At 71.9% G+C, this 56,904-nt stretch carries 52 protein-coding genes and 1 pseudogene (2 of these 53 running past the window's edge); 18 read left to right on the plus strand and 35 right to left on the minus strand.

The features are described from left to right. The 6 genes from RV983_RS08825 to ggt all read right to left on the minus strand — a co-directional run. Window positions 1-1,158, minus strand: the 5' portion of a protein-coding gene (locus RV983_RS08825; protein WP_475985227.1) for an NCS1 family nucleobase:cation symporter-1. It extends 381 nt beyond the left edge of the window; the window shows 1,158 of its 1,539 coding nt (coding positions 1-1,158); the start codon lies at window positions 1,156-1,158; its stop codon lies off the left edge, out of view. A gap of 16 nt (window positions 1,159-1,174) precedes the next feature. After that, window positions 1,175-2,194: a TIGR03842 family LLM class F420-dependent oxidoreductase gene (locus RV983_RS08830; protein ID WP_475985228.1), complete on the minus strand. Its 1,020-nt coding sequence runs from the start codon at window positions 2,192-2,194 to the stop codon at window positions 1,175-1,177. Window positions 2,195-2,211: 17 nt separating this feature from the next. Continuing rightward, window positions 2,212-3,618 (minus strand): dihydropyrimidinase, encoded by a 1,407-nt coding sequence (gene hydA, locus RV983_RS08835; protein ID WP_475985229.1) that lies wholly within the window; start codon window positions 3,616-3,618, stop codon window positions 2,212-2,214. Between the two features lie 353 nt (window positions 3,619-3,971). Then, window positions 3,972-5,279 carry an aspartate aminotransferase family protein gene (locus RV983_RS08840; RefSeq protein ID WP_475985230.1) on the minus strand — a complete coding sequence of 436 codons (1,308 nt, stop codon included), beginning with the start codon at window positions 5,277-5,279 and terminating at the stop codon, window positions 3,972-3,974. Between the two features lie 14 nt (window positions 5,280-5,293). After that, window positions 5,294-6,139, minus strand: a complete 846-nt coding sequence (locus RV983_RS08845; protein ID WP_475985231.1) for a nitrilase-related carbon-nitrogen hydrolase — start codon at window positions 6,137-6,139, stop codon at window positions 5,294-5,296. Between the two features lie 339 nt (window positions 6,140-6,478). After that, a complete protein-coding gene (gene ggt / locus RV983_RS08850; protein WP_475985232.1) occupies window positions 6,479-8,290 on the minus strand; it encodes a gamma-glutamyltransferase in 1,812 nt (603 codons plus the stop codon). Between the two features lie 88 nt (window positions 8,291-8,378). Between ggt and RV983_RS08855 the strand changes: the two genes are divergently transcribed. Further along, window positions 8,379-9,152 carry a hypothetical protein gene (locus tag RV983_RS08855; RefSeq protein ID WP_475985233.1) on the plus strand — a complete coding sequence of 258 codons (774 nt, stop codon included), beginning with the start codon at window positions 8,379-8,381 and terminating at the stop codon, window positions 9,150-9,152. Between the two features lie 41 nt (window positions 9,153-9,193). On the opposite strand, the gene RV983_RS08860 is transcribed toward RV983_RS08855, so the two are convergent. The 3 genes from RV983_RS08860 to RV983_RS08870 form a co-directional block, all read right to left on the minus strand. Next, window positions 9,194-10,096, minus strand: coding sequence for an SGNH/GDSL hydrolase family protein (locus RV983_RS08860; RefSeq protein ID WP_475985234.1), 903 nt, complete (start codon window positions 10,094-10,096; stop codon window positions 9,194-9,196). Between the two features lie 120 nt (window positions 10,097-10,216). Then, entirely contained in the window at window positions 10,217-10,501 is a 285-nt protein-coding gene (locus RV983_RS08865) for a TfoX/Sxy family DNA transformation protein (RefSeq protein ID WP_475985235.1), read from the minus strand. Between the two features lie 29 nt (window positions 10,502-10,530). Further along, window positions 10,531-10,776 carry an ATP-binding protein gene (locus RV983_RS08870; RefSeq protein WP_475985236.1) on the minus strand — a complete coding sequence of 82 codons (246 nt, stop codon included), beginning with the start codon at window positions 10,774-10,776 and terminating at the stop codon, window positions 10,531-10,533. Between the two features lie 416 nt (window positions 10,777-11,192). On the opposite strand from RV983_RS08870, the gene RV983_RS08875 reads away from it, so the two are divergent. Beyond that, window positions 11,193-12,050 (plus strand): helix-turn-helix domain-containing protein, encoded by an 858-nt coding sequence (locus RV983_RS08875; RefSeq protein ID WP_475985237.1) that lies wholly within the window; start codon window positions 11,193-11,195, stop codon window positions 12,048-12,050. Between the two features lie 17 nt (window positions 12,051-12,067). On the opposite strand, the gene RV983_RS08880 is transcribed toward RV983_RS08875, so the two are convergent. After that, window positions 12,068-12,508: a DUF6278 family protein gene (locus RV983_RS08880; protein WP_475985238.1), complete on the minus strand. Its 441-nt coding sequence runs from the start codon at window positions 12,506-12,508 to the stop codon at window positions 12,068-12,070. Between the two features lie 346 nt (window positions 12,509-12,854). On the opposite strand from RV983_RS08880, the gene RV983_RS08885 reads away from it, so the two are divergent. Then, complete coding sequence (locus tag RV983_RS08885) at window positions 12,855-13,703, plus strand: hypothetical protein (protein WP_475985239.1); 849 nt, start codon at window positions 12,855-12,857, stop codon at window positions 13,701-13,703. Here the strand turns inward: RV983_RS08885 and RV983_RS08890 are convergent. The 13 genes from RV983_RS08890 to iolC form a co-directional block, all read right to left on the minus strand. Beyond that, entirely contained in the window at window positions 13,628-14,407 is a 780-nt protein-coding gene (locus RV983_RS08890) for an exodeoxyribonuclease III (protein ID WP_475985240.1), read from the minus strand. The two genes, RV983_RS08885 and RV983_RS08890, sit on opposite strands and share 76 nt — an antisense overlap. 58 nt (window positions 14,408-14,465) lie before the next feature. After that, the gene (locus RV983_RS08895; RefSeq protein ID WP_475985241.1) at window positions 14,466-15,113 is read right to left on the minus strand and encodes an MBL fold metallo-hydrolase; all 648 of its coding nucleotides are present in this window, start codon (window positions 15,111-15,113) and stop codon (window positions 14,466-14,468) included. A 104-nt stretch (window positions 15,114-15,217) separates the two neighbouring features. Next, window positions 15,218-16,492 (minus strand): bifunctional 3-oxoadipate enol-lactonase/4-carboxymuconolactone decarboxylase PcaDC, encoded by a 1,275-nt coding sequence (gene pcaDC / locus RV983_RS08900; RefSeq protein ID WP_475985242.1) that lies wholly within the window; start codon window positions 16,490-16,492, stop codon window positions 15,218-15,220. Window positions 16,493-16,562: 70 nt separating this feature from the next. Next, window positions 16,563-17,093, minus strand: a complete 531-nt coding sequence (locus RV983_RS08905) for a hypothetical protein (protein ID WP_475985243.1) — start codon at window positions 17,091-17,093, stop codon at window positions 16,563-16,565. After that, window positions 17,090-18,226, minus strand: a complete 1,137-nt coding sequence (locus tag RV983_RS08910; RefSeq protein WP_475985244.1) for an ROK family glucokinase — start codon at window positions 18,224-18,226, stop codon at window positions 17,090-17,092. The genes RV983_RS08905 and RV983_RS08910 overlap by 4 nt, the downstream gene beginning before the upstream one ends. A gap of 204 nt (window positions 18,227-18,430) precedes the next feature. Next, entirely contained in the window at window positions 18,431-19,210 is a 780-nt protein-coding gene (locus RV983_RS08915) for an ATP-binding cassette domain-containing protein (protein WP_475985245.1), read from the minus strand. Next, window positions 19,207-20,229 carry an ABC transporter permease gene (locus RV983_RS08920; RefSeq protein WP_475985246.1) on the minus strand — a complete coding sequence of 341 codons (1,023 nt, stop codon included), beginning with the start codon at window positions 20,227-20,229 and terminating at the stop codon, window positions 19,207-19,209. Before RV983_RS08920 ends, RV983_RS08915 begins: the two co-directional genes overlap by 4 nt. Beyond that, complete coding sequence (locus tag RV983_RS08925; protein WP_475985247.1) at window positions 20,226-21,227, minus strand: sugar ABC transporter substrate-binding protein; 1,002 nt, start codon at window positions 21,225-21,227, stop codon at window positions 20,226-20,228. The genes RV983_RS08920 and RV983_RS08925 overlap by 4 nt, the downstream gene beginning before the upstream one ends. 92 nt (window positions 21,228-21,319) lie before the next feature. Next, window positions 21,320-22,075, minus strand: a complete 756-nt coding sequence (locus RV983_RS08930; protein WP_475985248.1) for a GntR family transcriptional regulator — start codon at window positions 22,073-22,075, stop codon at window positions 21,320-21,322. A gap of 154 nt (window positions 22,076-22,229) precedes the next feature. Then, on the minus strand, window positions 22,230-24,101 hold the full coding sequence (gene iolD, locus RV983_RS08935; protein WP_475985249.1) for a 3D-(3,5/4)-trihydroxycyclohexane-1,2-dione acylhydrolase (decyclizing): 1,872 nt from the start codon (window positions 24,099-24,101) through the stop codon (window positions 22,230-22,232). Further along, window positions 24,098-25,003 carry a 5-deoxy-glucuronate isomerase gene (gene iolB / locus RV983_RS08940; protein WP_475985250.1) on the minus strand — a complete coding sequence of 302 codons (906 nt, stop codon included), beginning with the start codon at window positions 25,001-25,003 and terminating at the stop codon, window positions 24,098-24,100. Before iolB ends, iolD begins: the two co-directional genes overlap by 4 nt. Before the next feature lie 38 nt (window positions 25,004-25,041). Next, entirely contained in the window at window positions 25,042-25,920 is an 879-nt protein-coding gene (locus tag RV983_RS08945; RefSeq protein ID WP_475985251.1) for a Cgl0159 family (beta/alpha)8-fold protein, read from the minus strand. A 40-nt stretch (window positions 25,921-25,960) separates the two neighbouring features. Next, window positions 25,961-26,908 carry a 5-dehydro-2-deoxygluconokinase gene (gene iolC, locus RV983_RS08950; RefSeq protein ID WP_475985252.1) on the minus strand — a complete coding sequence of 316 codons (948 nt, stop codon included), beginning with the start codon at window positions 26,906-26,908 and terminating at the stop codon, window positions 25,961-25,963. Between the two features lie 273 nt (window positions 26,909-27,181). Here iolC and RV983_RS08955 point away from each other — a divergent pair, with 273 nt between their 5' ends. The 8 genes and pseudogenes from RV983_RS08955 to RV983_RS08990 all read left to right on the plus strand — a co-directional run bounded on the left by RV983_RS08955 (window position 27,182) and on the right by RV983_RS08990 (window position 35,462). Continuing rightward, window positions 27,182-28,198 (plus strand): sugar ABC transporter substrate-binding protein, encoded by a 1,017-nt coding sequence (locus tag RV983_RS08955; protein WP_475985253.1) that lies wholly within the window; start codon window positions 27,182-27,184, stop codon window positions 28,196-28,198. Then, window positions 28,198-29,295, plus strand: coding sequence for an ABC transporter permease (locus RV983_RS08960; protein WP_475985254.1), 1,098 nt, complete (start codon window positions 28,198-28,200; stop codon window positions 29,293-29,295). The genes RV983_RS08955 and RV983_RS08960 overlap by 1 nt, the downstream gene beginning before the upstream one ends. A gap of 7 nt (window positions 29,296-29,302) precedes the next feature. Continuing rightward, on the plus strand, window positions 29,303-30,181 hold the full coding sequence (locus tag RV983_RS08965; protein ID WP_475985255.1) for an ATP-binding cassette domain-containing protein: 879 nt from the start codon (window positions 29,303-29,305) through the stop codon (window positions 30,179-30,181). Between the two features lie 273 nt (window positions 30,182-30,454). Further along, window positions 30,455-31,366: a sugar phosphate isomerase/epimerase family protein gene (locus RV983_RS08970; RefSeq protein WP_475985256.1), complete on the plus strand. Its 912-nt coding sequence runs from the start codon at window positions 30,455-30,457 to the stop codon at window positions 31,364-31,366. Between the two features lie 30 nt (window positions 31,367-31,396). Further along, window positions 31,397-32,418 (plus strand): annotated as a pseudogene (locus tag RV983_RS08975) (Gfo/Idh/MocA family protein). A 139-nt stretch (window positions 32,419-32,557) separates the two neighbouring features. After that, the gene (locus RV983_RS08980; RefSeq protein WP_475985257.1) at window positions 32,558-33,601 is read left to right on the plus strand and encodes a Gfo/Idh/MocA family protein; all 1,044 of its coding nucleotides are present in this window, start codon (window positions 32,558-32,560) and stop codon (window positions 33,599-33,601) included. Between the two features lie 117 nt (window positions 33,602-33,718). Continuing rightward, entirely contained in the window at window positions 33,719-34,435 is a 717-nt protein-coding gene (locus RV983_RS08985; protein ID WP_475985258.1) for a hypothetical protein, read from the plus strand. Window positions 34,436-34,526: 91 nt separating this feature from the next. Beyond that, the gene (locus tag RV983_RS08990) at window positions 34,527-35,462 is read left to right on the plus strand and encodes an aminoglycoside phosphotransferase family protein (RefSeq protein WP_475985259.1); all 936 of its coding nucleotides are present in this window, start codon (window positions 34,527-34,529) and stop codon (window positions 35,460-35,462) included. A gap of 10 nt (window positions 35,463-35,472) precedes the next feature. Here RV983_RS08990 and RV983_RS08995 read toward each other — a convergent pair whose 3' ends face one another. Next, a complete protein-coding gene (locus RV983_RS08995) occupies window positions 35,473-36,210 on the minus strand; it encodes an SAM-dependent methyltransferase (protein ID WP_475985260.1) in 738 nt (245 codons plus the stop codon). Between the two features lie 206 nt (window positions 36,211-36,416). Then, complete coding sequence (locus RV983_RS09000; RefSeq protein ID WP_475985261.1) at window positions 36,417-37,598, minus strand: cytochrome P450 family protein; 1,182 nt, start codon at window positions 37,596-37,598, stop codon at window positions 36,417-36,419. A 184-nt stretch (window positions 37,599-37,782) separates the two neighbouring features. Between RV983_RS09000 and RV983_RS09005 the strand changes: the two genes are divergently transcribed. Then, complete coding sequence (locus RV983_RS09005) at window positions 37,783-38,238, plus strand: tellurite resistance TerB family protein (protein WP_475985262.1); 456 nt, start codon at window positions 37,783-37,785, stop codon at window positions 38,236-38,238. A gap of 52 nt (window positions 38,239-38,290) precedes the next feature. Here the strand turns inward: RV983_RS09005 and RV983_RS09010 are convergent, their stop codons facing one another. The 7 genes from RV983_RS09010 to RV983_RS09040 all read right to left on the minus strand — a co-directional run bounded on the left by RV983_RS09010 (window position 38,291) and on the right by RV983_RS09040 (window position 46,625). Then, window positions 38,291-39,172 (minus strand): hypothetical protein, encoded by an 882-nt coding sequence (locus RV983_RS09010; RefSeq protein WP_475985263.1) that lies wholly within the window; start codon window positions 39,170-39,172, stop codon window positions 38,291-38,293. Next, entirely contained in the window at window positions 39,169-40,179 is a 1,011-nt protein-coding gene (locus tag RV983_RS09015) for a TRAFAC clade GTPase domain-containing protein (RefSeq protein ID WP_475985264.1), read from the minus strand. Before RV983_RS09015 ends, RV983_RS09010 begins: the two co-directional genes overlap by 4 nt. Beyond that, entirely contained in the window at window positions 40,176-42,398 is a 2,223-nt protein-coding gene (locus RV983_RS09020; protein WP_475985265.1) for a hypothetical protein, read from the minus strand. Before RV983_RS09020 ends, RV983_RS09015 begins: the two co-directional genes overlap by 4 nt. Before the next feature lie 126 nt (window positions 42,399-42,524). Next, window positions 42,525-43,439, minus strand: a complete 915-nt coding sequence (locus RV983_RS09025; protein WP_475985266.1) for a LysR family transcriptional regulator — start codon at window positions 43,437-43,439, stop codon at window positions 42,525-42,527. Window positions 43,440-43,443: 4 nt separating this feature from the next. Next, window positions 43,444-44,637: a glycine C-acetyltransferase gene (locus tag RV983_RS09030; protein WP_475985267.1), complete on the minus strand. Its 1,194-nt coding sequence runs from the start codon at window positions 44,635-44,637 to the stop codon at window positions 43,444-43,446. A gap of 252 nt (window positions 44,638-44,889) precedes the next feature. Continuing rightward, complete coding sequence (gene tdh, locus RV983_RS09035; protein WP_475985268.1) at window positions 44,890-45,918, minus strand: L-threonine 3-dehydrogenase; 1,029 nt, start codon at window positions 45,916-45,918, stop codon at window positions 44,890-44,892. Window positions 45,919-46,142: 224 nt separating this feature from the next. Then, complete coding sequence (locus tag RV983_RS09040) at window positions 46,143-46,625, minus strand: peroxiredoxin (protein ID WP_475985269.1); 483 nt, start codon at window positions 46,623-46,625, stop codon at window positions 46,143-46,145. 154 nt (window positions 46,626-46,779) lie between these two features. On the opposite strand from RV983_RS09040, the gene RV983_RS09045 reads away from it, so the two are divergent. Beyond that, window positions 46,780-47,391, plus strand: a complete 612-nt coding sequence (locus tag RV983_RS09045; RefSeq protein WP_475985270.1) for a TetR/AcrR family transcriptional regulator — start codon at window positions 46,780-46,782, stop codon at window positions 47,389-47,391. 62 nt (window positions 47,392-47,453) lie between these two features. Here RV983_RS09045 and RV983_RS09050 read toward each other — a convergent pair whose 3' ends face one another. Together RV983_RS09050 and RV983_RS09055 are read right to left on the minus strand one after the other, a co-directional pair. Further along, window positions 47,454-48,269 carry an AIM24 family protein gene (locus RV983_RS09050; RefSeq protein WP_475985271.1) on the minus strand — a complete coding sequence of 272 codons (816 nt, stop codon included), beginning with the start codon at window positions 48,267-48,269 and terminating at the stop codon, window positions 47,454-47,456. A gap of 34 nt (window positions 48,270-48,303) precedes the next feature. Then, window positions 48,304-49,581: an ROK family transcriptional regulator gene (locus tag RV983_RS09055; protein WP_475985272.1), complete on the minus strand. Its 1,278-nt coding sequence runs from the start codon at window positions 49,579-49,581 to the stop codon at window positions 48,304-48,306. A gap of 138 nt (window positions 49,582-49,719) precedes the next feature. Between RV983_RS09055 and RV983_RS09060 the strand changes: the two genes are divergently transcribed. The 5 genes from RV983_RS09060 to RV983_RS09080 all read left to right on the plus strand — a co-directional run bounded on the left by RV983_RS09060 (window position 49,720) and on the right by RV983_RS09080 (window position 56,349). Next, complete coding sequence (locus RV983_RS09060) at window positions 49,720-51,036, plus strand: ABC transporter substrate-binding protein (RefSeq protein ID WP_475985273.1); 1,317 nt, start codon at window positions 49,720-49,722, stop codon at window positions 51,034-51,036. Window positions 51,037-51,050: 14 nt separating this feature from the next. Beyond that, entirely contained in the window at window positions 51,051-52,061 is a 1,011-nt protein-coding gene (locus RV983_RS09065) for a carbohydrate ABC transporter permease (RefSeq protein WP_475985274.1), read from the plus strand. Next, window positions 52,054-52,914, plus strand: a complete 861-nt coding sequence (locus tag RV983_RS09070; protein WP_475985275.1) for a carbohydrate ABC transporter permease — start codon at window positions 52,054-52,056, stop codon at window positions 52,912-52,914. The genes RV983_RS09065 and RV983_RS09070 overlap by 8 nt, the downstream gene beginning before the upstream one ends. 38 nt (window positions 52,915-52,952) lie before the next feature. Further along, entirely contained in the window at window positions 52,953-54,311 is a 1,359-nt protein-coding gene (locus RV983_RS09075) for a GH1 family beta-glucosidase (RefSeq protein ID WP_475985276.1), read from the plus strand. A gap of 85 nt (window positions 54,312-54,396) precedes the next feature. Then, on the plus strand, window positions 54,397-56,349 hold the full coding sequence (locus tag RV983_RS09080; RefSeq protein ID WP_475985277.1) for an RICIN domain-containing protein: 1,953 nt from the start codon (window positions 54,397-54,399) through the stop codon (window positions 56,347-56,349). Window positions 56,350-56,619: 270 nt separating this feature from the next. Here the strand turns inward: RV983_RS09080 and alc are convergent, their stop codons facing one another. After that, window positions 56,620-56,904 carry the end of an allantoicase gene (alc, locus tag RV983_RS09085; protein WP_475985278.1) on the minus strand. It continues 825 nt past the right edge of the window, so 285 of the gene's 1,110 nt are visible here — the last part of the coding sequence; its start codon lies beyond the right edge, outside the window; the stop codon is at window positions 56,620-56,622.

Genomic DNA, 56,904 nt, shown 5'->3' on the forward strand with positions numbered 1-56,904 from the left:
CAGCTCGGGCGTGGAGATCAGCTTCCACGGGAAGATCAGCACGCCCACGACGCCCGTGATGAGCGCGCCGGCGCGGAAGTCGATGGTCTTCGGGGCGAGGTTGGACAGGTCGTAGGCGGGCGAGACGACGTTGGCGGCGATGTTCACGCTGATCGTCGCCACCAGGACGGTGACCAGCGCGTAGAGGAGCCCGAAGACGCTGTCGGCCTTGCCCGCCAGCTCCACCGGGTCCCAGATGGCCTTGCCGTAGACCGCCTCGGAGCCGGAGGTGACGAGCACGGACAGGACGGCGAACAGGGTCATGGTCGTCGGCAGGCCCAGGGTCTGCCCCCGGACCTGGGCGCGCTGCCCGGCGCCGAAGCGGGTGAAGTCGGGGATGTTGAGGGCCAGTGTCGACCAGAAGCCGATCATGCCCATGAGCGCGGGGAAGAAGACCTGCCAGAAATCCGGTCCCCAGCCGAGGGAGGACGGCTGGTCCAGTAGCTGCCCGAGGCCACCCGCCTTCGCGGCGATCCAGCCGAGCAGCACCAGGGCGCCGATGATGACGAAGGGCGCCGCCCAGTTCTCGAAGCGGCGCAGCGTCTCCATACCCCGGTAGATGATCGCCAGTTCGAGTGCCCAGAAGGCCGCGAAGCACAGCCACAGCGTCCACGGGTAGCCGCCGATCCGCGCAGCGCCGGCCCAGCCGCCCCAGATGTTGCCGAGCAGGACGAAGATGCCCTGCCCGCCGATCCACGTCTGGATGCCGAACCACGCGCAGGCCACCGCCGCCCGCAGCAGCGCCGGCAGGTTCGCGCCGCGCACACCGAACGAGGCGCGGGCCAGAATGGGGAACGGGATCCCGTACTTGGGCCCGGCATGGCCGGTGAGCAGCATCGGGGCCAGCACGATGACGTTGGCCAGGGCGATGGTGAACACCGCCTGCTTCCAGTCCATGCCGAGCGCGACCAGGCCGGAGGCGAGCGTCCAGGACGGGATGTTGTGGGCCATGCCGACCCACAGCGCGGTGAAGTTGTACGTGGTCCACTTGCGTTGGGCGAGGGGGACCGGGAGCAGGTCCTCGTTGGCGTAGCGGCCGTGCGGGGCGGCCGCGCCGGGTGCCAGCTCGACGCGGCCGTCGCTGTGCGTGATCTGGGCGGGGGCCGTGGCCTCCTGCATGTGCGCGTTTCCCCGGTCAGCCGGCGAGGGCGGGGATCACGGTGGCGCCATAGGCGTCGATGGCGGCCTCCTTGGCGTCGTGCATGTCGTACAGGGCGAACTGGTCGACGCCCAGGGCCTTGAGGGCGGTGAGCTTCTCGATGTGCTGTTCCGCGGTGCCGATCAGGCAGAAGCGGTCGACGATCTCGTCCGGGACGAAGTCCGTGTGCCGGTTTCCGGCCTTGCCGTGCTCGGCGTAGTCGTAGTCCATCCGGGCCTTGATGTACTCCGTCAGCTCCTCGGGCACCGCGCTGGAGTGGTGGCCGTACTTGGTGACGAGGTCGGCGACGTGGTTGCCGACCATGCCGCCGAACCAGCGGCACTGCTCGCGGGCGTGGGCCAGCGCCTGCGGTGAGTCGTCCTCGGTGACGTACGCCGGGGCGGCGACGCAGATCCTCACCTCGTCCGGATTGCGGCCGGCCCGCTCCGCGGCGTCCTTGACCGCCTTGACCATCCACTCGGTCAGATGGACGTCGGCGAGCTGGAGGATGAAGCCGTCGGCCTTCTCGCCGGTCAGCGCCAACGCTTTCGGGCCGTACGCCGCCATCCACACCGGGAGCCTGGCACCCTCCTTCACCCAAGGGATGTGGATGAGATGCCCGCCGAGGTCCGCCTCGCGGCCCTCGGCGAGCTCGCGGATGACGTGCATGGCCTCCTCGATGCGGGCGAGGGTGTTGGGCTTGCGCCCGGCCACCCGCATCGCCGAGTCACCGCGGCCGATGCCGCAGATCACCCGGTTGCCGAACATGTCCGCGAGCGTCGCGAAGGTGGACGCGGTCACCTCCCACGTCCGCGTACCCGGATTGGTGACCATCGGCCCCACGATCAGCCGCTCCGTCTGCGCCAGGATCTGGCTGTAGATGACGAACGGCTCCTGCCACAACACCGCCGAGTCGAAGGTCCAGCCGTGACTGAACCCGTTGCGCTCCGCACGCCTCATCAGCTCCACCACGCCCGAGGCGGGCGGATCCGTCTGCAGGACGAGACCGAAGTCCATGGCTCAACACGCCTCTCTCAGACGAGGTTCTGACAGGTGCCTCGCGGGGTGTACCGGCCGTGGCCGGCCCGCCCCACATAGGTGCGGCCCTCGATGACCGGCTCGCCGCGGGAGAACACGGTCTCCACCCGTCCGGTGATCCGCTTGCCCTCGTAGGCCGAGTAGTCGACGTTCATGTGATGGGTCGCGGCGGACATGACCTGCTCGGCCGCCGGATCGTAGATCACGATGTCCGCGTCCGCCCCCGGCGCGATCGTCCCCTTGCGCGGATACAGACCGAACATCCGCGCCGGAGCGGCACACGCGATCTCGATCCACCGCCGCCGCGAGATATGACCGTCCACCACCGCCTGATGCAGCAGATCCATACGGTTCTCCACCCCCGGCAGACCATTGGGAATCTTCGAGAAATCCCCCCGGCCCAGATCTTTCTGCCCCACGAAACAGAACGGGCAGTGGTCCGTGGACACCACCTGGAGATCATTGGTCCGCAGAGCGCGCCACAACGAAGCCTGGTGCTCCCTCGGCCGCAACGGCGTGGAGCACACGTACTTCGCCCCCTCGAAATCCGGCTCCGCGAGATGGTCCGTCGACAGGAACAGATACTGCGGACAGGTCTCACCGAAGACGTTCAGGCCCTCGTCCCGCGCGAGCGCGATCTGCTCCACGGCCTGCTGCGCCGACACATGGACGACGTAAAGGGGGGAGCCGGCGACCTGGGCGAGGCGGATGGCGCGGTGGGTGGCCTCGGCCTCCAGGAGCGCGTGGCGGACCTCGCCGTGGTAGCGGGGGTCGGTCTTCCCGGCGGCCAGCGCCTGCTCGACCAGGACGTCGATGGCGATGCCGTTCTCCGCGTGCATCATGATCAGGCCGCCATTGTCGGCGCCGCGCTGCATGGCCCGCAGGATGCGGCCGTCGTCGCTGTAGAAGACGCCCGGATAGGCCATGAACAGCTTGAAGGAGGTCACGCCCTCCTCGACCAGGATGTCCATCTCCTTGAGGGTGTCCTCGTTCACGTCGGAGAGGATCATGTGGAAGCCGTAGTCGACGGCGCACTGGGCATCCGCCTTGGCGTGCCAGGTGTCGAGCCCGGCCCGCAGCGACTCGCCGACGGACTGCACGGCGAAGTCCACGATCGTCGTGGTGCCGCCCCAGGCGGCGGCCCGCGTGCCGGTCTCGAAGGTGTCCGAGGCATGGGTGCCGCCGAAGGGCAGCTCCATGTGCGTGTGCGCGTCCACGCCGCCGGGGATGACATACTTCCCGGTCGCGTCGACGACCCGGTCGGCTGACTGCGTCCAGCCCCGCGCGGCGTCGGACTCATGGGCGGCGAGTGCGGCGACCCGGCCCCCCTCGACGAGCACGTCGGCGTGGATCTCGTCGGCGGCGGTGACGACCAGTCCGCCGCGGATGACGGTGCGGCTCATGCTCCCACTCCTTCCATGGCTGAGGGCGGGGTCACCGGTGACTCGATGCCATGTCGGAACGGCTCTACGCACGTAGACCCCGGCCGTGGGAAGAACGTATGGCCCGTCACCCACGGTGGCAATACCGCTGCTGCTGATCGTCGGGGCCGATCGCCTTCCCGGTGACCGCCCCCAAGGCGAACGTTCACAATATGCCACGAAAGGGGCGCGGGCGGCAGGATGCGGGCGAGCGCCGCGCCCTTGCTTCTCCCCGCCCCGGGGGAATGAGGCGGCGTCAGATCGCGCACCGGGTGGTGCCGGTGAGGAGCGGTCCGGGCGGCGCTGGGCCGCCCGGACCGGGAACGGACGGGGCGTCAGGTCCCCCCGCCGCCCGCCTCGCTCTGGGCCTGCTTGAGCGCGGCTTCCAGGATGGACGCGCCCTCCTCGGCCTCGGCGACGGTCAGCGACAGCGGCGGGGCGATCCGCAGCGCGTCACCGGCGCGCCCTCCCTTGCCGATGAGCAGACCGCCCTCGCGGGCCGCCTCCATGACGACCCCGGCGGCGGCGGCGTCGGCGAGTTCGACGCCGAGCATCAGACCGCGGCCGCGGACCTCGTGTACCACCGGCAGCCCGGCGGCGATGGCCTCCAGACGGGACTTCAGCAGCCCGCCGACGCGGCGGGCGTTGCCCTGAAGGTCGTGGTCGAGGAGGTACTGGAGGTTGGCCATCGCCCCGGCGGTGGTGATGGGGCTGCCGCCGAAGGTGGAGATGGAGTTGGCGGTCAGGCAGTCCATCACCTCGGCCCGGGCGACGACGCCGCCCATGGACAGGCCGTTGCCGACGCCCTTGGCGAAGGTGAGGATGTCCGGCGGGCCCGAGCCCTCGTGCGCCTGCCAGCCCCAGAAGTGGTCGCCGGTGCGGCCCCAGCCGGTCTGCACCTCGTCGGTGATCCAGAGGATGCCGTGCCGGTCGAGCACCTGCTTGAAGGCGGCCAGCAGGCCGTCCGGGCCGGAGGTGAAGCCGCCGACGCCCTGCACGGGTTCGGCGATGAGGGCGGCGACCCGGCCGTTGGCCTGCCCCAGCACGTCCTCCAGGTCCGCGACGCACGCGGCGATGAACTCCGCGTCCGACAGGTGCGCGTACGGGCCGCGGGTGCGGACGCCGCCGTGCACGTACAGCGTCTGCAGCGGGGAGAGGCTGGTCGGCGACCACGCGGTGTTGCCGGTGATGCCGATGGCCGAGAAGGAGCGGCCGTGGTAGCTGTTGCGCAGGGCCAGGATCTGGTTGGAACCGCGCAGGGTGGTGGCCAGCAGCAGCGCGGTGTCGTTCGCCTCCGTACCGGAGGTGGTGAAGAAGACCCGGGCGTCCGGGATGCCGGACAGGGCGGCGACGCGCTCGGCGAGTTCGACGGCCTGGGAGCTCAGGTAGAGCGTCGAGGAGTGCAGGATCCGGCCGGCCTGGTCGCGGACGGCGGCGGTCACCTCCGGCAGGGCGTGGGCGGTCATGGTGGTGAGGATGCCGCCGAAGAAGTCCAGGTACTGCCGGCCCTCGGCGTCCCAGACATGGCGGCCCTCGCCGTGGGTGATCTCGATCGGGTCGGCGTAGTAGGTCGCCAGCCACTGCGGCATGACGGCCTTGTGGCGGGCGTGGAGCGCGGCGTGCTGCTGCGAACGTTCGGTCATGGTCATATCAACGATCACGCCTCCGTGAGGGTGCCGTAGGCGTCCGGGCGGCGGTCCCGGTAGAAGGCCCACTGCTGGCGCACCTCGGGGATCAGGTCGAAGTCCAGGTCGCGGACGACGAGTTCCTCCTCCTTGCCGGAGGCGGGCTCGCCGACGAACCGGCCGCGCGGGTCGACGAAGTACGAGGTGCCGTAGAAGTCGTTGTCGCCGTACTCCGGCTCCTGGCCCACACGGTTGATGGCCGCGATGAAGTACTCGTTGGCGACGGCGGCGGCCGGCTGCTCCAGTTTCCAGAGGTAGGCCGACAGGCCGCGATGGGTGGCCGAGGGGTTGTAGACGAGCTGGGCGCCCGCGAGGCCGAGGGCGCGCCAGCCCTCGGGGAAGTGCCGGTCGTAGCAGATGTAGACGCCGACCTTGCCGACCGCGGTGTCGAAGACGGGCCAGCCCAGGTTGCCCGGCTTGAAGTAGAACTTCTCCCAGAAGCCCTTGACCTGCGGGATGTGGTGCTTGCGGTACTTGCCGAGATACGAACCGTCGGCGTCGATCACGGCCGCGGTGTTGTAGTAGAACCCGTCCTGCTCGATCTCGTAGACGGGGACCACCATGACCATGCCGGTCTCGCGGGCGAGGGCCTGCATGCGCCGCACGGTCGGGCCGTCCGGCACGGGCTCGGCCCAGCGGTAGTTCCCCGCCTCCTGCACCTGGCAGAAGTACGGGGCGTTGAACACCTCCTGGAAGCCGATCACCTTGGCGCCCTGGGCGGCGGCCTCACGGGCGTGCGCCTCGTGCTTGGCGATCATCGAATCGGTGTCGCCGGTCCACGTCGCCTGAACGAGCGCCGCTCGTACGACATTGGGCATGACAGCTCCTTTGACGCGGTGTCACACCGGACCGGCGGCTGGTCTACGCACGTAGATCCGGCGGTGGGAAGAACGTAGAGCCCACTGCCCACTGTGGCAATACCGGCGCCTTTACTCAACGAAGCCGATCGGATTTCGCGGTCGGACAGACCCGCTCGGCGCAGTGCGGCGGCTATGAGCACCCGGTCCGGGTGGAATCGCGGGGTTACGCCGGCGCTACGGAGAGTCCCCACGGAGGGCCCGGCGGGAGCGCGGGCACCCCCGCGCGGCCACGCCCCATGCCGCCGCCCGGCGCCGTCTCACCTGCGGCGGGCGGCACGACGTACCGTCACCCCTTGCTCAGTGGCCGCTGCTCCGGACCACCATCGCGGATCCACCGCCGCGGCGCACGGGCTCGGCGGCGGCCAGCCACCGGCCGTCGGGCAGCCGCTGGACGCCGGTGGCCGCGCCGATCTCGGCGCCCTCCACCAGGTTCTGGCCGAGCGCCTTCAGCTGCGCCGCCGCGGGACCGGCCATGAAGGCCGCCTCCGCCTGCGTCGTGGCGGTGTTGCGCTGACTGGCGCGCGGCGCCGCGATGGCGTCGACGAGCGGCAGGCCCCGGTCGACGTGCTCGGTCAGCACCTGGAGCACGGTGGTGATGATCGTGGCACCGCCCGGCGAGCCGAGCGCGAAGTCGACCTTGCCGTTCTTGAGCACGATCGTCGGCGAGATGGACGAGCGCGGCCGCTTGCCGGGGCCGGGCAGATTGGGGTCGTGCACGGCGGGGTTCGCCGGCACGAAGGAGAAGTCGGTCAGCTCGTTGTTGAGCAGGAAACCACGGCCGGGCACGGTGATGGCGCTGCCACCGGTCTGCTCGATGGTGAGCGTGTACGAGACGACGCCGCCCCACTTGTCGGCGACCGTCAGGTGCGTGGTGTTCTCGCCCTCATAGGTGGTGGGCGCGGTCGTACCGCCCGCACCGCAGGCTGCGGGACGCGAGGGGTCACCGGGCGCGAGCGGGCTGGTCAGCGCCGCGTTGTCCTTGATCAGGCAGGCGCGCGAATCGGCGAATCGCTGCGACAGCAGGCCGGAGGTGGGGACCTTCTCGAAGGCCGGGTCACCGACCCAGCGCCCCCGGTCCGCGAAGGAGATCCGGCTCGCCTCCAGGAAGCGGTGCAGGTACTGGGCGTCGGACAGCCGGGACAGGCTGCCGGTGCGCTCGAGGATGTTGAGCGCCTCGCCCACCGTCGTGCCGCCGGAGGAGGAGGGTGCGATGCCGTACACGTCCAGCCCGCGATAGGCGACCCGGGTCGGCTTCTGCACCTTCGCCCGGTACGCCGCGAGGTCGCGTGCCGTGAGGTCCCCGGGCCGTACGACGCGTGTGGCGGCGGGGTCGACGGGCGGCTTGCGTACGGTGTTGACGATGTCGGCGCCGATCTCGCCGTCGTAGAGGGCCGAGATGCCCTTGTGGCCCAGCTCCTCGTAGGTGCGGGCGAGATCGGGGTTCTTGAGGGTGGAGCCGACGGCCGGCAGCTGTCCGCCGGGCAGGAAGAGGGCGGCGGTGGCGGGGAAGTCCTTGAAGCGGGCGAGGTTGCCCTCGGTCTGACTGCGGAAGGTGGCGTCCACGGTGAAGCCGCCGCGCGCGATCCGCTCCGCGGGCCTCAGCATCTCGCCGAGGCTCCGGGTGCCCCAGGCGTCGAGCGCGGTGTCCCAGGTGGCGGACGTACCGGGGACACCGACGCTGAGGCCGCTGGTGACGGCGGCGTCGAAGGGCAGCGGCTGCCCGTTCTCGACGAAGAGCCGGTCGGTGGCGCTGCGGGGCGCGGTCTCCCGGCCGTCGATCGTGTGGACCTTGTGGTCCCTGGGGCTGTAGTAGACGAAGTAGCCGCCCCCGCCGATACCGGAGGAGTACGGCTCGGTGACGCCCAGCGCGGCGGCGGTGGCGACCGCGGCGTCCACGGCGTTCCCGCCGCGCCGCAGGACCTCGATGCCGGCGGCAGAGGCGTCGGCGTCGACGCTGGAGACGGCGCCGCCGTAGCCGACCGCGAGCGGTGCCTTGTCCGGTGGGCCGTGATGGGCCGCGGGCCCGCCGGCCGGGGCCGCCGCGACCGACAGGGCCGCGGTGGCGGTGACGGTGAGCAGCGACAGGATCCGTGCGGCGTGACGACGCATACGTGGACCTCCACTAGGGCGACCGTTCAGGCAGCGTAACCCGACCCAGGGTTCCTCGTCAGGAACACCTCAACTACCATCGCGGCACATGAGCGACGACGTGCGGAATATCGTGCTGGGCCTGGCCGCGAGCGGCCTGAGCGCCGCACTGGGATGGTTCGTGCGCACCTATGTGTGGCGCCGCCGGCTCCGCCGCAAGCAGCGCTTCTTCGGGCTGCCCGCCGGTTCCGAGTGCCTGCTGGTGGTCAACCGCGACCCGGGCGCACGGGAGTGGAGCGTGGCGCGGCATGACGTCTTCGCGCTCATAGAGCTCTCCGCGCTCATCAAGGAGTGCCTGGCCAACGCCGAGATCCTGCCGCACGACACCGCCTGGCAGGGTTTCGGCGCACGGACCGAGTTCTGCATCGGCGGCCCGGTCTCCAACCACCGCATGGCGGCCCATCTGCGGTCGATGCTGCCGGGTGTCGAGGTCGCCAAGGAGAAGTCCGGCCCCGACCAGGGCGCGCTGACGGTGGGCGGCCAGACCTACCGCATGGACAAGGGCACCGCCGAGTACGTCCTGCTGGCCCGGCTCGCCGCCGACGAGAACACCGGCAACAGCCGCCCGGTCTTCCTGGCCTCGGGGCAGCGCGCGGTCACCAACCAGGCGGCGGTGCGCTACCTGGCGCGCCACTACGTCCGGCTGACCCGCAAGTACGGCGTCAACGGGACGTTCTGCCTGCTGCTGAAGGTGGTCAACTCGCAGGCGTACGGTCCGGACGTCGTCGAGATCGTCGCGGACGTCACCCGGGCGGCCACCACACCGGTCGCCCGCCCGGAGGCCGCGGCCGCCACAGCGACCGCCGCCACCACCACGGAATGATCATGTGACGACGGGGCCGCCCGCCACGGCGGCGGCCTGCCTCAGCGGTGCACGTGCAGCCGGTCCAGGACCGCGGCGGCCATCGCCTGCTCCCCGAGCGCGTTGGGGTGGGCGGGGGCGGCCGGGGCGGCGGGGGTGAGCGGCTCGATCCAGCGCACGCCGGGTGCGGTGCACATGTCGTGCCCGACCGTCGGGGTGTAGGTGTCCACGTAGGTCGCGTGGGCGGCCTTCGCGCGGCGGGCGAGCATCGCGTTCAGACGCTTCTCGGTGTCGCGCAGGTAGGCGAAGTCCCCGTCGGCGAAGGGCACGGCCGGCCGGCAGCCGACGCCGCTGTCGGGGAGCAGGTCCGGGTAGCCGACGACCACGACACGGGCGTGCGGGGCGCGCCGGTGGACGGCGCCGAGCACGGCGTCGATCTTCGGCGCGGTGGCGTCGACGGCCGCGCGCAACTGGTCGCTGCCGCCGGAGGAGTAGAACTTCTGACAGGGATTGCCCGTGGGGTCGCCGAGCGCGGCCCCGGCGCAGGTGCGGATGATGCTCCCGAAGCCGACGTCGTTGCCGCCGATCTGAACGGTCACCAGGGACGTCCGCCGGGACAGTGCGTCCAGCTGCGGCGGATTGGTGCCCTGGGCCTGCCACATCTCGGCGGTGGTGGCACCGCCGCAGCTCACGTCGGTGAGCTGCGTGCCACGCAGCCGCCCGGCCACCAGGGAGGGGTAATTGCGATCGGAGCGGGCACAGTTGAGATCCACCTGAGTGGGGATCAGCGGCCCGGAGGTGTACGAGTCGCCGAGCGCGACATAGGCGTCGCGGTGCCCGTGCCCGTGACCGCCACCGTGTCCGGCGCTCCCGTGCGCGGCGGCCGGCACCGCGCTCCCGGCGGTGAGCACGAGTGCGGCGGCGGCAGCCGCGACACCCAGGATCGACGCACGTCCGACAGCCATCGGGCCCTCCCCCTGTCAACGCTGACGGTTCAGATTCGGCGTGACACGGGGCGAAAGTCAATGACTGTGCGGGAAGTGCACACCACGGCGAGCGGTACGGGGTCCGCGGGGCTCCGGGCGCTACGGGGCCCCTGCGGCGGCGTCGGCGTGCCCCTCCCCCAGGACCTGCCCGGCCAGCGCGTCCCGCTCGGGCTTGGGGATGGCGGTCCAGCGGGTGCCGCGGATCGCGCCCTCCAGGGCGAACAGGGTGTGGCTGCGCGCGTCCTCGGGAAGGTCCCCGCGGATCATCGCGAAGGCGCGTCCCGCTCCGAGGCGCCGGAGCTCGTCGGCGTCCGTCACGCCGACACGGCGGAGGCGCTCCGCCAGTACAGCTCCGATGTTGGGCATCTGCTGCAGGGAGTCCATGCCCTCATCATGCACCTCCCGACACCCCGTCAGACGGCGATCTCGGCCCAGACACGCTTGCCGGCCGGGAGAAGCTCGGTGCCCCAGCGAAAGCTGAGCGATGAGACCGCCTGCAGACCGCTGCCGTTCTCAGGCCAGGTGGGGGGCAGCCCGGTGAGCCTCAGGCAGGGCAGCGCACGCGAGCCGTCGCGCACCGACAGATGGACCAGGGACAGCCGCCGCCACAGCGTGATGCCCACGTCGCCGCCCCCGGCGTGCCGCACGGCGTTGCCCACCAGCTCGGCGAGGACGGCCTCGGCGGTGCCCAGAAGGTGCCCGAGGTCCCATGCGTCGAGGGCCGCCGCCAGCAGGCGCCGTGCATGGGCCGCCGCGAGGTCGTCGCACGGGGAGGAAGACCTCGCCGAGAGGCGCGCGGGCCCGCGGAGCGCGAGGGGACTCGGCGCGCCGCTCCCCGGTATCCGCGCAGTCCGGGGGCGGCGCGGCCGCCGCGTCCGGGGCGCAGGAGGGGGCGAGGCTCAGGACGAACGCTCTCGCGGCCGGTTTCTCCCGCATGTGTCCACCTCACAGGTCTCGTAGCCGGCGCCGAGCATTCCCGTGAAGCCGGTGTGGACGCGATACCCCAGCGCTATTCTCACCACGACATACCCGCTGGTAACGCTGGTGCTTGCGGTGGCGTGGACGGGAGGCGCGGATGCCGGAACCGGGTTCCGGCGAAGGGGTCGGGATACCCTCCTGGGCCTGGGAGCGCGACGAGATCCGGGAGGCGCTGCGCTCCCGTGACGCCGGGGCGATCCTCCGCTTCGCCCAGCAGTACGGGGGCGCCAGCCAGTCGCGCATCGCCGCCGCGACCGGGCTGCTGCAGGGCCGTGTCAACGAGATCGTGCGCGGGCGCCGCTCGGTCGTGCGCCTCGACGTCTTCGACCGGATCGCGCAGGGCCTGCGGATGCCGGACCCTGCGCGGATGCTCCTGGGGCTCGCCCCGCTGCGCTTCGCCGGTTACGGCATCCGGGACCTGACGGACCATCCGCGTGTCGCGGCCGTGGCCCTGACCAAGCCCGAGGCGGCGGCCGAGATCCGCGACGCGGCCGCGTGGGCGGACTCGGTGGACGTGGTGGGGGTCCGCGCCCTGGGACTGGTCGCGCTCGGCGACTCGCTGCTGCGCGGCCCGCTGACGGGCAGGGACCGCGACGATATCCCGCATCTGCGGTTGCTGCTGCTCCATCCGGAGAGCCCCGCGGTGGCGCGGATCGCGGAGGAGGTCGGCGAGACGCCGCGGTTCTTCGTGTCGAGCCTGCGGTTCGCCGAGGACATGCTCGCCGCGCTCGCCGAAGAAGGAACGATTCGTCTGGAGGTCTACCGGTACCGGACCACGCCGGTGTGGCGGCTGGTCCGGCTCGACGGCCTCACCTTCGTCTCCGTCATCGGACGGCCGGGCGATGCGCGCGGCTCGATGGTCTACCGGCTCTCCGCCACCCCGCCGGGCTCGGTCCTCTACGGCTTCGACCGCTTCTTCGAGGCCATGCTCGGCGAGGCGGAACGCGTCATCTGACGCCCGGACCGGCGGGCCTACGGCTCCGAGGCCTCCGCGTACACCTGCGACAGCTCGGGGGTGCCGCCCTCGGCCCACTCGTGGCCGGCCTCGACGACGTCCAGCTCGCGTCCGGAGGCGAGTATGACCACGGGCCGGCCGTTGGGCCAGATCTGCCAGGCCGCACCCGGCACCGTGCGCACGATGACCGTGCCGAGGTAGAGCCCGGCGTCATTGCCGAGCCAGGTGAGCTCGTCGGGGTCTTCGCGCCAGCGCGGCTGCAACTGGTCGACGCTCTCCAGAGACCTGGGAGTGTCGTCGAGCACGACCCCCTCGGACTCCGCACGGGCGCGCAACAGCTCGCATTCGGCCAGCAGTTCACCGACGCCTTCGGGATCGTCCACGACCGGCCCCGTCAGGGCCGTGCCCGCGACCTCGCCGAACCTTTTGCGCCACTTGTCGAGGAACGAGATCTCCATGCAGGTCAGCGTATGCCGTCTGCACGAAAACCCGGGCGGTGATGACGTACGCCTTCTTCAAAGTCTCGTGCACAGTCTGTGTCGAACGCCCCTCCACACACAGCACCCCACCCGGGAACGATCGGCCGGATGGCCCCCATCCGGCGCCGGTCGGGTGATTCCCAGGGCACCGTGCCCGGCGCCGGAAAGATCGCCTTCCGGTTCAGCGGAGGCGATAACGACGGCGACACCGCGCGTCGCCGGGAGCCCGTCCGGGGCCGGGGAAGGACGACAACGACACGTTGTATACGTTCCGTTGCCGCACAATACGTAGCGTAAAGCCGCCCGGGGCGAGAAGGGGCACGGGATGTGTGATGAACGGGTGGCCGCCCTACGGACGGCCGACCGCGCCTGGCGCCTGCTCGAGGAACTGGCGGAACGCGCTCCGGGGGCGGTGCGGCTGACCCCCGGCGCCGGCGAGGGCGAGATCGGCGGCTGGGGCGTGCCGCTGCCGCCCGAGGTGCGCCGCCTGGTGGGGCGGGTCCGGGCCGTCAGGATCGGCGGGCGGGAGGAGTACCGGCTGGCGCCGGAACGGGGACTGGCCACGGGCGGCTGGGCGGTGGGGCCGCCCGGCTCGGCGCATCTGCTGTACGAGACGAGCGAGGACACGCTCTTCGTCGACGTGGACGCGGACACCGGCGCCTGGGGGCGCGTGTTCGCCGCGACCGGGGTGTTCCAGGAGACCTGGGCCTATGTGGCACCGTCCCTGGTCTCCTGGCTGACCACGCTCGCGTGCGCGGGACTGGCGGCGCTGGAGCACGCGGGGACGGAGGGCCCGGACGGCGACAACCCCCCGGCCGACAACGCCACCGTGCTGGAACGGCTGGCCGAGACCTCCCACGTCGTCTCCTACCGGCCCGACCTGCGCGGCACCCCGGTCGGCGAAGCCCGCTCCGGCGCCGACCCGGAACTGGCCGCCGTCCTGACCGGACTTCCGGACGAGGCACTGGTGGTGGACCTGCGCGAGGTCGCAGCCCCGGCCACCTTGCATCTGCCCTGCCCGCCGGGGCGGCCTGGCGGCTGGGTGGAGTTCCAGCGCCGGCACGGCGGCCGCTTCGCGGTCGGGATGCCCCGCAGGGCTCAGACGTCCAGGTCGACGACCACCGGTGCGTGGTCGGAGGCGCCCTTGCCCTTGCGCTCCTCGCGGTCCACGTAGGCGTCGCTCACGGCCTTGGTGAAGGACTGGTTCGCGTAGACCAGGTCGATGCGCATGCCACGGTTCTTGGGGAAGGCCAGCTGGCGGTAGTCCCAGTAGGTGTAGGGGCGGTCGTACTTGAGCGGGCGGGGCACCACGTCGCTCAGTCCCGCCTCGCGCAGGCTCGCCAGCGCCTCCCGCTCGGCGGGGGTGACGTGGGTCATCCCCTCGAAGACGGTGGGGTCCCAGACGTCCTCGTCGGTGGGCGCCACGTTGTAGTCCCCGAGGACGGCGAAGGGGCGCTCGGCCGCCGCGTCCTCGGCGACGGCGCTGCGCAGCGCCTCGAACCAGCGGAGCTTGTAGGCGTAGTGGTCGTGGCCGACCTCGCGCCCGTTGGGCACGTACACCGACCAGACGCGGACCGCGCCGCAGGTGGCCGACACCGCGCGGGGCTCCTCGGCGTCCTCGTACAGCGGGCCGCCGGGCAGGCCGACGACGACGTTCTCCAGGCCGACGCGGGAGAGCAGCGCCACCCCGTTCCACCGGCCGGTGGCGTTGACGGCGGTCTCGTAGCCGAGGGCGCGCAGCTCGTCGAAGGGGAACTGCGCCTCCGCGCACTTGGTCTCCTGGACGCACAGCACGTCCGGGCTGTTCTGCTCCAGCCAGGCGAGCATCCGCGGCAGGCGGGCGGTGATCGAGTTGACGTTCCAGGTGGCGATGCGCATGGCACCGAATCTACCGCCCGCCTCCGACAACCGGTCCCGCCCGCCGCCGCGCGGGACGTCAGCCCAGCTCGATGCTGTCGCCGGGGGCCAGCCGGTCGTGCCCGGCACCGGCCACGCCCGGGCCGTCGGGGCCGAGCAGCCGACCGTAGAGGCCCGCGGCCAGATCGGTCAGGAGCGCGTCGTGCACGTCGATGGCCCGGACCGGCTTGAGTTCGCGCAGGTAGTCGATCACCTCGGAGACCTTGCTCCAGGGGGCCTGCACCGGCAGCAGCAGCGTCTCGACGGAACGGCCGGGGACGGTGAGCGCGTCGCCGGGGTGGAAGACAGAGCCGTCCATCAGGAAGCCGACGTTGGTGATCCGCGGGATGTCGGGGTGGATCACCGCGTGGAGCTGACCGTGCACCTCGATGTCGAAGCCCGCGGCACTGAAGGTGTCGCCCTCGCCGACGGTGTGCACCCGGCCCGGGAAGGCGGCGGAGACCTGGTCCGCGACGCTCTTCAGCGTCCAGACCTCGGCACCCGGGTTGGCCTCCAGTGCGGCGCGCAGCTGTTCCTCGCTCCAGTGGTCGGCGTGCTCATGGGTGACGAGGACCGCCTCCGCCCCGGTCGCGGCCTGCGGCTCGGTGAAGGCGCCGGGGTCGATGACGAGCACCCGCCCGTCCTTCTCCAGCCGGACGCAGGCATGGCCCTTCTTCGTCAGTTTCATGACTCTCCTCCGCGGCGGTGATCCTCTGCATGGCCATCATGGCCGAAGGCCGGGCGCCCCACCCTGATGCGGGATGTACCGGGATACGGGCGCTGGGCGCGGTCTCACTCCCCCGGGCGAGTCTCCTCCCGGATCACCTGTCGTGCCACCGTGAAGGCGGCGCCCGCGGCCGGGACCCCGCAGTGCACGGCGGTCTGGAGCAGCACTTCCTCGATCTCGGCGGGGCTCAGCCCGTTGCGCAGCGCCGCCCGGATGTGGGTGGCGAGGTCGCCGTGGTGGCCGCCGGCGACGAGGGCGGTCAGGCTGACCACGCTGCGGGTGCGGCGGTCGAGTCCGGGCCGGTTCCAGACCTCGCCCCAGGCATAGCGGGTGACGAAGTCCTCGAAGTCCACGCCGAAACCGTCGGCACGCTCGGCGGCCTGGTCGACGTGCGCGTCGCCCAGCACCTCACGGCGGATGCGGACGCCGTCGCCGTAGGCGCCCGCGGCGGCCTGCGCGTCCCGGCCGGCGACGGGGGCCGCCGGGAGCTGCGCCTCGGCCATGGGCGCGGCGGGCGGGGTGGGGGCGGACGCCGTGGCGTACCCGGCCGCCGGCTCCGCCCAGGCACCCTCGAAGTGGGCGACCAGCAGATCGGTCACCGCGGCGGGTTGCTCGACCGGCACCAGGTGCGAGGCGCCGGGGACGACCGCGAGCCGCGCGTCGGTTATCCCGGCCACCAGCGCCCTTGCGTCCGCCGGGGGCGTGACAGGATCCTCGGCGCCGTTCAGCACGAGCGCCGGGACGGCGATCCGGCCCAGGTCGGCACGGACGTCGTGGGAGGCGAGTGCCTCACAGGCGGCGACGTAGCACTCGGGGTCGGTGCTGCGCACCATCTGCACGGCCCAGTCGACGATGGCCGTCTGCGCGGTGCGGAACCCGGCGGCGAACCAGCGCTCCGGGACACTCTGGGCGATCTGGTCCAGCCCGTTGGCCCGGACGATCACGCCGCGCTGCCGCCAGGCGTCGGGGGTGCCGTAACGGGCGGCCGAGGAGATCAGCACCAGGGAGGCCACACGGTGCGGGGCGCGCAGCGCGACCTGGGTGCCGACGGCGCCGCCGAAGGAGCAGCCGGCGTAGCCGAAGCGCTCGATCCCGGCCTGGTCGAGGGTGCGCAGCAGCCGATCGGCGAGCTCGGCGGTGGACATCGACGGGTGGGCGGGCGCACCGCCGTGCCCCGGCAGGTCGTACCGCAGGACGCGCCATTGGCGCGTCAGCTCGGGCACCTGCCGGTCCCACATGTGCCAGGTGGTGCCGAGTGAGGGGCCGAGGACAAGGACCGGGGCGTCCTCGGGGCCGTCGAAGCGGTACTGGAGGGTCTTCGGGGTCTGCTCGTCGCTCACCCTTGTCACGCTATCGAGCGAACGCCCAAGAGGTGCCACCGCCCCCCGCCCGGCCGTTCCGGCACAGGCGTCAGGCGAAGTCCATGGTGGAGACGACGTAGACCACCGGCGCGTCCGGGCTCGTCAGGTCGACCGTGATGTCGTGGTCGGGCTTGTCGCCGTGCTGCTGGAGCCGTACCCCGGCCCAGTGCTGCCCGGAGCCGAAGGCCCAGCGCACGGTGCGCGCCTGCTTGCCGCTCACCGTCACCTCGCCGTCCTTCAGCGCGGCACGGCTGCTCCCCACCTGGGCCAGGAACGTGTCGAGGCCGCCCTGGCTGGTGGTGAACTGCACATAGAGCGAGCTGGCCGCCCAGTCGTTGGTCTCCAGATAGGCCACGGGGCGGGATCTGGCGGGGATCGGCATGTCGTAGATCCGGCGCTGCACCTTGGTGGGCCACAGGTAGGTGAGAGTGGTGGCCGCGGCCTGCTTCTGCTTCTGCTCTCCGCCGTCACGGCTCTGCTCCGCGGAGATGAGCACGTAGAAGATGGGCACGAGGACCAGCAGCGGGACGACCGTCCACTGCACCCAGCGGGGCGGCTTCCTCAAGGGGGGACTGCTCACTTGCCGACAACCTTCGCGTAGCGCTCGTACCGCTCGACCCGGCGGCGGTTGGCCCGCCGGAAGCGACGGGCGACCAGCCGTGCCAGGTCCGCGGCGCCGACCATCCCGGCCTCGGGGCCGAGTTGCGCCTTGACGATAGCCGCTTCGGGCCGGTAGCCACGCCCGGTCAGGTGCCGCCGGAACGCGTCCCGGGCGGGAGCGATGAGCAGATCGTCGGCCGCGCTGACGCCGCCGCCGATGACGAAGCAGGAAGGGTCCAGGGCAGCGGCGAGATTGGCGATGCCGACGCCCAGCCACTGGCCGATCTCCTGGAAGAGCTCGACGCACATGGCGTCACCCTCACGAGCGAGCTCCGTGATGAGCGGACCGGTGATCTCCTGCACCTGGCCGCCGACCCGGTCGATGATCCCGTAGGCGACCGGCGAGTCGGCCGCGGCCAGCTCGCGGGCCTCGCGCACCAGGGCGTTGCCAGAGCTGTACTGCTCCCAGCAGCCGCGGTTGCCGCAGGCGCAGCGGTGGCCGCCCGGCACCACCTGCATGTGGCCGAACTCCCCCGCCACCCCGTAGCGGCCGCGCTTGACGTGGCCGTCCTCCAGGATCGCGCCGCCGATGCCGGTGCCGAGCGTGATCATGACGAGGTCGTTCTCGCCGCGGCCCGCGCCGAAGCGCCATTCCGCCCAGGCGGCGGTGTTCGCGTCGTTGTCCACCATGACCGGGACGCGCAGGCGCTCGGTGAGGCGGTCCTTGAGCGGCTCGTCCCGCCAGGCCAGGTGCGGCGCGAAGAGCACCCGGGAGCGGTCGGCGTCGACCCAGCCGGCCGCGCCGATGCCGACGGCGTGCACATCGTGGCGCTCGGACAGATCCAGCACGAGCTCGGTGATGGTGTCCTCGACGACCTTCGGGCTCTTGCTCTTGTCCGGGGTCTCCGTGCGCAGCTTCTCCAGGATGTTGCCGTCCGCGTCGACGACGCCGGCCATCACCTTTGTGCCGCCGATGTCGATGCCGACGGTCGGCACGCGCGGGGCGGTGAGGTGCGAACGCCGTTCGCGCCGCCCCACGGTGCTCAGAAGGGTGGTGCTGCTGGAGGAACGCGCGGAGCCGCTGCGGTACGCGCGCTCACGGTACGTGCTCATCTGTTCACCGCCGCGGTTCCGGTCCGGGGCTGCTGCTCTGTCGCTCGCAAGGCTCGTCTCTCCGGCGGTCGGGGCTGGGTCCTCTGTGATTCTAAGTGGGGGGCGCGGACGACTCCGGGGGGCCACCCTTGCGGCGCGCGAAACCCGGCATGGTGCTTCTGCCCCGCCGGTGCGCGCCCAGCGCACCAGCGGGCGGGGCGTCCGTCAGCCGGTGGGGCGGCGCAGCTCGTGGGTGAGGGCTTCGAGGTCGCTGCCCCCCGCCATCTCGCGGGTGAGGTCGTCCAGGCAGATGCCGTCCTTGGTGTACGCACCGGACACCGCGCCGCGGCGCAGGAGGACGAACCGGTCGCCGACCAGGTGGGCGTGGTGCGGATTGTGCGTGATGAGCACCACTCCGAGGCCCGCGTCCCGCGCGGCGGCGACGTACTTCAGGACGACGCCGGACTGCTTGACGCCGAGCGCCGCCGTGGGCTCGTCCAGAATCAGCACCCTGGCGCCGAAGTGAACCGCCCGTGCGATGGCGACGGACTGCCGCTGGCCGCCGGAGAGCGTGCCGATGGGCCGGTCGACATCGGGCAGGTCGATGCCCATGCGCAGCAGTTCCGCGCGTGTGGTGGCACGCATCGTGGCGACGTCGAGCCGCCTGAAGGGGCCGCGGCCGATGCGCGGCTCCGAGCCGAGGAAGAAGTTGCGCCAGACCGGCATGAGCGGCACGACGGCCAGGTCCTGGTAGACCGTGGCGATGCCGCGGTCCAGGGCTTCGCGTGGCGAGGTGTGCCGGACCGGCTCGCCCTCGATCTCGTAGGTACCGGTGTCGTGCTGGTGGAGCCCCGCGATGATCTTGATGAGGGTGGACTTGCCCGCGCCGTTGTCGCCGAGGACGCAGGTGATCTCCCCGGCGTGGACCTCCAGGGAGACGTCCTCCAGCGCGTGGACGCTGCCGTACGACTTGCCGACGCCTGTCAGCTTCACCAGGGGGGTCACTTGGCCGCCTCCGCCCGCTTGCGCACCCACGCGTTCAGCAGCGTCGCCAGCAGCAGCATGGCGCCGAGGAAGAACTTGAACCAGTCCGGGTTCCACTGCGCGTACACGATGCCCTTGCTGGCCATACCGAAGATGAGCGCCCCGACCGCAGAGCCGATGGCCGAGCCGTGGCCACCGGTCATCAGACAGCCGCCGATGACCGCCGCGATGATGTACAGGAACTCATTGCCGACGCCTTCTCCCGACTGCACCACGTCGAAGGAGAAGAGCAGGTGCTGCCCGGAGATCCACGCACAAAGGGCGACGGCCATGTACAGCCCGATCTTGGTGCGGGCGACGGGGACGCCGACCGCGCGGGCGGCGTCGGGGTTGCCCCCGGAGGCGAAGATCCAGTTGCCGGCGCGGGTGCGCAGCAGCACCCACGTCGCAAGGGCCACGAGTGCCAGCCACCAGACGATGGTGACCTGGAGGTCCACATCGCCGATCGTCAGGTGCGAGGCGAACAGGGCCCGCGCGGAGGAGAAGCCCTCCATGTCGGCGATGGACTTGGTGCTGACCGTTTTGTCGACGAGCTTGGTGAGGCCCAGGTTCGCGCCCGTGAGCATCAGGAAGGTGCCGAGCGTGACGATGAAGCTCGGCAGCTTCGTGCGCACGAGCAGGACGCCGTTGAGGAAGCCGATGGCGAGGGTGACCAGCAGGGAGACGCCGACGCCGACCCAGACGTTGGCCGTCATCTGGTAGCTGAACATCGAAGACGCCAGCGCCGAGCTGGTGACCAGGACGCCGGCCGACAGGTCGAACTCGCCGCCGATCATCAGCAGCGCGACCGGGACGGCCATGATCCCGATGGTGGACGCGGCGTACAGGATGGTGCCGATGCTCTCGGGCCGCGCAAAGGAGTCGGCGGACACCGCGAAGAAGGCGAAGACCGCCGCGGCGCCGACGACCGCGCCCAGTTCGGGGCGGCCCAGCAGCCGGTGCGTCAGCCGGCGCGGCGGCAGAAGGGTCTCCGCGCTCACCTGGTGCCCCGCTTCGCGTAGTCCTCCAGCGCCGCCGCGTCGTCCTTGGTGACGATCTGCGGGCCGGTGAGGACCGGTTTGCCGCCGCCGAGGACGTCGGCGTTGTAGCGGTGCAGCCACAGCAGGTCGATCGCCTCGTAGCCCTGCAGGTACGGCTGCTGGTCCACGGCGAAGCCGATGGTGCCGGCCTTCAGGGAGGCGGCGACCTGGGCGTTGAGGTCGAAGGTGTCGACCTCCGCCTGGCTGCCCGCCTGCTCCTTGGCCTTGGCGGCGGTGGCGGCGAAGGGCGCTCCCAGGGTGACGACGGCGTCCACCGAGGGGTCGGACTGGAGCTTGGCCTGGAGGGCGGACTGGACGTCGGGCATGTTGGTGCCGTTGACGTACAGGTTCTCCGTGGTGCCCTTGAAGGTGCTCTTCACGCCCGCGCAGCGCTGCTCGTGGCCGACGTTGCCCTGCTCGTGCAGGACGCACAGGACGTGCTTCTTGCCGCGACCGGTGAGCTCGTCGCCGACGGCCTCGCCGGCGATCGTCTCGTCCTGGCCGATGTGGGTGAGGGCGCCGTACTCCTTGGACTCGGCGGAGCCGGAGTTGATGGTGACGACCGGGATGCCGGCCTTCTCCGCCTTCAGGACGACGTCCTTCATGGCCTCCGGCTTGGCGAGCGTGACGACCAGGCCGTCGACGCGCTGGTCGATGGCCGTCTGGACGAGCTGCGCCTGGTCCTTGCCCTGGTCGCTGTTGGAGTACAGGAACGTGATGTTGTCCTTGGCGGCGGCCTGCTTGGCACCCTTCTGGACGATGTCCCAGAAGGTGTCGCCGGCTCCCGCGTGGGTGACCATCGCGATCTTCCACCGCGGGGTGTCGACGGCCGAGCCGTTGGCCCGGGCCTCCTTGGCGCGCTGCTCCGCGCGCAGGCCGCCGGTGCTGCTGCAGCCCGCGATCGTCGCCCCGATGGCCACGGTCAGTAGCGCGCCGAGCACGCGCCTCCCGGTGTTCACCCTCTCCACCTGGTGCCTTCCCTGCTGGATCCTGGAAAGGACCCAGTATCCGTCACGCGGAGCAATGCTCTGCCCCATGGGTGACGGATCCCTCAGGCGCGGACCAGGAGCTGGAACTCGAAGGCGTACCGGGAAGCGCGGTAAATGTGCGTGCCGTACTCGACGGCCCGCCCGGTGTCGTCGTACGTCGTACGGCTCATGGTCAGCAGGGCCGCGCCCGGTTCCTCCCCCAGCAGTTCGCCCTCCTCCTCGGTGGCGGAGCGGGCACCGACGGACTGGCGGGCGCTGTGCAGGGTGATGCCGGCGGCGCGCATCATCCGGTAGAGGCCGGTCGACTCCAGCCTGGCGGTGTCCAGGTCGATGAGCCCGGGCGGCAGGTAATTGCACATGTGGGCCATCGGCTCGCCATGAGTGAACCGCAGCCGGTGCAGGACGCGGACCTCGCCGCCCTCGGCGATCCCGAGCGCGGCGGCGACCTCGGCGGAGGCCGGCACGGCGTCGTTGCGCAGCACCCGGGTCGCGGGGCTCTGACCGGCGGCCTGGAGGTCGTCGAAGAGGCTGCTCAGCTCCAGCGGGCGCTTGACCTGGCTGTGCACGACCTGGGTGCCCACGCCGCGCCGGCGCACGAGCAGCCCCTTGTCGACGAGGGACTGGATGGCCTGCCGGACGGTCGGCCGCGACAGGCCGAGGCGTCCGGCGAGTTCGATCTCGTTGCCGAGCAGGCTGCCCGGGGCGAGCCGGCCGTGCTCGATGGCGCCCTCCAGCTGCTGGGCGAGCTGGTAGTACAGCGGCACCGGGCTCGAGCGGTCCACTTCGAGCTCGAGCGGCGCGGACTCTGCTTTGGACACAGGGGGAGCGTATCCGCCGGTCTCGACCTCAGGAAAGTCTGACATCACATTGTCCGAACATTTGGGTCCGCGCCTTCTCGAAGGGCCTGTTGCCTGGCCGGTGGTGTGCGGTGGGTGTGCCCGCGGCCGGCGCGCGGGGACGCGCCGGCCGCCGTCACAGATGGCGGCGTCGGTCGGCGAGGTGGCCTTCGTAGTTCTTGCGGGCCTCGACGGCGGACTCGCGGGTGGCGGTCTCGGCGACGGGGACGTCCCACCACGCCTGAGCGGCGGGAGCCGTCGGCGCCGGGTCGGTCTCGACGTACACGCACGTCGGCCGGTCCGAGGCGCGGGCGGCGGCCAGCGCCTCGCGCAACTCGCCCACCGTTCCGGCGCGCAGGACGTCCATGCCCAGGCTCGCGGCGTTGGCGGCGAGGTCGACGGGGAGCGGGTCGCCGGTGAAGGTGCCGTCGGCGGCGCGGTAGCGGTAGGCGGTGCCGAAACGCTCGCCGCCGACCTCGGAGGACAGGCCGCCGATGGAGGCGTAGCCGTGGTTCTGGATGAGGACCAGGTTGATGTTGACGCCCTCCTGCACGGCGGTGACGATCTCCGTCGGCATCATCAGGTAAGTGCCGTCACCGACGAGCGCCCAGACCGGCCGGTCCGGGGCGGCCATCCGGACGCCGATGCCGGCCGGGATCTCGTAACCCATGCAGGAGTAGCCGTACTCCAGGTGGTACTGGCGCGGGGAGCGGGCGCGCCACAGCTTGTGGAGGTCGCCGGGCAGGGAGCCGGCGGCGTTGATGACGACGTCCTCGTCGCCGACGACGGAGTCCAGGGCGCCCAGCAACTGGGTCTGGGTGGGCCGGGCGGAGTCGTCGGGCGCGGCGTAGGCGGCGTCGACCACGCGCTCCCAACGCTCCTTGCCCGTGCGGTACTCGTCCTCGTACTCCGCGTCCACACGGTGGCCCGCCAGCGCCTCGGTGAGGGCCTCGAGGGACGCGCGGGCGTCGCCGACGAGAGTGCGGGCGCCCAGCTTGTGGGCGTCGAAGCCGGTGATGTTGAGGTTGAGGAAGCGCACCCCGGGCGCCGCGAAGAGCGTGGAGGAGGCGGTGGTGAAGTCGGTGTAGCGGGTGCCGACACCGATGACCAGGTCCGCGGTGCGGGCGAGGTCGTCGGCGACGGCGGTGCCGGTGTGGCCGATCCCGCCGATGTCGGCGGGGTGGTCGTGGCGCAGCGAGCCCTTGCCGGCCTGGGTGGACGCGACGGGGATGCCGGTGGCGTCGGACAGCGCCTTGAGCGCCGCCTCGGCCTCGCTGTGGTGGACGCCGCCGCCCGCGACGATCAACGGGCGCCGCGCCCCGCGTACGGCCTGTGCCGCGGCGGCGAGTTCGGCGTCCTCGGGAGCCGGCCGGCGTACGTGCCAGACCCGCTCGGCGAAGAACTCCTCGGGCCAGTCGTACGCCTCGGCCTGTACGTCCTGCGGCAGCGCGAGGGTGACGGCCCCGGTCTCGGCGGGGTCGGCGAGCACGCGCGCGGCCTGCAGCGCCGCCGGGATCAGCGCCTCGGGCCGGGTGATCCGGTCGAAGTACCGGGAGACCGGGCGCAGCGCGTCGTTCACGGACACGTCCCCGGACCAGGGGTGTTCGAGCTGCTGGAGCACCGGGTCGGGGACGCGGCTGGCGAAGACGTCCCCGGGCAGCAGCAGCACGGGCAGCCGGTTGACGGTGGCCAGCGCGGCGCCCGTGACGAGGTTGGTGGCGCCGGGACCGATGGAGGTGGTGACGGCCTGCGCCGAGAGCCGGTTGAGCTGCCGGGCCCAGCCGACGGCGGCGTGCACCATGGCCTGCTCGTTGCGGCCCTGGTGATACGGCATCACGTCCTGGTGCTCCAGCAGCGCCTGGCCGATGCCGGCGACATTGCCGTGGCCGAAGATGCCCCAGGTGCCGGCGATCAGCCGGTGGCGGGCCCCGTCGCGCTCGGTGTACTGCGCGGACAGGAAGCGCACCAGTGCCTGGGCGACCGTGAGACGGCGGACGGGCTGGGTCATCGGGACCTCTCGGAGGCTCGGTCTTCGGCGGGGGCCGTGTACAGGGGCAGTCTCGGGTCGACGGGCTGCTCCGGCCAGGTGGCGCGGATCCAGGCGTGGTCGGGATGGTCGCAGATCAGCCAGGCGCGCTCCTCACCCGGGCCCGCCATGACGTTGAGGTAGTACATGTCGTGACCCGGGACGGCCATGGAGGGGCCGTGCCAGCCGTCGGGGATGAGGACGACGTCGCCGTCGCGGACCTCGGCCAGCACATCGGTGTTGCGGCCGTTGCCGGACGGAGAGACCCGCTGGTAGCCGATGCCTTCCCTGCCGTGCGCCGCCGCGATCTCGAAGTAGTAGATCTCCTCCAGCCGCGACTCGCCCTCGCGGTCCTCGTCGTGCTTGTGCGGCGGGAAGGAGGACCAGTTGCCGCCGGGCGTCAGCACCTCGACCGCGATCAGCCGGTCGCAGTCGAACACCCCGGCGGCACCGAAGTTGTTGACCTGGCGGCTGCAGTTGCCGCTGCCGCGCAGTTCGACGGGCACGGCGGAGGCGGGGCCGTAGCGGGCGGGCAGCCGGCGCTCGCAGCGCGCGCCGGTCAGCGCGAAGCGGCCGCCCGCCTCGCTCGCCAGGACCACTCGCGCGTCGCGGGGGACGTACGCGAAGTCGGTGACACCGGCGAAGACGCTCTCGCGGCCCGCGAGCCGGAAGCTCTCGCCGTCCGCGTCGACGGTGCACGAGCCGGACAGCGGGAGCACGATCCACTCGCTGTCGCCGGTGGCGAACTCGTGCCGGCCGCCCGGCGGCAGCTCCAGGACGCGCAGCGACGAGTGGGTCCAGCCGGCCCGTTCCGGGTGGACGGCGACGGTGTACGGACCGGCGGCGGCCTTGCCCGCGGCCAGGTGGTTGTCGGTACCGGTCATCTCGTGCGGCTCGCCTCTCTCACGGTTCGTCCCGGTCCTCACAGCAGACCCACGGCGGTGTCGACGGCCGTCTCCACGCTGCCCTCCGCCGGGTAGAGCAGCGACCGGCCCACCACCAGTCCCTGGACGGTGGGCAGCCGCAGCGCCTTGCGCCACTTCTCGTAGAGCACGTCCTGCTCCTTGCCCACCTCACCACCGAGCAGGACGGCGGGCAGGGTGGAGGTCTCCATGACGGCCGCCATGTCGTCCACGTTCTCCGTGACCGGCACCTTGAGCCAGGTGTAGGCGGAGGTCCCGCCGAGGCCGGAGGCGATGGCTATGGACTTGGTGACGGCCTGGGCGCTCAGGTCGTTGCGCACCCGGCCGTCGACGCGGCGGGATATGAACGGCTCGACGAAGACCGGCAGTCCGCGCTCGGCCATGTCGTCGATGGCACGGGCGGTGGAGAACATGGTGGTCAGCGATCCGCTGTCCTCGTAGGCGATGCGCAGCAGGAGCTTGCCCGCGTCGAAGCCGAGCCGGGCGATGTCCTGGGCGCGATGTCCGGTGAAGCGGTCGTCGAGTTCGAAGGCGGCGCCTGCCAGGCCGCCGCGGTTCATGGAGCCCATGACGACCTTGCCCTCGAGCGCGCCGAGCAGCAGCAGGTCCTCCAGGACGTCGGCGGTGCCGAGTACGCCGTCCACTCCGGGGCGCGAGAGCGCGGTGCACAGGCGCTCCAGCAGGTCCACCCGGCTGGCCATGGCGAACTCGCGGTCGCCGACGGCCAGGGCGCCCCGGGCCGGGTGGTCCGCGGCGACGATCATCAGCCGGCCGCTGTCCCCTATCAGGGGGCGGCGGACACGGCGGGCGGCCGCCTCGGCGATCGCCTCGGGATGCCGGGTCCGCACCTTCACCAGGTCGGAGATGCTGATGCTCAAGGGGAGCTCGCTTTCGGGCTTTCAGGTGGGGGCGGGCCGCTCAGCGGCGGTCGAGGAGGTCCCGCACCTCGGACTCGGTGGGCATGGCGGAGGAGCAGGCCAGACGGGAGGCCACGATCGCGCCGGCCGCGTTGGCGTGGCGCATGACGCGCTCCAGGTCCCAGCCGGCCAGCAGCCCGTGGCACAGTGCGCCGCCGAACGCGTCGCCCGCGCCGAGGCCGTTGACCACCTCGACCGGGACGGGCGGCACCTCGGCCGAGGTGCCGTCGCGGTGGACGGCGAGGACGCCCTTGGGGCCCTGCTTGACGACGGCGAGTTCGACGCCCGCCTCCAGCAACGCCTCCGCGGCGGCGCGGGGTTCGCGGACACCGGTGGCGATCTCGCACTCGTCGAGGTTGCCGACGGCGACGGTGGCATGGGCGAGGGCCCGCGCGTAGTACGGACGCGCCTCGGCGGGGTCCGTCCAGAACATGGGGCGCCAGTCGAGGTCGAAGACGGTGGTGCCGTTCCCGGCGCGGGCCTCCAGCGCGGCGAACGTGGCGGCGCGGCTGGGCTCCTCGCACAGTCCCGTGCCGGTCATCCAGAAGATGCGGGTGGCGCGGATGGCGTCGAGGTCCAGCTCCTCCGGGCGGATCTCCAGATCGGGGGCCTTGGGCAGCCGGTAGAAATAGAGCGGGAAGTCGTCGGGCGGGAAGATCTCGCAGAACGTGACGGGGGTGGGCAGGCCGGCGACCGGGGTCACGAAGCGGTCGTCGACGCCGAACTCCTTGAGCGCCTGGTGGCAGTACGTGCCGAACGGGTCGTCGCCGGTGCGCGTGACGACCGCAGTGGAGCGGCCGAGCCGGGCGGCGGCGACCGCCACATTGGTCGCCGACCCGCCGAGGAACTTGCCGAACGTCTCGACCTCGGGCAGCGGCACCCCCGTCTGCAGCGGGTAGATGTCGACCCCGATCCGGCCCATCGTGATCAGGTCGTACGGCTCGGTCATGGGCAGGGCTCCTCGTCGTCTCGCGAGCGGGCCGCCGCGCGGCCCCCTCAGGTCTAACCGCGAGACCCGCGAGATGTCAACACTATGTCCTTACATACGAACGTTCAGAACGGGGCACCGTACGGGCTCGTTACGGTGTCGTTACATCGAGATGAATGTATGTCCTAACAAAGCCTTGACAGCGGCTCGGACGGACGGTTTGCTCCCGTCAGCAATGCCACGGGCAACAGGTCGGTCCCCCTTCCCCCTCCCACCGCAGTGAGGTGCAGGAACATGGAACGCTCTCGTAAATCCCGCAAGATCTCCGCCATCGCGGCCGTCTCCGTCGCCGCGATCCTGCTCGCAGCCGGCTGTTCCAGCAGCTCGGGCGGCAAGAAGGCCGAGGAGTCCGCCGACAACGCCGCCGCCGCCGGCAAGGCGGACACTCCCCGCATGAAGATCGCCATGGTCACCCATGCCGCCCCCGGCGACACCTTCTGGGACCTGATCCGCAAGGGCGCCCAGGCCGCGGCCGCCAAGGACAACGTCGAACTCGTCTACTCCGCCGACCCCAACGCCGCCACACAGGCCAACCTCATCCAGAACGCCATCGACCAGAAGGTCGACGGCATCGCCGTCACGCTCGCCAAGCCGGACGCCATGAAGTCCGCCGTCGCCAAGGCGGAGCAGGCCGGCATACCCGTCGTCGGCTTCAACGCGGGCCTGGACGACTGGAAGGACCAGGGACTGCTGGAGTACTTCGGGCAGGACGAGAGCGTCGCCGGCGAGGCGCTGGGCAACAAGCTCAACGACCTCGGCGCCAAGCACGACGTCTGCGTCATCCACGAGCAGGGCCACGTCGCCCTGGAGGCGCGCTGCGCCGGCGTGAAGAAGACCTTCAAGGGCACGACGGAGAACCTGTACGTCAACGGCACGGACATGCCGTCGGTCAAGTCCACCATCACCGCGAAGCTCAAGCAGGGCGCCGACATCGACTACGTGGTGGCCCTGGGCGCGCCGTTCGCGCTCACCGCCGTCCAGTCGGTCGCGGACGCCGGCAGCAAGGCCGAGGTCGCCACCTTCGACCTCAACAAGGACCTGGTGAAGGCGGTCCAGGACGGCTCCGTGCAGTTCGCCGTCGACCAGCAGCCCTATCTCCAGGGCTACCTGTCGGTGGACTCGCTGTGGCTGCACAAGACCAACGGCAACTTCAGCGGCGGCGGCGTCTCGCCGGTCCTGACCGGCCCCGCGTTCGTCGACAAGGACAACGTCGCGTCGGTGGCGGCGTTCGCCGCGAAGGGCACCCGGTGATGCCGGTGTCCCCCGCGGCCGCCTCCGCGGCGTCACCCCCGCCGCCGTCCCCGCCCTCCCCGCCCGCCGCGCCGCTCTCCTCGGTGGCCGGCCGGGCGGGCGGGCGCTCCCTGGTGCGCCGGGCTCTCGCCCGGCCGGAGATCGGCGCGCTGATCGCCGCCGTCGGCGTCTACCTCTTCTTCTTCGCGGTCGCGCCGTCGTTCCGCGAGGCGGGTTCCCTTGCGACCGTGCTCTACCAGGCGTCGGTGATGGGCATCATGGCGCTGCCGGTGGCCCTGCTGATGATCGGCGGGGAGTTCGACCTGTCGGCCGGCGTCGCGGTCACCACCTCCGCGCTGACGGCGAGCATGTTCAGTTTCCAGCTGAGCATGAACGTGTGGACCGGGGTCGCCGTGGCCCTGGTGGCCTCGCTGGCCGTCGGTGCGCTCAACGGCTACCTGCTGATCAAAACCGGCCTGCCCAGCTTCCTCATCACCCTCGCCACGTTCCTGATGCTCCAGGGCCTCAACCTGGCCGTCACCAAGATCTTCACCGGCAACGTCGCCACCGACTCCATCAGCGACATGGAGGGCTTCGACCAGGCCAGAAAGCTCTTCGCCTCCGAGATAGGCATCGGCGGGGTGCAGTTGAAGGTCACGGTGCTGTGGTGGCTGGGCTTCGCGGCACTGGCCACATGGGTGCTGCTGCGGACGAGGTTCGGCAACTGGACGTTCGCGGCCGGCGGCGACGCGGACAGCGCGCGTGCCGTCGGCGTCCCGGTGCGCTTCACCAAGATCGCCCTGTTCATGGCCGTCGGCTTCGGCGCCTGGTTCACCGGCATGCACCTGCTCTTCTCGTTCAACGCGGTGCAGTCGGGCGAGGGTGTCGGCAACGAGTTCCTGTACATCATCGCGGCGGTCATCGGAGGGTGCCTGCTGACCGGCGGCTACGGCTCCGCGATCGGCTCGGTGATCGGCGCCTTCATCTTCGGGATGGTCTCGCAGGGCATCGTGTACGCCAACTGGAACCCCGACTGGTTCAAGTTCTTCCTCGGCGTGATGCTCCTGATCGCGACCCTCGTCAATCTGTGGGTCCGCCGCACGGCGACCAGGAGGTGAGGACCCCATGACCACCGAAGCGACCGCGAGGGAGCAGGCCACCGGCACACCGGTCGTCGAGCTGACCGGCGTGGGCAAGAGCTACGGCAACGTCCGCGCCCTGCACGGGGTCGACCTGGCCGTCCGGCCGGGACAGGTGACCTGTGTGCTCGGCGACAACGGCGCCGGCAAGTCCACTCTGATCAAGATCGTCTCCGGACTGCACCAGCACACCGAGGGCGAGTTCCGCATCGACGGCGTGCCCGTACGGCTGAACACCCCCCGCGAGGCGCTGGACCGCGGCATCGCCACCGTCTACCAGGACCTGGCCACGGTTCCGCTGATGCCCGTGTGGCGGAACTTCTTCCTCGGCTCGGAGGTGACACGCGGACCCTGGCCGGTGCGCCGCCTGGACATCGCCGCGATGAAGCGGACCGCCGACGAGGAACTGCGGGCGATGGGCATCGCCCTGGACGACCTCGACCAGCCCATCGGCACCCTGTCGGGCGGGCAACGGCAGTCCGTCGCCATCGCGCGCGCCGTCCACTTCGGCGCGCGGGTGCTGATCCTGGACGAGCCGACCGCGGCGCTCGGCGTGAAGCAGTCGGGCGTCGTCCTCAAGTACATCGCCGCCGCCCGCGACCGTGGCCTCGGTGTCATCTTCATCACGCACAACCCGCACCACGCCTACATGGTCGGCGACCATTTCACCGTGCTCCGGCTGGGCACCCTGGAGCTGAGCGCGAGCCGCTCCGAGGTCACCTTGGAGGAGCTGACCCACCACATGGCCGGCGGCGCCGAACTGGCCGCGCTCAAGCACGAGCTGTCCGCGGTCCGCGGCGTCGACGTCGAGGAACTGCCGGAACAGGAGGACCTGAACGCCCTGAACAAGCCGAGGGAGGCCTGAGCCGGGTCCGGGAGATGCCCCGCGGATGCCTGGAGACGGGCGGCCCGCCCTGTGCGGGGCCGCCCTTCCGGGCCGCCACGGCACCCGGTCACCACTCCCCACCGCCTGACATGACGTCCATATGTCAGGACTAACTCTTGACGGTGACCCCGTCGGACAGCGAAGCTGCCAGCGGGACCGCGGGCTTCGCGGGCATCCGCGCCGTCGCCGCACCGAGCACGACTTCCGAACCACCCGACCGGTCACCGCCGACCGGTGAGAGGAGCCCTCCTCATGACCGCCGCCTCCCCCGCCCTGGACCGGATCCGCGTCGGGTCCGCGCCCGACTCGTGGGGCGTCTGGTTCCCCGACGACCCGCGGCAGGTGCCGTGGCAGCGCTTCCTCGACGAGGTCGCCGGGTCGGGGTACGAGTGGATCGAGCTCGGCCCGTACGGCTACCTGCCGACCGACCCCGCCCGGCTCACCGAGGAGACCTCCGCCCGCGGCCTGAAGGTCTCCGCCGGCACCGTCTTCACGTCCCTGCACCGCGGCCCGTCGGTCTGGGACGCCACCTGGGAGCACGTCGGCCAGGTCGCCGCCCTGACGCAGGCCATGGGCGCCCGGCACCTCGTGGTGATCCCGTCCTTCTGGCGGGACGACAAGACCGCCGAGATCATCGAGCCGCACGAGCTGACCGCCGAGCAGTGGGGCCACCTCGCCTCCGGCATGGAGCGCCTGGGGCGCCAAGTGCGCGACACCTACGGCCTGGACATCGTCGTGCACCCGCACGCCGACACCCACATCGACACCGAGGAGCACGTCGCCCGCTTCCTCGACTCGACCGACTCCGGGCTGGTCAACCTCTGCCTGGACACCGGCCACTACGCCTACTGCGGCGGCGACAGCGTCAAGCTGATCGAGACCTACGGCGAGCGCATCGGGTACCTGCACCTGAAGCAGGTCGACCCGGAGATCCTGGCCGACGTGATCAAGAACGAAGTGCCGTTCGGGCCTGCCGTCCAGCGCGGCGTCATGTGCGAACCCCCCGCCGGCGTCCCCGCCCTGGAACCGGTGCTGGCCGCCGCGCAGGGTCTGGGTGTCGACCTCTTCGCCATCGTCGAGCAGGACATGTACCCCTGCGAACCCGACCGGCCGCTGCCCATCGCCCAGCGCACCCGCGCGTTCCTCCGCTCCTGCGGCGCCTGACGTCCGCGCACGAAAGGGATGACACGCATCATGACGCAGCACGGAACCCTCGGGGTCGCGGTCGTCGGGACCGGCAAGATGGGCGCCGACCACGTACGCCGCATCAATGACATGATCAGCGGGGCCCGGGTGACCGCCGTCGTGGACGTCGACGCCGAGCGGGTCAAGACCATCGCCGCCGGCATCGAGGGCTGCACCGCCTACACCGACCCCGCCGCCGCCATGGCGGCCGGCGACGTCGACGCCGTCCTCATCGCCTCCCCCGGCGCCGCCCACGAGGCGGCGCTGCTGGCCGCCTTCGCGCACGACCTGCCCGTGCTGTGCGAGAAGCCGCTCACCCCGGACGCCGCCTCGGCGCTGCGCGTCCTGGAGGCCGAGCAGAAACTCGGGCACCGGCGGGTGCAGGTCGGCTTCATGCGGCGCTACGACGCCGAGTACATGAAGCTCAAGACCCTTCTCGACAGCGGTGAGCTGGGCCGCCCGCTGCTGGTGCACAACCGGCACCGCAACGCGAGCGTCCCGCCCGGGTACACGAACGCCAACCTCATCAACGACTCGGTCGTGCACGAGATGGACGTGACCCGCTGGCTGCTCGGCCAGGAGATCACCGCCGTGACCGTGCTGCGGCCGCGGCCCTCCTCGAACGCGCCCGAGGGCCTGGACGACCCGCAGCTCGTGATCTTCGAGACCGACGGCGGTGCGATCGTCGACGTCGAGATCAACGTCAACTGCGGCTTCGGTTACCAGGTGCAGGCCGAAGCCGTGTGCGAGCGCGGCAGCGCGCGCATCGGCGAGGCCCACGACCTCCTCGTCAACACGGCGGGCCGCTGGGGCGGCACGATCGCCCAGGACTTCGTGGAGCGCTTCGTCGACGCGTACGACCGCGAGGTCCAGGCCTGGGTGGACGCCACCCGGCGCGGCGAGGTCACCGGGCCGAGCGCCTGGGACGGCTACGCGGCGGCGGCGGTCTGCGAGGCGCCGGCCTGCGGTCGCAGAGCGAGGGCGGCCGGGTCGAGGTCGAGTTGATCGAGCGCCCCGCCTTCTACCGCTGAGCGGCGGCGGCGCGGCAGGACCGGCGGCCGCGCCGCCTCCTGGTGGTCCCGGATCGGGCGCGGACGCGGCGGTTGCCCCCTGGCCGCCGCGCCCGCGCCGCACCACCCGCCTGTCCCCGGAAGAAAGGCTCCCCCGCTCATGCGCGTCGTCCTCATCGGTGTCGGGCGCCTCGGGTCCTTCCACGCCGCGACCCTGCACGGGCACCCCGATGTCACCGAACTCGTCGTCGCCGACGCCGACACCGCACGCGCCACGGCGACGGCCGCCCGGCTCGGCCAGGGCGCCCGTGCGGCGGGCTCCGTCGACGAGGCGTTCGCCGCGGGGGCCGACGCCGTCGTCATCGCCTCCGCGACCGCCGCCCACGCGGAGCTCATCTCGCGCGCGGTCCGGGCCGGTCTCCCCACGTACTGCGAGAAGCCGATCGCCCTGGACCTGGCCTCGACGGTCGCCGCGCTGCGCGAGGTGGAAGAGGCGGGCACCGTCCTGCAGATGGGCTTCCAGCGCCGCTTCGACCCCGGCTACCGCGCCGCCCGCGAGGCCGTGCGGACGGGCCGGCTCGGACGGCTGCACACGGTGCGCGCCATGACCTCCGACATGGCACCGCCCCCGCCGGAGTTCGTGCCGCTGTCCGGCGGCCTCTACCGCGACTGCCTCATCCACGACTTCGACGCCACCAGGTGGGTGACGGGACGCGAGGTCGTCGAGGTGTACGCCATGGGCGCCAACGGCGGGGCCGACTTCTTCCGGGAGGCGGGGGACGTCGACACCGCCGCGGCACTGCTGACGCTGGACGACGGCACCTTGGTGACGGCCACGTCCACGCGCTACAACGGCGCCGGTTACGACATCCGCATGGAGCTCGCCGGCTCCCTCGACCAGATCGCGGTCGGTGTCGGCGCCCGTACGCCGGTCACATCGGTCGAGCCGGGCGCGGCGCCGGGCGTGCCGGAGCCCTGGACCGGCTTCGTCGACCGCTTCGGGAACGCCTATCGGGCCGAGATCGACGCCTTTGTGCGGGTCGTCGCAGGGAAGGCCGCCAATCCATGCGACGGACGGGAAGCCCTGGAGGCACTCCTGGTGGCGGAGGCCTGCGAGGTCTCGCGCGCCGAGCGGCGCCCCGTCGCGATCGCGGAGATCGCCGAACTGGCCGCCACCGCGCGGACGCGGCCGTCGGCGCGGTGACCGCCTGAGGCACCCCCTTCCCGTGTCACCCGCCCGGACGGGCCGGGTGGCGTCCTCGGCCGTGGCAGTGCTTGCTGGTCGTAGGTCGTTGCCGGGGTGCGTGCGTGAAGGGCTCAGATGTCAGATTCGGTCCGGGCCCTGCGCACGCCACGAGCCGCCGGAGCGGTGGGCATCGCCTTCGCGATCCTCCTCGGCGCGGCCATCGTCCTGGTCCGGGTCGCGATCCCGGAGGGGCAGCACTACGCGGCGAGCGGCGGACCGCTCAGCGGCAGTTCGCGCCGGTCGGTGCGCACGGCGCTCGGGCTGGTCCCCTTCGCCGGGATCTTCTTCCTGTGGTTCACCGGGGCGGTGCGCGCACACGTGGGGGACGCCGAGGACAGATTCCTCGCGACCGTGTTCCAGGGCAGCGGGCTGATCTTCGTGGCGACGCTCTTCGGCGCCGCGGCGTGCGCCGGCAGCCTGCTGGCGACGGCCGACGCGGGGACGGCAGCCGGCGTGCGGCAGCCCCAGCTCTGGTACTTCGGCGGGCACTTCACGTACAGCCTGCTGACGACGTACGCGATGCGGATGGCCGCCGTGTTCGTCCTGTCCGCGTCCACCGTCGCGCTGCGCCTCGGCACCTTCCCGCGCTGGCTGGCGCTGCTGGGATACCTCGTCGGCCTCACACTGCTCTTCGTGGTGCCCGGCGTGGCGTGGGCGGAATTGATCTTCCCCATCTGGGCGCTGGTGGTGAGCCTGCACATCCTCGTGGCCGGCTTCCGGCGGGAGGCGCAGGCCCGGCTGGGGGGCCGGGGCGGCCAAGGCGGCCAGGACGACATCAGAACGGCCCGTTGAGGGCACCCGCCGGTCGCCGCGCCCGCGCCCGGCTCGTGCCGGCGGCCGGACCGCTTGAGGTCGGCACGCGGACGCGGGCACCATGCCGTGCATGGCTCTTGTGACGATGTCCCGGTCCCTGCCCCTGGTGCGGAGCGTGAGCGGCCTGCCGGGCGGGCCGCAGTGGCTGGCCCGCCTGCCCGCCCTCATCGAGGAGGTGCGCGAGCGCTGGGCGCTGCGGCTCGGGAGGCCCTTCGGCGGCGGAAGCTGCTCGTGGGCGGCCGAGGCATGGCTGCCGGACGGAGAGCCGGCCGTCCTCAAGGTGGGCTGGCCCCACCCGGAGGCGGAGGGCGAGGCGGCGGCCCTGCGGCTGTGGGACGGGCGCGGGGCGGTGCGGGTGATCCGGCACGACGCGCGGCGGCACGCCCTGCTGCTCGAGCGCTGCGCTCCCGGCGGCGGGCTCGGGGCGGCGGCCGGCCTCACGCCCGAGGAGCGGCTGCTGACCGGGGCCGGTGTCCTGGCCGAGCTGTGGCGGGCCGGGGCGGCGGTGGACGACGGGTTCGACCGGCTGGCGGACGTGACCGCCGGCTGGGCCGGCCTCGTCGAGGAGCGGATGGTGCGGCATCGGCCGCCCTTCGACCCGGGGCTGGTCGCGCTCGGCGTCCGGCTGCTGCGCGAACTGCCCGGGTCGGCGCCCCGGGAGGTCGTCGTCCACGGTGACTTCAACCCCGGCAATGTGCTGGCCGCGACGCGCCGCCCGTGGCTCGCGATCGACCCGAAGCCGATGACCGGCGACCCCGCCTACGACCCGTGGCCGCTGCTGGAGCAGATCGACGACCCCTTCGCGCATCCCGCCCCGGGACGGGTGCTGGCGCGGCGGTTCGCCCTGGTCGCCGACGCACTCGGGGAGGATGCGCACCGGCTGGAGGCGTGGGCTGTCGCGAGGCGGGTGGAGACCGCGCTGTGGCTGACCGAGCACGGACATGCCGGGGATGCCGCCGGTGTGATGCGGGAGGTGCGGACGGTGGCGGACCTGGCCGGGCTGTGAAGCCGCCGGGTCATGCGGTGGTGCGGCGCAGCAGGAGGGTGACGAAGCCGAGCGTGCCCCGGTAGCCGTGCAGCCACTCCGTGCGGTGCCGGGCGGCTGCGTCGAGGGCCCGGCCGCTGTCGGGGTCGGCGGGGTGGTCGAGTGCCCAGGCGGCCAGGGAGCCGGTCCAGGACCACTCGTACGCGTCCCACTCCTGTCGTGTGCTGATGTGGCCGTACACGGGGGTCCAGCCGTCGGCGACGACACGGTCGACGGTGGTGGGCAGGTCGTCGAAGTCGCCCAGCATGTCCACGAGGGCGGGCGTGGGCTCCTTCTCCCAGAAACCGTCGCCGACGAGGACATGGCCGCCGGGAGCCAGATGCTCGCGGACCGCGGACAGCGTCGCGGACAGGCCGCCGAAGGCATGGGTCGCACCCACGCTGAGAACGAGGTCGAACGGGGAGCCGGAGGTGTGGTGGCGGGCATCCTGCTCGTGCAGGACCAGGCGGCCGGCGACATCGAGGTCTGCCGCTGTCCTGGCCGCCTTGTCCAGGGCCGCCGCGTCGATGTCGACGCCCTCCGCCGTCGCCTCCGGGTGGTCGGCCAGAGCCCGCAGCAGCCAGGCGCCTCCCCCGCAGCCGAGGTCCAGCACGCGTTCGTCGCCCCGGCGCAGCGCGCGGTCGAGCAGGCCGCGCACGGAGACGTCGTCGAGCGGCGCGGCGATGGGGTGGTCGCTGTGGGCGATGCGGGAGATCCGTCGGCGGTCCATCGGCGCAGCGTCCCAGGCCCGTCGTGTCACCGCATCCGGTTAATTACCGCCGCGCGTGCAACGCGACGGGGCGGAACGGTGGTTTGCCATTTCAGAAGGGGTTCAAAGGCGCAGAGAGATCAGAGGGGTCGACGGGGATGACAGGCATGGTGAACACGATCGCGTACCGCTCCGCGGACCGGGGGTACGGGAGCCGCCGCGGGCGCTCAGCCCAGGCGCACCGGCAGACTGCGGACGCCGCGGATGAGCATGCCCGGCAGCCACTGGAGGGCATCGAGTTCGGTGTCCAGGGCGAGGTCGGGGCAGCGTTCGAGCAGAGAGCCGATGGCGATGCGGCCTTCGAGCCGGGCCAGGGCCGCACCCAGGCAGTGGTGGAGACCGTGGCCGAAGGCGACATGGCCGCGCGCGTCCCGGCGGATGTCGAAGCGGTCGGGCTCCCCGAAGCGGTCCGGATCGCGATCGGCGGAGGCGAGGGCGACGAGCACCGGCTCCCGGGCCGGGATGACGGTGCCGGAGATCTCCACGGGCTCGGCGGTGAAGCGGAAGGTGGCCGTCTCCACGGGGCCGTCGTAGCGGAGCATCTCCTCCACGGCGCCTTCGAGGAGTCCCTTGTCGGCCCGCAGGAGGGCGAGTTGGTCCGGATGGGTGAGCAGGGCGCGGACGCCGTTGGAGATGAGGTTGACCGTCGTCTCGTGACCCGCGACGAGCAGCAGGAAGGCCATGCCGCTGAGCTCCGGGCGGGACAGCCGGTCGCCGTCCTCGGCGACGGTGCGGATCAGGGCGCTCATCAGGTCGTCACCGGGCGCGCAGCGCTTGTCCTCGATCAGTTCGTCCAGATACTCGGCAAGGTGCTCGTACGCTGCCCGCTCGGCCTCCGGGCCGGTCGGCGCGACCACCTCGTTCGACCACGTGCGGAACGCCGCGCGGTCCAGGTCCGGCACACCCAGCAGCTCGCAGATGACGGTGATCGGCAACGGATAGGCCAAAGACTCGACGAGATCGGCCCGGGCGTTGGGCCTGCCGAGCATGGCGTCCAGCAGGCCGTCGGTGATCTCCTGAACCCGGGGCGCCAGTTGATCGACCCGCCGGGCGGTGAACTCGCGGGCGACCAATTTGCGCAGCCGCGTGTGCTCGGGCGGATCGGACACGAGCATGTGGCGGCCCAGCAGCTCCTCGTCGTACAAACTCCAGCCGAGCGCGCGAGCGTCCTTGGCCAGGCGCGGGTCGGTCAGCGCCGCCCGCGCCTGGTCGTGGCCGACGATCAGCCACATCTCGCCCTCGGGTGTGCGCACGCGGTGCACCGGGCCGCGCTCGCGCAGCCGGGCGTAGACCGGATAGGGATCGGCGGTGAATTCCTCGCCAAGGGCCGTCAGGTCAACCGTCTCCATCCCCGCACCGTAACCCGGGTGTCGCCGCTGCGAGAGGCGCACGGCGGTCCGGCGCCGATTCCCGGCCACGACGATCCGCGGGGTACTTCGGGGATCATCGCGCCGCGGGCACCTCCGGGGGCGTTGCTTCGTTGGCCCCATTGCCCACGCCGACGCGTGAACAGAGATACCGAGGAGTTACCCCGTGGCCTTCTGGGACCGGCTCAAGGACACCACTGCCTCCCTGCAGACACAGCTTGTCGCCAAGAAGAACGACCTCAAGAGCGGCGCCTTCCGCGACGCGAGCATGGCGATGTGTGCCCTGGTCGCCGCCGCCGACGGCACCATCGACCCGTCGGAGCGGGCGCGGGTCGCCCAGCTCATCACCACCAACGAGGTGCTGCAGAACTTCCCGGCCGCCGACCTGCAGCGGCGCTTCGACGACTATCTGAACAAGCTCACCACCGACTTCGAGTTCGGCAAGGTCAGCGTGCTCCAGGAGGTCGCCAAGGCCAAGAAGAAGCCGGCGGAGGCGCGTGCCGTCGTCCAGATCGGCATCGTCATCGGCGGCGCCGACGGCAACTTCGACAAGACCGAGCAGGGCGTCGTCCGCGAGGCCTGCTACGCGCTCGACCTGGCTCCCGCCGAGTTCGACCTGTAGGAGGCCGCTCCCGTGCCGTGCCCACCGCCGCCACGGCGGGCCCGGCCGGGCCTCAGCTGATCACCGCGATGACCGCCCCGAGGGCGCCGAGGGCGCCCAACAGAAGCACGGCCAGCACCAGGCCCGTCCTGCCGAGAACATCCGTCACACGCCTGACGGAGCCGTCGAGGAGCGACTGCCCGTTCTGCCGGTCCCACTTCGCGTGGACGGGTCGCCCCACCCCCGCGCCGAGCGCGTACAAGGGACGTACCGCCAGCAGGGACTCGCTGCCGAGCAGAGAGGTGACCATCAGGAGCGGCCGGGCGCCGGAACCGACCAGGCGGAATCCGTCCAGGCCGAACCCGGGCTGTACGCAGCGGCGTTCGAGGTCCGCGAGCATCCCTGCCGCCGCCACGCGGTCGCCCGGGGAGTCGGGCAGGAGCCGGATCTCGTTCGGTCCCGGCAACGGCACCGCCTCCGGCGCGCACGCACGGGCGCGTTCCAGCAGCGCGTCCCAGCCGGGGGCGTCGACGGCGAAGCCCGGGGTGCCTGCCGGGTGGCCATGGGCGACGGGCAGGTCCTCCTCCATGCCGCCGGTGAGGAAGAGCCGTGCGACCGCGAGCAGTTCGGGCGGGGGCAGTCCCTTGTCCCCGACGCCCGGACCGGTGCCGAGCAGCAGCAACCGGATGGGACGGCGCATATGGTCGCCGCCGGCGTCCCCGGAGCGCAGTCCGGTCAGCAGCAGGACCCACAGGGGCCGGCCGGCCGCGCCGCCCTTGAGGGCGTACAGAAGGAGGGACGCCTTGGTGTCGTCCACGAGGTCGTTGACGGAGCGGCCTGCGCAGCCGCGCAGCAGCACCTCGGGGTCGGCGCCCGGGGTCCCGCCCGCGGGCAGCCATGTGTAGCCCTGCTCAGGGAGCCGGCCGCGCGAGTGGAAGGACCACGCGACGGTCACGCCCGGCCCCTGACGGCGCCGGCGGGCGGGCTCAGGTGCGGGTGGTCCTGAACCACCTGGATCCCGTCGCGTTCGGAGCCCGACTTCGCGAACGCCGCGACGGCCTCCTGGAGTGCGAGGTCCGTGCCGAACACCTCGTCTATGGCCTCCCGCCAGAACCCGCGCTTGCGGCGGTACTCGCCCAGGACGAAGCGCAGCGCGTACCGCAGCGGCTGATCGGTGTCGACGGGCCGGTACGGCGCGCCCGGAGTGCGGCTGCGGTAGTGGAACTGCATGCCGCCGCCCGGTTCCTCCTTGATCGTCGAGAAGACGATGGAGCCGGTGGTCTGCACGGGCGTGATGACGCAGCCCACGCGCGGGCGCACATCGGCGTGGGCGATGTAGTCCAGCAGCGGGCGGTAGCCCTCGCGCACCCGCTCCATCAGTGCCTCGGTCCCCTGGCGGGTGGCGACCCAGCGTTCGCACTTCAGCGGCACGATGATCAGCAGCCGCGGCCGCTGCTCGTCCTCGACGAGCAGTTCCTTGATCCGCTCGTACATCAGGTGCGGGAGGTTGATGCGCTGGTGGTACTCGCCGTTCAGAGCCATGAGCGCGGGCGTGTCGACGGCGAGCACCACGACCGGGCTGTTGTGGAGCGAGGCCCGCACCTTCCGGCCCACCGGGCTGCCGTCGAGGTCCCGCAGCACTTCACCCGCATAGTCGGTGAAGCACATCCGGAAGCGCGCTTTACGGCCTTTGCGGCCGACCGCGATCTCATAGCGGTGGACGTCGGTGGTCGTGGTCTGCTCGATGCCGCCGCGCACCTGCACGGACCGGGAGAGCGACTCCAGCACCGAGACCGCGTCGGTGAGCTTGGCGGCGGTCTCTCCCACCGGGGTGAGGTCGAGGTCGGTGGCCCCGGTGACCGAGGGGTACTGGACGTACATGGAGGCCAGCAGGGACGTCTTTCCCGCGCCCGAGGGGCCGAGCATGCCGACGTCGAGCATGTGGCGGCCGGACTCGCTCATGCCACCACCTCCTTCCCGGCGGCCGCGCCGCCCTCGGTGCCGGCGGCGGTGCGGGCCCCCAGTGACCGGACGGCCTCGGACCAGCGCCGCAGGTGTGCCGCGTCCTCGGCGAGGGCCGCGAACCGGCCGGGCCAGATCTCGGCCCGCACGTCCTGGTAGAACACCCGCCACTCCTCCTTGGTCCCGGCCGCCGAGATCACCCGGTCGTGGAACTCCTCGACGAGGGAGAAGACGGCCGCGCTGGGTTCCGCGAGCACCTTGTGCAGCTCGCCTCGGCAGGCGAACAGTGCCTCGTCGTAGCCGACTTCCAGCATCTCCAGCACTTCCTGCCCGCTGGGCGACCGGTCGTGCGGAAAGGGCATCGTGGGGCTGTCGGCGTGCAGTCCGTCCAGGCAGGTGCGCACCCGGTGCTGGAGCATGCCCCGGTACGACAGCTCGAAGCCGGCCAGCAGTTCCAGTGCGTAGCGGATCTCGCTGCCGCCCTCCTGCCGCACGCGCGGGATGCGCTCGGCGGTGCGCATCAGGAACGCTTTGCCCTCCGCCCCGCCGAGTCCCGCCAGACCGCCCAGGCTCCCCGGGCCGCGCAGGACGCCGGCGACCTCGTCCTGCATGCGGGCGGTGCGGGCGTGCAGGGCGACGTCGCACTCCAGGAACCGGCGGGAGAGCCGGGCACGGGACTCGTTCAGGTACTTGGCGTAGGCGACGCTGAGGCCGCCTTCGGCGTCGGCGCGCGCGATCAGCTGAGCGACCGTGGGATGGCCGGGGTCGTTCTGCGCGGTGTCCAGGATCTCCTCGACGGCGTCCGCGAGCAGGCCGTCGGTCAGGTCGCGGTCCTCGCGCAGGCTCCTTACGAGGGCGGCCAGGGCGTTCGCCATCTGCTCGTAGGTCTGCTCGAACAGGCCGTTGAAGGGCAGGAACCAGATCTCCGAGGGCTGGGCCAGGTCGGCGAGCCGGCCCGCCCGGGCGGCCAGCCGGCCGGTGCGCTCGCGGAGTTCGGCCAGTTTCTCGGCCCGCTCGGCCAGATGCTGCTCGTCCAGCTCGTCGAGGTGGGCCACGAGATGGTCGAGCACGCCGTCGGTCATGGCGGCGACCTCGTCCGGCCGGGTGCAGTCCACGATGTGCGCCCCGGCGACCTGGAAGCGCGAGGCCGGGAGCCACTCGTCCACCATCTTGCGGGCGTTGGCCGAGTTGTCGCCCGCGGGGCCCTCGACCCGGTTGACCACCAGGAAGGAGCAGCGGGCGAGTTCGGCGCCGGTGAGCCCCTCGCGGACATGGTCGTAGAGCTGGTGGTCGTAGGTGTCGAGGCCGTCGCCGAGCGGGTCGGGGCGGCGGACGAAGACCACCACGTCGATCTCGTCCCGCAGCGCGCCCACGATGCGCTGCGCGTCCTGGAGGTTGGTGTCGCCGAGGCCCGGGAGGTCGATCAGTGACAGACCGGTCCAGTCCTGCTGCGCGAAGTGCGTGGTGACGCGGACGTACCGGACCGCGCGGAAGGCGTGGTAGCGCTGTTCGTCGCGCTCGTCGGACTGGGCGACGAACTCGCGGATGCGCTCCGGGCCGATGGGGTGGGGCGAGTTCGCCGTCAGGAGGTGGCGGTACTCCGGCAGTGCGGTGCGGAAGGCCTCCAGGTGCCCGTAGCGGCTGCCCTCGACGGCGCCGTCACCCTCGGGCGCCGGGGGCAGGGCACGGGCGAACTCCGTCAGGGTGGTGGGGGCCGGGCCCAGGCCGAGTTCGGCGTAGTAGGGCGCGATCACCTCGTGCAGGAAGGAGCGTTCGGTGTGCAGGAACACCTGCGCCCGGGTGGGCGCGCCGTCCTCGTGGCGCAGCACGCTGGTGACGCCGGTGCAGAAGCCGCCGTCACCGGTCGGCACCTCGCGGTCCGACAGGCCGGTCAGGCTCCTGATCATCCGGCTCTTGCCCTGCCGGGCCCGCCCGATGACGCCGACGTTGAGGGTGGCGCGCCGGAAGCGGGACGCGGCGGCCTCCGTGACGGCGGCCTCGGTGGGCAGTTCCTCCAGCAGGTCGCCCAGTTCCGCGCCGAGGGCCAGCAGCCGGTCCTGCGCCTCGTCGGGCACCAGGGCGAGCATCTCGGTGCGGAGCGCGTCGAGTTCACGCAGCCGGCCGAGGGTGTCCGTCACCCAGCCGTGGGCCCCGTCCAGCCACTCTGCCCGCCGGGCCCGCCGGACCCGGATCTCCTCGATCCGTTCGGCACGCGACATCGTCTCCCCCGTCCCCGGACGCCTGCTCCCCTGCTCCCCCGGACGCTGCCGATGATGTCACCGCGGCACGGGAAGCGTCCGGTGTTTGCCGGAGTCGACCGGGCGGGGGCGACAGGGGCGGTGCGACTAGGCCGCGTCCTCCGCGGCGGCGCGCAGGGCGTCCAGGACCGGGCGCAGCAGCGGGTGGTCCTCGGCGCCGCGGCGGACGGCGGCGAAGACACGACGGGTGGCGACGACGTCGTGGACGGGGCGCACGGCGGCCCCGGACAGGTCCATGTCGCGCAGCGCCGTACGCGGGACGAGCGCGACGCCCGCGCCCGCCGCGGCGAGGGCCACCACGGCGCGGAAGTCGTCGGAGGAGTGCTCCAGACGCGGCTGGAAGCCGGCGTACTCGCAGGCGAGGACGACCACGTCGTGACAGGGGTTGCCGGGGTAGGGCCCGATCCACGGCTCGTCGGCGAGATCGGCGACGCGGACGGCCGAGGTCGCGGCGTCCGCGAGCGGATGGCCCGCGGGCAGGACCGCGTCGAAGGGCTCGGCGTACAGCGGGACGCGGGCGAGCCGCTGGTCGTCGGCGCTCGGGGCGCCGCGGTACTCGACGGCGACGGCTATCTCGGCGCGGCCGTCGAGCACCATCGGGAGCGACTCGTCGCCCTCGGCGTCGCGGACCCGTACCCGGATGCCCGACGCGGCGGCGCCGAGGGCCGTGATCGCGGGGGCGACGACGAGCGCGATGCCGGTGGCGAAGGAGGCGACGGTGACCTCTCCTGCCGCACCGGAGGTGTACGCGGCCAGCTCCGCCTCGGCCCGCTCCAGCTGGGCGAGGACGACGTTGGCGTGCGTGAGCAGGATCTCACCGACGGGGGTGAGCTGGACACCCCGGCCGCCGCGCTCCAGCAGCCGGTGACCGGTCTCGTTCTCCAGTGCGGCGAGCTGCTGGGAGACCGCGGACGGCGTCAGGTACAGCGCGGCGGCCGCGGCGGTCACCGTCCGGTGGTCCGCCACGGCCCGCAGGGTCCGCAGCCGTCGTGCGTCAATCACCCATTCATCCTGCCAGGGCCTCGCGCGAAGCGATGAACGCGGCCACCGCCTTCTCGACGTCCGCGGCGGAGTGCGCGGCCGACAGCTGCACGCGGATGCGGGCCTTGCCGAGCGGCACGACGGGGTACGAGAAGCCGATCACGTAGACACCGCGCTCCAGCAGCAGATCTGCCATCCGGCCTGCCTCCGCGGCGTCGCCGATCATGACGGGCGCGATGGGGTGCTCGCCGGGCAGGATCTCGAAGCCGGCCTCGGTCATGAGCGACCGGAAGAGCGCGGTGTTCTCCGCGAGGCGGACGCGCAGTTCCTCGGAGTCCTCGATCAGGTCCAGGACCTTCAGCGAGGCGGCGGCGATCACCGGGGCGAGGGAGTTGGAGAACAGGTACGGGCGCGAGCGCTGGCGCAGCAGCGCGACGATCTCCGCGCGGGCGGCGACGTAGCCGCCGGAGGCACCGCCGAGGGCCTTGCCGAGGGTACCGGTGATGATGTCGACCCGGTCGATCACGTCGTGCAGCGCGTGGGTACCGCGGCCGCCGGGGCCGGTGAAGCCGACGGCGTGCGAGTCGTCGACCATGACCATGGCGTCGTAGCGGTCGGCGAGGTCGCAGATCTCGCGCAGCGGCGCCACGTAGCCGTCCATCGAGAAGACGCCGTCGGTGACGATCAGGCGGCGGCGGGCGTCGCCGGCCTCCTTCAGGCGGGCCTCGAGCTCGGCCATGTCGCGGTTGGCGTAGCGCAGGCGGCGGGCCTTGGACAGCCGGATGCCGTCGATGATGCTGGCGTGGTTCAGGGCGTCGGAGATGACCGCGTCGCGCTCGTCGAGCAGGGTCTCGAAGACACCGCCGTTGGCGTCGAAGCAGGAGCTGTACAGGATCGTGTCCTCGGTACCGAGGAACGCCGACAGTCGCGCCTCCAGTTCCTTGTGGACCTCCTGCGTGCCGCAGATGAAGCGCACGGACGCCATGCCGTAGCCCCAGCGGTCCAGCGCTTCCTTGGCGGCCGCGGTGACCTCGGGGTGGTCGGCCAGACCCAGGTAGTTGTTGGCGCAGAAGTTGAGCACGTCACCGGGGCGCCCGCCGGACGTGACGCCGACCGACGCGTTCTGCGGCGTGCCGATCACGCGCTCGGGCTTGAACAGCCCGGCCTCGCGGATCTCGTCGAGGGTGCCGCGCAGGTCGTCGCGGACGGAGTCGAACATGGGGGTCTCCCGTGGGTTTGGGGCGAGGTACCTGTCGCACCGCGCAGGTTCTCGAACTGCCGCCTGGCGAGTGAGCCGAAGGGGCGCGCCGTTGGCGAAAGGAGGGGGGCACTCCCGGCGGTGGCCGGGGGGAGAGAGACCGGAGGTCCCGGGGAACGAGGGACCGGGCACGACCGACCTCCCCCAGCCTGGCGTTCGGGGGCGCCCCCGAACGCCGGCTGGGGCGCCCCGGAGGCGAACCGAGCCAGGAGGCTACGCAGTCCAGTCGAGGACGATCTTTCCGCAGCGGCCGCCGGCGGCCTCGTCGAAGGCGGCGTCGAAGTCGCGGTGGGAGTAGCGGCCGGTGACCACGGGGGCGAGGTCGAGACCGCCCTCCAGCAGCACGGACATGGCGTACCAGGTCTCGAACATCTCGCGGCCGTAGATGCCCTTGATGGTGATCATCGAGGTCACGATCTTGGCGAAGTCGACAGCGAACTCCTGCGACGGCAGGCCGAGCATCGCGATCCGCCCGCCGTGCGTCATGTTGTCGATCATGTCGCGCATCGCCTCGGGGCGGCCGGACATCTCCAGCCCGATGTCGAAGCCCTCGCGCAGACCGAGCTTTCGCTGCCCGTCGGCGATGGTGGACTCCGCGACGTTCAGGGCGAGGGTGACGCCGATCTTGCGGGCGAGGTCGAGACGGTACTCGCTGACGTCGGTGATGACGACGTGGCGCGCGCCGGCGTGCTTGGCGACGGCGGCGGCCATGATGCCGATCGGGCCGGCGCCGGTGATCAGCACGTCCTCGCCGACCAGCGGGAAGGACAGCGCGGTGTGGACGGCGTTGCCGAAGGGGTCGAAGATCGCGGCGATGTCGAGGTCGACGGGGACGCGGTGCACCCACACATTGGACGCCGGCAGCGCGACGTACTCGGCGAAGGCGCCGTTGCGGCCGACGCCGAGGCCGACGGTGTTGCGGCACAGGTGGCGGCGGCCGGCGAGGCAGTTGCGGCATTTGCCGCACACCAGGTGGCCCTCACCGCTGACGAGGTCGCCGGTCTTGATGTCGGCGACGTCGGAGCCGACGGCCGCGACCTCGCCGACGAACTCGTGACCGAGGACCAGCGGCGTGCTCACGGCCTGCTGTGCCCAGCCGTCCCAGGCACGGATGTGCAGGTCGGTGCCGCAGATGCCGGTCCGCAGCACCTTGATGAGGACATCGCCGGGGCCCATCTCGGGCTCGGGGACGTCCCGCAGCCACAGACCGGGCTCGGCCTTCTCCTTCACCAGTGCCTTCACTCTTGCGCTCCTGCCGGCAGACGATGTGGCCCGGTCCGCGCGGGGGAACGCGGACCGGGCACGGATGAACCCGGGCGGAGCGGCAGCGCCCGTCGGCGCCTGCTCGCGCGGTGCGCCGGGCACACAGCAATCTGCCCGGCTCAGGGCGTTCAGTCCATCGATCTTTTCTTAAGCTCGGCAACAGCGCAGCTTCACGCTCGCCCGTCAGGGGGGCGCGGGGCGGCTCAGCGGGGGGCGAGCGCCGCCAGCTGCGCGACGATGGCATCGGTGTCCTGGAAGGTGAGCCCGATGCGGGCCACGTGCTTCCAGCGCACGATCCCTTCCGCGTCGACGATGAACACCGAGCGCTTCAGGCCGAGTCCGGGCATGGAGATGCCGTAGGCCTTGACCACCGAGCGGTCGGTGTCGGCGAGCAGTGGGAAGCGCAGGTCGCGCTTGCGGGCGAAGTGCTCGTGGCTGTCGAGGTCGCTGAGGTTGATCCCCCACACGGTGGCGCCGAGGTCGCGGAAGCGGTCCAGGTCGGAGGTGTAGGAGCACAGCTGCTTGGTGCACACGGCCGAGTCGTCGCCGGGGTAGAAGGCGAGCACGACCGGGGCGCCGCGCTGTGCGGACAGGGAGTACTCGGCGCGCTCGGCGCCGGCGTCGGTGAGCAGCACCCCGGAGAGGGTGAAGTCGGGGGCGGGGGCGCCGATCTCGGGTACGGCCATGGGTGGGGGTCCTTTCGTACGGCGGGCGCGGGCGCGGTGCGAGGCCGGGGGAGGCGGCGCACGGGCGGTTCCGGCGGCACAGAAAACGCAGAGATATACAGAACGTTCGTTCTTGCCGGGACACTACGCGCGGCCGTCCGCTACCGTCAAGGACATGAGCGCCCCGCCCGACGTCCCACTCGCCCCCTCCGAGGCCACCGTGCCCGCGGACGCCCCGCCGCGCGAGCGCATCCTGGCGACCGCGTCCCGGCTGTTCTACGCCGAGGGCATCCACGCGGTGGGCATGGACCGGATCGTCACCGAGGCGTCGACCACCAGGGCCACGCTCTACCGGCACTTCGCGGGCAAGGAACAGCTCGTCCTCAGCTACATCCAAACCACGGACCGGCAGATCCGCTCCTACACCGAGGGCGCCCTCCGCGGACTCGGCGCGCGGGAGGCGCTGCTGGCGGTGGCCGGCGCGCTGGGCGACCAGCTGTGCGCGCCGGGCTTCCGCGGTTGCCCCTTCCTCAACGCCGCCGCCGAGTACCCGGACCCTGCCGACCCTGTGACGCACGCCATCGTCGCCCACCGCACCTGGCTGCGCGCAGTGGCGGAACGCCTGCTGACCGAAGCGGGCGCGCCGGACCCGGCGGAGGACGCCATGACGCTGATGATGCTGCGGGACGGCGCGGCGATGACGGCCGCGCTGAGCGACCCCACGACCGTGCGGGCCGCCCTGGACCGGGCCCTGCGCAAGGTCCTGGAAACCGCCGGGGTGGTGTGAGCCGGGGGCACCTCCCAGCGGTGGCCGGGGGCAGGGCGGCGGGCGGCTACCGGGCCGGCGGGTCAGCCCGCGTGCGTGGAGAACAGTCCGCCGGTCGGGCCCTGCTTGTCGCCGCCCTGGGCCTTCTTCAGCGCGTTGGCCAGTCCCTCAATGGTCATGGACTGCAGGATGACGCGGCCGTTGCCCTCCAGCGTGGCCAGTGACAGGCCCTCGCCGCCGAAGACGGCGTTCATGATGCCCTGGCGGTTGAGCCCGCCGATGCGCTGCACGCCGTAGCGGATGCCGTCCTCGAAGGCCACGATGCAGCCGGTGTCGACCTCGATGCGGCCGCCGAAGTCGGCGGGGTTGAGGTCGATGAAGTTGCCCGCGCCCGCGATGATCACCGTGCCGCGGCCGGTGAACTTCTCCAGGATGAAGCCCTCACCGCCGCTCATGCCGCTGCGGCCGCCCTGGAAGGCGATGCCGAACTCGACCGTGGACTCCGCCGCCACGAAGGCGTCCTTCTCGGCGAACCAGGCGCGCGAGCCGTCCAGCTCCAGGGCCCGCATCTCGCCGGGCAGCACCCCGGCGAAGCCGACCGTGCCCTCGCCGCCGCTCGCGCTGAAGTACTGGAAGGCGATGCTCTCGCCGGCGAGCACGCGCTGGCCGACCTGCATCGCGGTGCCCATGGCCTGGCGGAGCATGCCGCCCATGCCGCCCCCGCCGCCCTGGCCCTGCTGCTGCCCGTTGCCGCCGGGCCCGGCGAGCCGCGTGTCCATGCTCACATTCGCGGTCTTGAAGAGGAACTTGCCGGCCTCGCAGTAGACGGTCTGGCCGGGCTGGAGGGTGCACACGGCCATCTGCATGGCGTTGCCGACGATCTGCTGCTTGAGGGTCACCGCGTTCTCCGGGTCTTTCTGGGGGTGTGCTGCGTCATGCGGACGTCCCTGACAACGACCGGCCCGGACGATTCGGTTCCGCCTGCCCCTCGGACCGCGGCGCGGGGGCGGGCAGCCGGCCCCCGGCGTCGAGGAAGCGGGCGAGCGGCAGGGTGGCGGCGCCGACCGTGACCGCGTCCGGGCCGAGCAGCCCGAGATCGATCGAGGTCTGGGCGCAGGGGTGGTGCAGCGCGTACGCGGCCGTGGCCTCCCGGACGGCGGGCAGCAGCCGGGGCCCGATCATCAGACCGGTCCAGCCCGCGAGCACGATCCGCTCGGGGTTGAAGAGGTTGACGAGGTCGGCGATCCCCGCGCCGAGGTACTCCGCGGTCTCGTCGAGCAGTTCCACCGCCGCGCGGTCGCCCGCCTCGGCCGCGGCGACGAGGGCGGCGATCGCCGTCTCCTCGCTGACCCCGGCAGGGGCGTCCTCGCCCCAGCGGTCGATGAGGGCCTCGGCGCCGACGTACGCCTCCAGGCAACCGCGGGCACCGCAGCGGCACAGCCGCCCGCCGACCTGGAGAGTGGTGTGGCCCCATTCGCCGGCGCTGCTGCTGGCCCCGCGGTACGGCTTGCCGTCGGCGACGACGCAGGCGCCGACCCCCGACCCGAGCAGGGCGATCACCGCGTTGCGGGCGCCGCGGCCGGCTCCGAACCACAGCTCGGCCTGGCCGAGCGTCTTGGCGCCGTTGTCGATGTGGAGCGGGAGGCCCGTGCCCTCGGCCAGCAGCGCGCCGAGCGGGACGGCGTCCCAGTCGATGGTCTGCCCGTGCACGACCGCGCCGGCGCCGCCGGTGCCCTGCTCGACGATGCCGGGCACGCCGACTCCGACGCCGAGCACGAGCGCGGGGTCGACACCGGAGTCCTCCAGGACAGCGGCGAGTCCCTCGAGGATCAACTGCACGACCAGGGCGACGTCGTGGCCGCTGTCCGCCAGCGGCCGGTCGGTGCAGGAGAGTTCGGTCAGCGCGAGGTCGAAGAGGGTGACGCGCACCCCGGTCTCCCCGACGTCGACGCCGATGACGAAGCCGTGCCGGGCGGCCACCTTGAGCATCACCCGGGGGCGGCCGCCGTCGGACTCGACCGACCCGGCCTCCTCCACGACGCCGTCCCCGATGAGCTCGGCGACCACGTTGCTGATCGAGCCCGTGCTGAGGCCGGTGTCCCTGGCCAACTCTTGACGGCTGAGGGGGCCTTCGAAGTAGAGATGGCGCAGGATCGACGATCGGTTGCCCCGCCGCAGGTCACGGACGGTGCGCTTGCTTCGGTCTGCCATGGTGTTCCCTCCCCGGCTGAATCTATCGCTGCGCCAAGTCTTGACGCCAGGTTTTCTCAGACGTTAAATCACGCCTTGAATTAAGGCGTGACGCTCTTCATCTCCCGAAGCCATCACCCCCTGAGAGGGTCCCCGGTCATGCACATCATCCGTACGACGGCGGCCGCCGCAGTCGCGGCCGCGCTCATCGCATCCGCCACCGCCTGCGGCGGCGGCTCCTCGACCGACGGCAGCGGCGACGGCGGCTCCAAGACGCTCACCTACTGGGCCAGCAACCAGGGCAGCAGCCTGGAGAACGACAAGGAAGTCCTGGAGCCCGAGCTCAAGAAGTTCGAGCAGCAGACCGGCATCAAGGTCAAGCTGGAGGTCGTCCCCTGGTCCGACCTCCTCAACCGGATCCTCGCCGCCGCCACCTCCGGCCAGGGCCCCGACGTGCTCAACATAGGCAACACCTGGTCCGCGTCGCTCCAGGCCACCAACGCGCTGCGCCCCTTCGACGCCAAGGCGTTCGACGCCATCGGCGGCAAGGACCGCTTCGTCGACGCGGCGCTCGGCGCGACCGGCGCCGAGGGCAAGGACCCGGCCGCGGTCCCGCTGTACTCGCTCGCGTACGGGCTCTACTACAACAAGAAGATGTTCGCCGACGCGGGCATCGCCGCACCGCCGGCCACCTGGGACGAGCTTGTCGCCGACGGCAAGAAGCTGACCAAGGGCGGCAAGTACGGCCTCGCGGTCGAGGGCGGCAACCTCTCGGAGAACGTCCACCACGCCTTCGTCTTCGGCAAGCAGCACGGCGCCGACTTCTTCGACGCCTCCGGCAAGCCGACCTTCACCACCCCCGAGGCGGTCGCGGCCGTCAAGCAGTACATCGACTTCATCGCCAAGGACAAGATCGCCGCCCCCGGCAACGCCGAGTACGCGGCCAACCAGTCGGTCGCCGACTTCGCCACCGGCAAGGCGGGCATGCTGCTGTGGCAGGCCGCCGGCTCCTCGCTGAAGTCCCACGGCATGAAGCCCGAGGACTACGGCGTCGCCCAGGTGCCGTTCCAGACCAAGGGCGCCACCGGTGACACCGCCGTCAACTCGATGGTCGCCGGCATCAACCTCGCCGTGTTCAAGAAGACCAAGAACGTCGACGGCGCCCTGAAGTTCGTGAAGTTCATGACCAGCGACGACGAGCAGAAGATCCTCAACGGGACCTACGGCTCGCTCCCGCCGGTCAAGGCCGCCCAGTCCGACCCGGCCTTCTCCACCCCGGACCTGAAGGTGCTCGCCGACGCGCTCGCCAACAGCGCCGCGCCGCTCCCGCAGGTCGCCAACGAGAGCCAGTTCGAGACCACCGTCGGCACGGCGATGAAGGACCTGTTCGCCGAAGCCGCCGCCGGGCACCCGGTCACCACCGACAGCGTCAAGGCCGCCCTCGAGAAGGCCCAGCAGCAGATGCCGGCCTCGTGAGCGTGAAGCAACCCATGGCCACCACCGTGCCGCCCGTAGGGCACACCTCGAAGTCTCCTTCCTCCGGCGGCCGGCGGGCCGCCGGGGGGAGGCCCCGCCGGCGCCTGTTCGGGCTCTCCGCGCGGGTGCGTCGCGGCTCCCTGCCGTACGTACTGCTGCTGCCCGCGCTCGCGCTGGAGCTGCTGATCCACCTGATCCCGATGGTCGTCGGCGTGGTGATGAGCTTCAAGGAGCTCACGCAGTTCTTCATCAGCGACTGGTCGGCGGCGCCCTGGAAGGGCCTGGGCAACTACCGCATGGCGGTGGACTTCAACGCGCCCGTCGGCGCGGACCTGCTCAACTCCTTCGTCGTCACGTGCGAGTTCACCCTGCTGGCCGTCGCCCTGTCCTGGCTGTTCGGCACCGCCGCGGCGATCCTCATGCAGGACACGTTCCGGGGCCGGGGCCTGCTGCGCGGGGTCTTCCTCGTCCCGTACGCGCTGCCGGTCTACGCGGCGGTGATCACCTGGTCGTTCATGTTCCAGCGGGACACCGGCATGATCAACCACGTGCTGCACGACCAGCTGCACCTCACCGACGGCAAGCCGTTCTGGCTGATCGGCGACAACAGCTTCTGGGCGCTGGTCACCGTCTCCGTGTGGCGCCAGTGGCCGTTCGCCTTCCTGTGCCTGATGGCCGGACTGCAGAACATCCCGCGCGAGCTGTACGAGGCGGCGGCGATGGACGGCGCCGGGATCTGGCAGCAGATCCGCCGGATCACCCTGCCCTCGCTGCGGCCGGTGAACCTGGTGCTGGTGCTCGTGCTGTTCCTGTGGACGTTCAACGACTTCAACACGCCCTATGTGCTGTTCGGGCGCGCCGCGCCGGACGCCGCGGACCTGATCTCGATCCACATCTACCAGTCGTCCTTCGTGACCTGGAACTTCGGCTCCGGCTCGGCGATGTCCGTGCTCCTGCTGCTCTTCCTGCTCGTCGTGACGGCGCTCTATCTGCTCGTCACCTCCCTGAGGAGGCAGGATGACTGACATCCGCAGCCCCATGGCCTCGCCCCGCTCCTTCGTGTGGACGCGGCGGATCGTGCTGACGCTGCTGGCGGCCTTCGCGCTGGCCCCCGTCTTCGTGATGGTGGTCTCGTCGCTGAAGCCCCTCCAGGACGTGCAGGGGCCGTTCCGCTGGTTCCCGAGCGGCTTCACGCTGCGGCCGTACGCGGACATCTGGCACACCGTGCCGCTGGCCCGCTACTTCCTGAACTCGGTGATCGTGTCGGCCGGCGCGACCGTCGCCTCGGTCACGGTGGCGATCTTCGCGGCGTACGCGGTCAGCCGCTACCGCTTCGCGGGCCGGCGCTTCTTCACGGTGACGATCCTGTCCACCCAGATGTTCCCCGGCATCCTCTTCCTGCTGCCGCTGTTCCTGATCTTCGTCAACCTCGGCAACGCCACCGGCATCGCGCTGTACGGCAGCCGGGGCGGCCTGATCCTGACCTACCTCACCTTCTCGCTCCCCTTCTCCATCTGGATGCTGGCGGGCTACTTCGACTCGATCCCCCGCGACCTGGACGAAGCCGCCCTCGTCGACGGCAACGGCCCGCTCGGCGCGCTGTTCCGGGTCGTCGTCCCGGCCGCCGTGCCCGGCATCGTCGCGGTGTCCGTCTACGCCTTCATGACCGCGTGGGGCGAGGTCCTCTTCGCCTCGGTCATGACCAACGACACCACCCGCACGCTCGCCGTCGGCCTTCAGGGCTACGCCACGCAGACCGACGTGTACTGGAACCAGGTCATGGCCGCCTCGCTCGTGGTGAGCGTGCCCGTGGTCGCCGGGTTCCTGCTGCTGCAGCGCTACCTCGTCGCGGGCCTGACGGCCGGCGCCGTCAAGTGAGCGCCGGCCCCCCGTTCCCCCCCTCCGAAAGGCAGTCCGTGACATCCGACCTCAGTGCGCTCCCCCCCGGCTTCGTGTGGGGCGCCGCGACGGCCTCGTACCAGATCGAAGGCGCCGTGGCCGAGGACGGCCGCGCGCCCTCCATCTGGGACACCTTCTCCCGCACCCCCGGCAAGGTCGCCGGCGGCGACACCGGCGACACCGCCTGCGACCACTACCACCGCTGGCCCGAGGACATCGGCCTGATGCGGCGCCTGGGCCTCGAGGCGTACCGCTTCTCCATCGCCTGGCCGCGGGTGATGCCGCAGGGCGGCGGCCCGGTCAATCCGGCGGGCCTCGCCTTCTACGACCGGCTCGTCGACGGGCTGCTGGAGGCGGGGATCACCCCCTTCCCGACGCTCTACCACTGGGACCTTCCGCAGGCGCAGCAGGACCGCGGCGGCTGGCCCGTGCGCGAGACCGCGCTGCGCTTCGCCGAGTACGCCTCCGTGGTGGCCGAGCGCCTCGGCGACCGCGTCACCCACTGGGCGACCCTCAACGAGCCGCTGTGCTCGGCCTGGATCGGCCACTTGCAGGGCGTGATGGCCCCGGGCCTGACCGACCTGACCGCCGCGGTGCGCGCCTCGTACCACCTGCACCTGGGTCACGGCCTGGCCGTGCAGGCGCTGCGCGCCGCCGTCCCGCAGGCCCAGATCGGCATCGTCAACAACCTCAGCCCCTCCGAGCCCGCCTCCGACCGACCCGAGGACGTCGCCGCCGCGCTGCGCGCCGACGGCCACACCAACCGCTGGTGGCTCGACCCGATCCACGGCCGCGGCTACCCCGAGGACATGCTGAAGCTCTACGGGGTCGAACTGCCCGTCCACGACGGCGACATGGAGACCATCGCCGCGCCGCTGGACTGGCTGGGCCTCAACTACTACTTCCGCGACATCGTTGCCGACGACCCCTCCGGCCCGGTCCCGCACACCCGCGCCCTGCGCATCCCGGACGTCCGCCGCACCGCGATGGACTGGGAGGTGCACGCCGACGGCCTGGAGAAGCTGCTGATGCGGCTGACCGAGGAGTACGGCGCCCGCAAGATCTACGTCACCGAGAACGGCTCGGCGTACGAGGACCACGTCGGCCCCGACGGCCAGGTCCACGACCCCGAGCGCGCCGCCTACCTGGAGGAGCATCTGGCGGCCTGCGGCCGCGCGGTGCGCGCCGGCGCCCCGCTGGCCGGCTACTTCGCCTGGTCGCTGCTGGACAACTTCGAGTGGGCGTACGGCTACGCCAAGCGCTTCGGGCTCGTCCACGTCGACTACGAGACCCAGCAGCGCACCGTCAAGGGCAGCGGCAGCCGCTACGCCGACATCATCGCCGCCCATCGCCGCCGCGCCCGCAGCGCGGCCTGACCCCCGGCGCCCCGACCCTGGGCGCACCCGCGCCCGCCGATCTCCCTCGCACGCACCCCCCGTCCTTCCCCACAAGGAGCACGCGATGCGACAGCACCCCCACATCAGAAGGGTGATCGCCGTCCTGGCGGCGGTCGCCGCGGCCTTCGCCGTATTAACCGTGGCCGGCCCGAGCGCGGCGGCCGCCACCGCCGTGCAGGTCACCATGACCACGACCTCGGACGGCAAGACCGTCGTCAAGGGCCTGCAGACCCAGACCCCGACCGCCTTCGAGACGGGTGACGGCAGCGGCGGGACGGTCATCACGATCGACCCCGCCGCCCGTTACCAGCCCTTCGAGGGCGGCGGGGCGTCCTTCACCGACAGCGCCGCCTGGCTGATGAACTCCTCCGGCGCCCTGTCGGCGGCCACCCGCGACGCCACCATGCGCAAGCTCTTCTCCCCCACCGACGGCATCGGGCTGGGCTTCCTGCGGAACCCCATGGGCGCGTCGGACATCGCCCGCAGCCACTACACGTACGACGACACCTGCTGCGACCTGGCCGACTTCTCCATCGCACGGGACCTCGCCGACGTTCTGCCGCTCACCGCGCAGGCGCGCCAGCTCAACCCCGACCTGAAGATCATGGCGGTGCCGTGGTCGGCGCCGGCGTGGATGAAGGACAACGGCCGGCTCACCCAGATGGGCAAGCTGAGGCCGGAGTTCTACGACATGTACGCGCAGTACTTCGTGAAGTACCTCCAGGCGTACGAGCAGCGCGGCGTCCACATCGACTACGTCTCCGTGCAGAACGAGCCCCAGTGCTGCGGCGCGAACAGCACGTACCCCACGATGGAGTGGACGGCGGCCACGCTGCTGGACTTCACCAGGAACCACCTCTTCCCCGCGTTCCGTTCGGCCGGGATCACCACCAAGGCGCTCATCCACGACTGGAACCACGGCGACTGGAACACCACCGGTGCCGGCCAGCTCGCCGACGCCGCGCTGCGCGGCGACCCGCTGTTCGGCGGCGTCGCCTGGCACGGATACGCGCCGACCCCGCCGAACTACGCGCTCGGCAGCACGATCCAGAGCCAGTACCCGGGTGTCCCGCAGTACGAGACCGAGCACTCCGGCGGCACCTGGGTGGGCGACCAGCAGCTGGAGGACCTGCGCGACATCACCGGCTTCACCCGCAACTGGGCGCGCTCCTACGTGAAGTGGTCGCTGGCGCTGGACCAGGCCATGGGCCCGCACGCGGGGGGCTGCGGCACCTGCACCGGGCTGATCACGGTACACAACGGGGACGCGCGCGGCGGCCAGGTCGACTACACCGTCGAGTACTACACGATGGGGCAGCTGACGAAGTTCGTCCGCGCGGGCGCGGTGCGGATCGGCAGCAACGCCACGGACCCGGTGTGGAACACGGCGTTCGTCAACAGCGACGGGCAGCGGGTGCTGGTCACCCACAACTCCTCGTCGTCCACCCAGCAGGTCACGGTCCGCGAGGCCGGGCAGCACTTCTCGTACAGCCTGCCGCCACGCGCCACGACCACCTTCACCTGGTCCGGAGCGCCGACCGGCGGTGGCGGTGGCGATGGCGGCATCAGCACCTCCGCCTGGTACCAGGTGACCGGCGCCGGCTCCGGCAAGTGCGTGGACGCCATGGACCGGGGCACCGCCAACGGCACGGCCGTGCAGCAGTGGAGCTGCGTCGCCGGGCAGACCAACCAGCAGTGGCAGTTCCGCGCGACCGACAGCGGCTACTACCGGGTGGTGAACCGCAACGCGGCCGCCACCGAGCAGGTCTGGGACGTCACCGGCGGCTCGACGGCGACCGGTGACTCCGTCCCCGTGCAGACCTGGCAGTGGTCCTCGGGCACGAACCAGCAGTGGAAGCCGGTGCTTCAGGCGGACGGCTCCTACGTGTTCACCGCCCGGCACAGCGCCAAGTGCCTGGACGTCGCCGCCGCCTCCGTCGCCGACGGGGCCCGGCTCCAGCAGTACAGCTGCAACGGCACCACCGCCCAGTCCTTCCGGCTCACGTCGGCGGGCTGATCCGGCCCGCGCGGCGCCGGCGTACGAGGGAGACGCCGGCGCCGCGCGGCACCATGCCCTGGGCGGGCGGCCGAGCCGTACACCACCCCGGCGCCCACGCCCACCGCTCCGGGCGGCAGGCACGGCGCGGACGGCCGCAACAGGCCCCGCCCTGAACGGCGTACGGCCCTGCCCCCAACCGCCCTCCTCCCCACGCATCCGGCTCTCCCGCGCCGGGTCGACGGCCGATCCAGCGGTGTCCCTGCCACGGCCGGCGCGCCCCGAGGCCCCTCAGGCCAGTGCGTCCCAGCGCCGGGCGAGGCGCCCCGCGCCCGCGTCCGTCAGGGAGCCCCACAGTCGCAGCCGGGCGACGCCGCCGTCGGGATACGTCTCGATCCGCACATGGGTCGCGGCGGGCGCGACCACCAGGAACCGGTGGACGGTGTCGGGCTGCAAGCGGGTGCGGGGCAGGATCGTGAACCACTCACCGCTCTCGCCGTCGCGGCCCAGCAGCGCCGCCCACCCGGCGGCGTTGCCCTTGTAGTAGCCGGTGTCGATCTCGACGGCGCGGACGAC

The organism is Streptomyces sp. RLA123, from assembly GCF_056270165.1.

Coding starts and splice junctions, on each gene's coding strand:
- iolC (WP_475985252.1), bottom strand. CDS start 26,908: ATGACCGAGCCGTACGACCTGATCACGATGGGCCGGATCGGGGTCGAC.
- RV983_RS09065 (WP_475985274.1), top strand. CDS start 51,051: ATGGCCACCACCGTGCCGCCCGTAGGGCACACCTCGAAGTCTCCTTCC.
- RV983_RS08985 (WP_475985258.1), top strand. CDS start 33,719: ATGTCAGATTCGGTCCGGGCCCTGCGCACGCCACGAGCCGCCGGAGCG.
- RV983_RS08980 (WP_475985257.1), top strand. CDS start 32,558: ATGCGCGTCGTCCTCATCGGTGTCGGGCGCCTCGGGTCCTTCCACGCC.
- RV983_RS08855 (WP_475985233.1), top strand. CDS start 8,379: ATGAGCGACGACGTGCGGAATATCGTGCTGGGCCTGGCCGCGAGCGGC.
- RV983_RS09055 (WP_475985272.1), bottom strand. CDS start 49,581: ATGGCAGACCGAAGCAAGCGCACCGTCCGTGACCTGCGGCGGGGCAAC.
- RV983_RS09060 (WP_475985273.1), top strand. CDS start 49,720: ATGCACATCATCCGTACGACGGCGGCCGCCGCAGTCGCGGCCGCGCTC.
- iolB (WP_475985250.1), bottom strand. CDS start 25,003: ATGACCGGTACCGACAACCACCTGGCCGCGGGCAAGGCCGCCGCCGGT.
- RV983_RS09020 (WP_475985265.1), bottom strand. CDS start 42,398: ATGTCGCGTGCCGAACGGATCGAGGAGATCCGGGTCCGGCGGGCCCGG.
- RV983_RS08965 (WP_475985255.1), top strand. CDS start 29,303: ATGACCACCGAAGCGACCGCGAGGGAGCAGGCCACCGGCACACCGGTC.
- RV983_RS08960 (WP_475985254.1), top strand. CDS start 28,198: ATGCCGGTGTCCCCCGCGGCCGCCTCCGCGGCGTCACCCCCGCCGCCG.
- iolD (WP_475985249.1), bottom strand. CDS start 24,101: ATGACCCAGCCCGTCCGCCGTCTCACGGTCGCCCAGGCACTGGTGCGC.
- RV983_RS08895 (WP_475985241.1), bottom strand. CDS start 15,113: ATGAAACTGACGAAGAAGGGCCATGCCTGCGTCCGGCTGGAGAAGGAC.
- RV983_RS09080 (WP_475985277.1), top strand. CDS start 54,397: ATGCGACAGCACCCCCACATCAGAAGGGTGATCGCCGTCCTGGCGGCG.
- ggt (WP_475985232.1), bottom strand. CDS start 8,290: ATGCGTCGTCACGCCGCACGGATCCTGTCGCTGCTCACCGTCACCGCC.
- RV983_RS08845 (WP_475985231.1), bottom strand. CDS start 6,139: ATGCCCAATGTCGTACGAGCGGCGCTCGTTCAGGCGACGTGGACCGGC.
- RV983_RS08830 (WP_475985228.1), bottom strand. CDS start 2,194: ATGGACTTCGGTCTCGTCCTGCAGACGGATCCGCCCGCCTCGGGCGTG.
- RV983_RS08995 (WP_475985260.1), bottom strand. CDS start 36,210: ATGGACCGCCGACGGATCTCCCGCATCGCCCACAGCGACCACCCCATC.
- RV983_RS09045 (WP_475985270.1), top strand. CDS start 46,780: ATGAGCGCCCCGCCCGACGTCCCACTCGCCCCCTCCGAGGCCACCGTG.
- RV983_RS08885 (WP_475985239.1), top strand. CDS start 12,855: ATGTGTGATGAACGGGTGGCCGCCCTACGGACGGCCGACCGCGCCTGG.
- RV983_RS08840 (WP_475985230.1), bottom strand. CDS start 5,279: ATGACCGAACGTTCGCAGCAGCACGCCGCGCTCCACGCCCGCCACAAG.
- RV983_RS08990 (WP_475985259.1), top strand. CDS start 34,527: ATGGCTCTTGTGACGATGTCCCGGTCCCTGCCCCTGGTGCGGAGCGTG.
- RV983_RS08875 (WP_475985237.1), top strand. CDS start 11,193: ATGCCGGAACCGGGTTCCGGCGAAGGGGTCGGGATACCCTCCTGGGCC.
- RV983_RS08890 (WP_475985240.1), bottom strand. CDS start 14,407: ATGCGCATCGCCACCTGGAACGTCAACTCGATCACCGCCCGCCTGCCG.
- RV983_RS09070 (WP_475985275.1), top strand. CDS start 52,054: ATGACTGACATCCGCAGCCCCATGGCCTCGCCCCGCTCCTTCGTGTGG.
- RV983_RS08970 (WP_475985256.1), top strand. CDS start 30,455: ATGACCGCCGCCTCCCCCGCCCTGGACCGGATCCGCGTCGGGTCCGCG.
- RV983_RS09015 (WP_475985264.1), bottom strand. CDS start 40,179: ATGAGCGAGTCCGGCCGCCACATGCTCGACGTCGGCATGCTCGGCCCC.
- hydA (WP_475985229.1), bottom strand. CDS start 3,618: ATGAGCCGCACCGTCATCCGCGGCGGACTGGTCGTCACCGCCGCCGAC.
- RV983_RS09030 (WP_475985267.1), bottom strand. CDS start 44,637: ATGTTCGACTCCGTCCGCGACGACCTGCGCGGCACCCTCGACGAGATC.
- RV983_RS08910 (WP_475985244.1), bottom strand. CDS start 18,226: ATGAGCACGTACCGTGAGCGCGCGTACCGCAGCGGCTCCGCGCGTTCC.
- RV983_RS08860 (WP_475985234.1), bottom strand. CDS start 10,096: ATGGCTGTCGGACGTGCGTCGATCCTGGGTGTCGCGGCTGCCGCCGCC.
- RV983_RS08955 (WP_475985253.1), top strand. CDS start 27,182: ATGGAACGCTCTCGTAAATCCCGCAAGATCTCCGCCATCGCGGCCGTC.
- RV983_RS09000 (WP_475985261.1), bottom strand. CDS start 37,598: ATGGAGACGGTTGACCTGACGGCCCTTGGCGAGGAATTCACCGCCGAT.
- RV983_RS08865 (WP_475985235.1), bottom strand. CDS start 10,501: ATGGACTCCCTGCAGCAGATGCCCAACATCGGAGCTGTACTGGCGGAG.
- RV983_RS09040 (WP_475985269.1), bottom strand. CDS start 46,625: ATGGCCGTACCCGAGATCGGCGCCCCCGCCCCCGACTTCACCCTCTCC.
- RV983_RS08880 (WP_475985238.1), bottom strand. CDS start 12,508: ATGGAGATCTCGTTCCTCGACAAGTGGCGCAAAAGGTTCGGCGAGGTC.